At 58.9% G+C, this 51684-nt stretch carries 48 protein-coding genes; 23 read left to right on the top strand and 25 right to left on the bottom strand.

The window, feature by feature from the left end:
• Nucleotides 1–238: 238 nt before the first annotated feature.
• Complete coding sequence (gene tyrS / locus GTU76_RS19490; RefSeq protein ID WP_016983462.1) at nt 239–1438, bottom strand: tyrosine--tRNA ligase; 1200 nt, start codon at nt 1436–1438, stop codon at nt 239–241.
• Between the two features lie 212 nt (nt 1439–1650).
• Here tyrS and GTU76_RS19485 point away from each other — a divergent pair, with 212 nt between their 5' ends.
• Both GTU76_RS19485 and GTU76_RS19480 read left to right on the top strand, forming a co-directional pair.
• The gene (locus GTU76_RS19485; RefSeq protein ID WP_016983463.1) at nt 1651–3075 is read left to right on the top strand and encodes a peptidoglycan DD-metalloendopeptidase family protein; all 1425 of its coding nucleotides are present in this window, start codon (nt 1651–1653) and stop codon (nt 3073–3075) included.
• Between the two features lie 3 nt (nt 3076–3078).
• The gene (locus GTU76_RS19480) at nt 3079–4170 is read left to right on the top strand and encodes an anhydro-N-acetylmuramic acid kinase (RefSeq protein ID WP_180699364.1); all 1092 of its coding nucleotides are present in this window, start codon (nt 3079–3081) and stop codon (nt 4168–4170) included.
• A 71-nt stretch (nt 4171–4241) separates the two neighbouring features.
• Here the strand turns inward: GTU76_RS19480 and erpA are convergent, their stop codons facing one another.
• A complete protein-coding gene (gene erpA, locus GTU76_RS19475) occupies nt 4242–4592 on the bottom strand; it encodes an iron-sulfur cluster insertion protein ErpA (protein ID WP_008077999.1) in 351 nt (116 codons plus the stop codon).
• A gap of 168 nt (nt 4593–4760) precedes the next feature.
• Entirely contained in the window at nt 4761–5795 is a 1035-nt protein-coding gene (argC, locus tag GTU76_RS19470) for an N-acetyl-gamma-glutamyl-phosphate reductase (RefSeq protein ID WP_034155112.1), read from the bottom strand.
• Between the two features lie 133 nt (nt 5796–5928).
• On the opposite strand from argC, the gene hemJ reads away from it, so the two are divergent.
• The 6 genes from hemJ to coq7 all read left to right on the top strand — a co-directional run bounded on the left by hemJ (nt 5929) and on the right by coq7 (nt 10508).
• Nucleotides 5929–6357 (top strand): protoporphyrinogen oxidase HemJ, encoded by a 429-nt coding sequence (hemJ, locus tag GTU76_RS19465; RefSeq protein WP_180699363.1) that lies wholly within the window; start codon nt 5929–5931, stop codon nt 6355–6357.
• A gap of 32 nt (nt 6358–6389) precedes the next feature.
• Nucleotides 6390–7358 carry an NAD(P)H-dependent flavin oxidoreductase gene (locus tag GTU76_RS19460; RefSeq protein WP_180699362.1) on the top strand — a complete coding sequence of 323 codons (969 nt, stop codon included), beginning with the start codon at nt 6390–6392 and terminating at the stop codon, nt 7356–7358.
• A gap of 78 nt (nt 7359–7436) precedes the next feature.
• Nucleotides 7437–8387 (top strand): DUF805 domain-containing protein, encoded by a 951-nt coding sequence (locus GTU76_RS19455; protein WP_016983468.1) that lies wholly within the window; start codon nt 7437–7439, stop codon nt 8385–8387.
• A gap of 61 nt (nt 8388–8448) precedes the next feature.
• Complete coding sequence (locus tag GTU76_RS19450) at nt 8449–9237, top strand: SDR family NAD(P)-dependent oxidoreductase (RefSeq protein WP_016983469.1); 789 nt, start codon at nt 8449–8451, stop codon at nt 9235–9237.
• A gap of 81 nt (nt 9238–9318) precedes the next feature.
• Entirely contained in the window at nt 9319–9657 is a 339-nt protein-coding gene (locus GTU76_RS19445; protein WP_003228789.1) for a histidine triad nucleotide-binding protein, read from the top strand.
• A gap of 203 nt (nt 9658–9860) precedes the next feature.
• A complete protein-coding gene (coq7, locus tag GTU76_RS19440; RefSeq protein ID WP_016983470.1) occupies nt 9861–10508 on the top strand; it encodes a 2-polyprenyl-3-methyl-6-methoxy-1,4-benzoquinone monooxygenase in 648 nt (215 codons plus the stop codon).
• Nucleotides 10509–10618: 110 nt separating this feature from the next.
• On the opposite strand, the gene speD is transcribed toward coq7, so the two are convergent.
• Nucleotides 10619–11413 (bottom strand): adenosylmethionine decarboxylase, encoded by a 795-nt coding sequence (gene speD / locus GTU76_RS19435; protein ID WP_016983471.1) that lies wholly within the window; start codon nt 11411–11413, stop codon nt 10619–10621.
• A gap of 237 nt (nt 11414–11650) precedes the next feature.
• Nucleotides 11651–12073 (bottom strand): OsmC family protein, encoded by a 423-nt coding sequence (locus GTU76_RS19430; protein WP_003228794.1) that lies wholly within the window; start codon nt 12071–12073, stop codon nt 11651–11653.
• Between the two features lie 237 nt (nt 12074–12310).
• Between GTU76_RS19430 and crp the strand changes: the two genes are divergently transcribed.
• Complete coding sequence (gene crp / locus GTU76_RS19425; RefSeq protein WP_008088598.1) at nt 12311–12955, top strand: cAMP-activated global transcriptional regulator CRP; 645 nt, start codon at nt 12311–12313, stop codon at nt 12953–12955.
• Nucleotides 12956–12965: 10 nt separating this feature from the next.
• Here crp and GTU76_RS19420 read toward each other — a convergent pair whose 3' ends face one another.
• From GTU76_RS19420 to GTU76_RS19405, 4 genes are all read right to left on the bottom strand, one after another.
• Nucleotides 12966–13667: a lipoate--protein ligase family protein gene (locus tag GTU76_RS19420; RefSeq protein WP_016983472.1), complete on the bottom strand. Its 702-nt coding sequence runs from the start codon at nt 13665–13667 to the stop codon at nt 12966–12968.
• 135 nt (nt 13668–13802) lie between these two features.
• Nucleotides 13803–14639 carry an indole-3-glycerol phosphate synthase TrpC gene (gene trpC / locus GTU76_RS19415; protein WP_016983473.1) on the bottom strand — a complete coding sequence of 279 codons (837 nt, stop codon included), beginning with the start codon at nt 14637–14639 and terminating at the stop codon, nt 13803–13805.
• Nucleotides 14636–15685, bottom strand: coding sequence for an anthranilate phosphoribosyltransferase (gene trpD, locus GTU76_RS19410; protein ID WP_016983474.1), 1050 nt, complete (start codon nt 15683–15685; stop codon nt 14636–14638). The genes trpC and trpD overlap by 4 nt, the downstream gene beginning before the upstream one ends.
• 9 nt (nt 15686–15694) lie before the next feature.
• The gene (locus tag GTU76_RS19405) at nt 15695–16288 is read right to left on the bottom strand and encodes an aminodeoxychorismate/anthranilate synthase component II (RefSeq protein WP_180699361.1); all 594 of its coding nucleotides are present in this window, start codon (nt 16286–16288) and stop codon (nt 15695–15697) included.
• A 408-nt stretch (nt 16289–16696) separates the two neighbouring features.
• Between GTU76_RS19405 and estP the strand changes: the two genes are divergently transcribed.
• Nucleotides 16697–18604, top strand: a complete 1908-nt coding sequence (estP, locus tag GTU76_RS19400; protein ID WP_016985238.1) for an esterase EstP — start codon at nt 16697–16699, stop codon at nt 18602–18604.
• Between the two features lie 172 nt (nt 18605–18776).
• Here estP and trpE read toward each other — a convergent pair whose 3' ends face one another.
• The 10 genes from trpE to GTU76_RS19350 all read right to left on the bottom strand — a co-directional run bounded on the left by trpE (nt 18777) and on the right by GTU76_RS19350 (nt 31141).
• Nucleotides 18777–20255: an anthranilate synthase component I gene (trpE, locus tag GTU76_RS19395; RefSeq protein WP_180699360.1), complete on the bottom strand. Its 1479-nt coding sequence runs from the start codon at nt 20253–20255 to the stop codon at nt 18777–18779.
• A 71-nt stretch (nt 20256–20326) separates the two neighbouring features.
• On the bottom strand, nt 20327–21145 hold the full coding sequence (locus tag GTU76_RS19390; protein WP_180699359.1) for a phosphoglycolate phosphatase: 819 nt from the start codon (nt 21143–21145) through the stop codon (nt 20327–20329).
• The gene (gene rpe, locus GTU76_RS19385) at nt 21142–21816 is read right to left on the bottom strand and encodes a ribulose-phosphate 3-epimerase (protein WP_007918813.1); all 675 of its coding nucleotides are present in this window, start codon (nt 21814–21816) and stop codon (nt 21142–21144) included. The genes GTU76_RS19390 and rpe overlap by 4 nt, the downstream gene beginning before the upstream one ends.
• A 114-nt stretch (nt 21817–21930) precedes the next feature.
• Nucleotides 21931–23079, bottom strand: a complete 1149-nt coding sequence (locus GTU76_RS19380) for an iron-containing alcohol dehydrogenase (protein ID WP_180699358.1) — start codon at nt 23077–23079, stop codon at nt 21931–21933.
• Nucleotides 23080–23367: 288 nt separating this feature from the next.
• Nucleotides 23368–24192 carry an ABC transporter permease gene (locus GTU76_RS19375; protein WP_016985352.1) on the bottom strand — a complete coding sequence of 275 codons (825 nt, stop codon included), beginning with the start codon at nt 24190–24192 and terminating at the stop codon, nt 23368–23370.
• Nucleotides 24193–24204: 12 nt separating this feature from the next.
• Nucleotides 24205–25452 carry an ABC transporter permease gene (locus GTU76_RS19370; protein ID WP_122604300.1) on the bottom strand — a complete coding sequence of 416 codons (1248 nt, stop codon included), beginning with the start codon at nt 25450–25452 and terminating at the stop codon, nt 24205–24207.
• A 93-nt stretch (nt 25453–25545) separates the two neighbouring features.
• Nucleotides 25546–26589, bottom strand: a complete 1044-nt coding sequence (locus tag GTU76_RS19365) for an ABC transporter substrate-binding protein (RefSeq protein ID WP_016983607.1) — start codon at nt 26587–26589, stop codon at nt 25546–25548.
• A 48-nt stretch (nt 26590–26637) separates the two neighbouring features.
• Nucleotides 26638–27762 carry an ABC transporter ATP-binding protein gene (locus tag GTU76_RS19360; protein ID WP_180699357.1) on the bottom strand — a complete coding sequence of 375 codons (1125 nt, stop codon included), beginning with the start codon at nt 27760–27762 and terminating at the stop codon, nt 26638–26640.
• Nucleotides 27763–28029: 267 nt separating this feature from the next.
• Entirely contained in the window at nt 28030–28659 is a 630-nt protein-coding gene (locus GTU76_RS19355) for a response regulator (protein WP_016983609.1), read from the bottom strand.
• 85 nt (nt 28660–28744) lie between these two features.
• On the bottom strand, nt 28745–31141 hold the full coding sequence (locus tag GTU76_RS19350) for a PAS domain-containing sensor histidine kinase (RefSeq protein ID WP_180699356.1): 2397 nt from the start codon (nt 31139–31141) through the stop codon (nt 28745–28747).
• A gap of 73 nt (nt 31142–31214) precedes the next feature.
• Between GTU76_RS19350 and GTU76_RS19345 the strand changes: the two genes are divergently transcribed.
• Entirely contained in the window at nt 31215–32198 is a 984-nt protein-coding gene (locus tag GTU76_RS19345) for an alpha/beta hydrolase family protein (protein WP_180699355.1), read from the top strand.
• 126 nt (nt 32199–32324) lie between these two features.
• Here GTU76_RS19345 and GTU76_RS19340 read toward each other — a convergent pair whose 3' ends face one another.
• The 3 genes from GTU76_RS19340 to GTU76_RS19330 are packed head-to-tail and all read right to left on the bottom strand — an operon-like array spanning nt 32325 to nt 34781.
• Entirely contained in the window at nt 32325–33092 is a 768-nt protein-coding gene (locus GTU76_RS19340) for a DnaJ domain-containing protein (RefSeq protein ID WP_180699354.1), read from the bottom strand.
• Between the two features lies 1 nt (nt 33093).
• The gene (murU, locus tag GTU76_RS19335; protein WP_175555463.1) at nt 33094–33765 is read right to left on the bottom strand and encodes an N-acetylmuramate alpha-1-phosphate uridylyltransferase MurU; all 672 of its coding nucleotides are present in this window, start codon (nt 33763–33765) and stop codon (nt 33094–33096) included.
• Nucleotides 33762–34781, bottom strand: coding sequence for an aminoglycoside phosphotransferase family protein (locus GTU76_RS19330; RefSeq protein WP_180699353.1), 1020 nt, complete (start codon nt 34779–34781; stop codon nt 33762–33764). Before GTU76_RS19330 ends, murU begins: the two co-directional genes overlap by 4 nt.
• Before the next feature lie 130 nt (nt 34782–34911).
• Between GTU76_RS19330 and GTU76_RS19325 the strand changes: the two genes are divergently transcribed.
• The 11 genes from GTU76_RS19325 to GTU76_RS19275 all read left to right on the top strand — a co-directional run bounded on the left by GTU76_RS19325 (nt 34912) and on the right by GTU76_RS19275 (nt 49013).
• Entirely contained in the window at nt 34912–37713 is a 2802-nt protein-coding gene (locus tag GTU76_RS19325) for an LPS-assembly protein LptD (protein WP_016983615.1), read from the top strand.
• Nucleotides 37688–39010, top strand: a complete 1323-nt coding sequence (gene surA, locus GTU76_RS19320; protein WP_175555466.1) for a peptidylprolyl isomerase SurA — start codon at nt 37688–37690, stop codon at nt 39008–39010. Before GTU76_RS19325 ends, surA begins: the two co-directional genes overlap by 26 nt.
• Entirely contained in the window at nt 39007–39996 is a 990-nt protein-coding gene (gene pdxA, locus GTU76_RS19315; protein WP_180699352.1) for a 4-hydroxythreonine-4-phosphate dehydrogenase PdxA, read from the top strand. Before surA ends, pdxA begins: the two co-directional genes overlap by 4 nt.
• On the top strand, nt 39993–40811 hold the full coding sequence (gene rsmA, locus GTU76_RS19310; RefSeq protein ID WP_016983135.1) for a 16S rRNA (adenine(1518)-N(6)/adenine(1519)-N(6))-dimethyltransferase RsmA: 819 nt from the start codon (nt 39993–39995) through the stop codon (nt 40809–40811). The genes pdxA and rsmA overlap by 4 nt, the downstream gene beginning before the upstream one ends.
• A 113-nt stretch (nt 40812–40924) precedes the next feature.
• The gene (apaG, locus tag GTU76_RS19305) at nt 40925–41305 is read left to right on the top strand and encodes a Co2+/Mg2+ efflux protein ApaG (protein WP_016983136.1); all 381 of its coding nucleotides are present in this window, start codon (nt 40925–40927) and stop codon (nt 41303–41305) included.
• Nucleotides 41305–42186 carry a symmetrical bis(5'-nucleosyl)-tetraphosphatase gene (locus GTU76_RS19300; RefSeq protein WP_175555468.1) on the top strand — a complete coding sequence of 294 codons (882 nt, stop codon included), beginning with the start codon at nt 41305–41307 and terminating at the stop codon, nt 42184–42186. The genes apaG and GTU76_RS19300 overlap by 1 nt, the downstream gene beginning before the upstream one ends.
• A gap of 33 nt (nt 42187–42219) precedes the next feature.
• Nucleotides 42220–42549, top strand: a complete 330-nt coding sequence (glpE, locus tag GTU76_RS19295) for a thiosulfate sulfurtransferase GlpE (protein WP_016983139.1) — start codon at nt 42220–42222, stop codon at nt 42547–42549.
• 297 nt (nt 42550–42846) lie between these two features.
• Nucleotides 42847–44769, top strand: coding sequence for a PrkA family serine protein kinase (locus GTU76_RS19290; RefSeq protein WP_007910115.1), 1923 nt, complete (start codon nt 42847–42849; stop codon nt 44767–44769).
• Nucleotides 44770–44889: 120 nt separating this feature from the next.
• The gene (locus GTU76_RS19285) at nt 44890–46161 is read left to right on the top strand and encodes a YeaH/YhbH family protein (protein ID WP_007910114.1); all 1272 of its coding nucleotides are present in this window, start codon (nt 44890–44892) and stop codon (nt 46159–46161) included.
• Nucleotides 46158–47720, top strand: a complete 1563-nt coding sequence (locus GTU76_RS19280; RefSeq protein WP_175555469.1) for a SpoVR family protein — start codon at nt 46158–46160, stop codon at nt 47718–47720. The genes GTU76_RS19285 and GTU76_RS19280 overlap by 4 nt, the downstream gene beginning before the upstream one ends.
• A 63-nt stretch (nt 47721–47783) precedes the next feature.
• The gene (locus GTU76_RS19275) at nt 47784–49013 is read left to right on the top strand and encodes a multifunctional CCA addition/repair protein (RefSeq protein ID WP_175555470.1); all 1230 of its coding nucleotides are present in this window, start codon (nt 47784–47786) and stop codon (nt 49011–49013) included.
• Nucleotides 49014–49095: 82 nt separating this feature from the next.
• Here the strand turns inward: GTU76_RS19275 and folK are convergent, their stop codons facing one another.
• Entirely contained in the window at nt 49096–49614 is a 519-nt protein-coding gene (gene folK, locus GTU76_RS19270; protein WP_016983143.1) for a 2-amino-4-hydroxy-6-hydroxymethyldihydropteridine diphosphokinase, read from the bottom strand.
• A complete protein-coding gene (folB, locus tag GTU76_RS19265) occupies nt 49605–49961 on the bottom strand; it encodes a dihydroneopterin aldolase (protein WP_158953239.1) in 357 nt (118 codons plus the stop codon). The genes folK and folB overlap by 10 nt, the downstream gene beginning before the upstream one ends.
• Nucleotides 49962–50035: 74 nt before the next feature.
• On the opposite strand from folB, the gene plsY reads away from it, so the two are divergent.
• Complete coding sequence (gene plsY, locus GTU76_RS19260) at nt 50036–50605, top strand: glycerol-3-phosphate 1-O-acyltransferase PlsY (RefSeq protein ID WP_180699351.1); 570 nt, start codon at nt 50036–50038, stop codon at nt 50603–50605.
• A 23-nt stretch (nt 50606–50628) separates the two neighbouring features.
• On the opposite strand, the gene tsaD is transcribed toward plsY, so the two are convergent.
• A complete protein-coding gene (gene tsaD / locus GTU76_RS19255) occupies nt 50629–51654 on the bottom strand; it encodes a tRNA (adenosine(37)-N6)-threonylcarbamoyltransferase complex transferase subunit TsaD (protein WP_034155077.1) in 1026 nt (341 codons plus the stop codon).
• Nucleotides 51655–51684: the final 30 nt, after the last annotated feature.

Below are 51684 nucleotides of genomic sequence, written 5' to 3'. Positions count from 1 at the left end.
CAACAACTTCAACCACTTGCGCTTCCGATCTCTCGTCAGCGGGAGGCGAATTCTACAGCGTTACACGCTGCTGTCAACACCTCTTTTTCAACTTCCTTTCGGCTTCGATGAACTGAAGCTACCTGCCGCCGAAACCTACATAACTCATTGAATCTCAAGGAGTTTTCCGTTTCGACTGCGCCGGAAGTGGGGCGAATTATAGACATCTGAAATTCGCCGTCAAGACCTATTTTCAAATTTACTCAGATTTCAGCGTGATACGTGCAAACGCCTTCTTGCCTGCCTGGCAAACGTGGGTTGCGCCCAGTACATATATAAAGGAGCGATCAACCACCTCACCATCAACGCGCACACCGCCGGACGCCAACAGGTCGCGTGCCGCTGCCGAGTTCTTCACCAGACCTGCCTTATTAAGGACAGCCGCGATCGGCATATCTTCAGCAGAGGCCAGTTCGATCTCCGGCAGATCATCCGGCAGCTCGCCATCCTTCATGCGGTTGCCCGCTGCACGATGAGCATTGGCCGCAGCCTCCTCACCATGGAAACGTGCGACGATCTCTTCGGCCAGCTTGATTTTAACGTCACGCGGATTGGCACCCGCCTCTACCTCTGCACGCAACGCATTGATCTCATCCATCGAACGGAAGCTGAGCAGCTCGAAGTAACGCCACATCAATGCATCCGGAATCGAAACCAGCTTGCTGTACATGACGCCCGGCGCTTCCTGAATACCGACGTAGTTGCCCAAAGACTTGGACATCTTCTTCACGCCATCCAGACCTTCAAGCAGCGGCATTGTCAGAATGCACTGCGCTTCCTGGCCGTAACCACGCTGCAACTCACGCCCCATCAGCAAGTTGAACTTCTGATCAGTGCCGCCCAACTCAACGTCCGCACGCAAAGCCACCGAGTCGTAACCCTGAACCAGCGGATAGAGGAACTCGTGAATAGCGATTGGCTGATTGGTGGTGTAACGCTTGTCGAAGTCATCACGCTCAAGCATGCGCGCGACGGTGTATTGCGAAGTCAGGCGAATGAAGTCCGCAGGTCCCATCTGATCCATCCAGGTGGAGTTGAATGCGACTTCGGTTTTCGCCGGATCGAGAATCTTGAACACCTGAGTCTTGTAGGTCTCAGCGTTTTCCAAAACCTGCTCGCGAGTCAGCGGAGGACGCGTTGCACTCTTGCCACTCGGATCACCGATCATCCCGGTGAAGTCACCTATAAGAAAGATCACCTGATGCCCCAGCTCCTGGAACTGGCGCAGCTTATTAATAAGCACGGTATGACCCAAGTGCAGATCCGGAGCGGTTGGATCAAAACCAGCCTTGATACGCAGCGGCTGGCCGCGCTTGAGCTTCTCGATCAGCTCGGACTCGACCAATAGTTCTTCCGCACCACGTTTAATCAGCGCTAGCTGCTCTTCAACCGACTTCATAACAGACCCGCAAGGCTCAGATTCAAAGGGAACCAACCATACAAGATCGCGCACCAATTACAAGTTTTGCCCGGCGCACGGACACCAATCCACAGACGTGCTGTCTGTAGACTTGCTTCAGAGATGATTTGGTTATATTTTATACAGTTATTTCATCTTCATCATGTCATTCATCTTTTCCAATTCATCATTTTTCAAAGTCAAAATTACCTATGACCACAGAACCGTCTAAAGCGCCGCCGCTTTACCCGAAGACCCACCTGCTCGCCGCAAGTGGAATCGCCGCCCTTCTTAGCCTGGCTCTCCTGGTATTCCCTTCCAGTGATGTTGAAGCCAAAAAGACGACCCTGAGTCTCGAACTGGAAAGTCCTGCTGAACAACTGACACAAGATCAAGACGCTGCTGACGCGGCTCAAGCCACAAATGAGCCAGTAGCTTCGCCATTTGCTCAAATCGAAAACAGCGACGAAAACGCCCCGCAAACCGCAGAAGCAGCACCGGCATCGGCACCAGCCGCTGAAAAGCCAAAAGCGCCTGGTCATCGTGAAGTCATCGTTGCCAAGGGCGATACACTATCGACCTTGTTCGAAAAGGTCGGCCTGCCTGCCGCCTCCGTTCATGAGGTCCTGGCCAGCGACAAACAGGCCAAGCAGTTCAGCCAGCTTAAGCACGGCCAGAAACTCGAGTTCGAATTGAACCCTGAAGGTCAACTGACCAGTTTGCACAGCAAGGTCAGCGACGTCGAAACCATTACCCTGACCAAGAATGAAAAGGGTTATGCCTTCAACCGGGTTACCGCAAAACCCACCGTTCGCACCGCTTACGTACACGGCGTGATCAACAGCTCGCTTTCACAATCCGCGGCCCGTGCCGGCCTTTCCCACAGCCTGACCATGGATATGGCCAGCGTCTTTGGCTACGACGTCGATTTTGCGCAGGACATCCGCCAGGGCGACGAATTCGATGTGATCTATGAGCAGAAAGTGGTCAACGGCAAGTCAGTCGGCAATGGTCCGATCCTGTCAGCACGCTTCACCAACCGCGGCAAAACATACACCGCCGTGCGTTACACCAATAAACAAGGCAACAGCAGCTATTACACCGCTGACGGCAACAGCATGCGCAAGGCGTTCATCCGTACTCCGGTAGACTTCGCCCGCATCAGCTCGAAGTTCTCCATGGGCCGCAAGCACCCGATCCTCAACAAGATCCGCGCCCACAAAGGCGTTGATTACGCTGCGCCGCGCGGTACGCCGATCAAGGCTGCCGGTGACGGTAAAGTGCTGCTCGCCGGACGTCGTGGCGGCTACGGCAACACCGTGATCATCCAGCACGGCAATACCTACCGCACGCTGTACGGCCACATGCAAGGGTTCGCCAAAGGCGTGAAGACTGGCGGCACGGTGAAACAAGGCCAAGTCATCGGTTACATCGGTACCACCGGCCTGTCCACTGGCCCGCACCTGCACTATGAGTTCCAGGTAAACGGCGTTCACGTCGATCCGCTTGGCCAGAAGCTGCCAATGGCTGATCCGATTGCCAAAGCCGAACGTGCTCGCTTCCTTGCACAAAGCCAACCGCTGATGGCGCGTATGGATCAAGAGAAGGCCACCATGCTGGCTTCGAGCAAGCGTTAAGTCATGGCCCTGTATATCGGTGTGATGTCCGGAACCAGCCTCGACGGTCTGGACATTGCCCTGATCGAACAGACCTCGGCGATCAAGCTGATCGCCACCCACTACATTCCCATGCCTGAATCCCTGCGCGCCGAGCTGCTTGGCTTGTGCGCCAGCGGCCCTGACGAAATCGCCCGCTCGGCAATTGCCCAGCAGAACTGGGTGACGCTCGCGGCGCAGGGCATTCATACCCTCCTCGATCAGCAGCGACTCAAGCCGAAAGACATTCGGGCGATCGGAAGCCACGGCCAGACCATCCGCCATGAGCCGGCACGTGGTTTTACCGTGCAGATTGGCAATCCTGCTCTGCTGACTGAGGTGACCGGCATTACTGTAGTCAGCGACTTCCGCAGCCGTGATGTCGCTGCCGGCGGCCAAGGTGCGCCGCTGGTTCCAGCCTTCCATGAAGCTTTGTTCGAAGAGCGTACCGGTAACCAGGCAGTCTTGAATGTCGGCGGTTTCAGCAATCTGAGTCTGATTGAGCCGACCAAGCCTGTAGCCGGTTTCGACTGCGGCCCTGGGAATGTTCTGATGGACGCCTGGATTCAGCAGCAACGGGGTGAAAACTACGATCGCAATGGCGACTGGGCGAGATCAGGCACTGTTGAGCCGACATTGCTGGAAGCACTGCTCAGCGATCCGTTTTTCATTACCAAAGGCCCGAAGAGTACCGGACGCGAAGTGTTCAACCTGCCGTGGCTGGAACAACACCTGTCACGACTACCAGCCTTCGCGGCGGAAAACGTGCAGGCCACACTGCTTGAGCTGACTGCACTGACCATCGTCGAGTCGTTGCAAAGCGCTCAATCCGATACCCAAGAACTGTTGGTCTGCGGTGGTGGCGCGCACAACAGCGCACTGATGAAACGGCTGGCCGACCTGCTTCCCGAGACAACGGTAGCCAGCACCGCGACCCACGGCGTTGACCCGGACTGGGTCGAAGCGATGGCGTTCGCCTGGCTGGCCCATTGCTGCCTCGAAGGCATTGCCGCCAACCGCCCAAGCGTCACCGGCGCCCGCGGACTTCGAGTGCTCGGCGCCATCTACCCCGCTTAAACATCACGCACAGCAAAACGCCGCAGAACCGTAAGGCTCTGCGGCGTTTTGTTATCTGAAGCGCAGTGCGATCAGATCGAGAACGAAGATCCGCAACCACAGGTCGTGGTGGCGTTCGGGTTCTTGATCACGAAACGCGAACCTTCCAGACCTTCCTGGTAGTCCACTTCAGCACCGGCCAGGTACTGGAAGCTCATCGGATCCACCACCAGACTCACGCCTTCGCGCTCGACGATAGTGTCGTCCTCGGCCACATCTTCATCGAAGGTGAAACCGTACTGAAACCCTGAACAACCGCCGCCCGTAACGAATACGCGCAGCTTCAAGCGATCATTCCCCTCTTCATCGACCAGGCTCTTCACCTTGTGCGCGGCACCGTGGGTGAATTGCAAAGCCGTGGGGGTGAAGGATTCGACGCTCATGCTGACTATCTCCCGGCGTTACGCCGCCATAATGCGTGATGACGCGCATTATCCGCTTGTCCGAGAAAATCGGTCAACTATTGTTACGGTATATCAATAAAGTCGACGAGCTGTTCAGAGTGCAAAAAGGCCCGATTAACGGGCCTTTTTGCTGTGCGGCTTAAAGTGTTACGGCAGCATACCGGCATGGGACAGGCCGAAGCGCTCGTCCAGACCGAACAGGATGTTCATGTTCTGCACCGCTTGGCCCGACGCGCCTTTGACCAGATTGTCGATCACCGACAACACCACCACCAGATCGCCATCCTGCGGACGGTGAACAGCGATACGGCAAACGTTGGCACCGCGCACGCTACGGGTTTCCGGATGGCTACCGGCCGGCATCACGTCGACGAACGGTTCGTTGGCATAACGCTTTTCAAACAGCGCCTGCAGATCTACCGAGCGATCGACCACAGTGGCGTAGAGCGTGGAGTGAATGCCACGGATCATCGGGGTCAGATGCGGAACAAAGGTCAGACCGACATCCTTGCCCGCTGCGCGACGCAGACCCTGGCGAATTTCCGGCAGGTGACGGTGACCTTTCACCGCGTAAGCCTTCATGCTTTCCGACGTCTCGGAGTACAAAGAGCCTACAGCCGCACCACGACCGGCACCGCTAACACCGGATTTGCAGTCGGCGATCAAACGCGAAGTATCCGCCAGACCAGCCTCGAGTAACGGCAGGAAGCCCAGCTGCGTAGCGGTTGGGTAGCAACCCGGCACCGCGATCAGGCGGGCCTTCTTGATCTGCTCGCGATTGACTTCCGGCAGACCGTAAACCGCTTCGTCCAGCAACTCCGGTGCGCCGTGCGGCTGACCGTACCACTTGGCCCACTCTTCAGCGTCTTGCAGACGGAAATCGGCCGACAGGTCGATGACCTTGGTACCCGCTGCCAGCAATTCGCCCGCCAGTGCGTGCGCAACACCGTGCGGTGTGGCGAAGAACACTACGTCACAAGCGCCGAGGGTCTTGATGTCCGGCACGCTGAAGGCCAAGCCATCGTAGTGACCGCGCAGGTTCGGGTACATGTCAGCCACGGCCAGACCGGCCTCGGATCGGGAAGTGATGACAACCACTTCTGCCTGCGGATGCTGCGCCAACAGACGCAGCAGTTCGACACCGGTGTAACCCGTGCCGCCGACGATACCGACCTTGACCATAACCTGCCCTCAAAGAACCCACTGGAAAGCCGTCGATAATAGGGGCCGCGCGCGCCTGCGACAACCGTCAAGGTGACGTGCGGACGCTCAAGCCTCTACTATCCGGCTTACCGTGAACCTGGAATAACTAAAAATGCTCTATCTATGGATCAAAGCTTTTCACATTGTCAGCGTCGTTTGCTGGTTTGCCGGGCTGTTCTACTTGCCGCGCCTGTTCGTGTATCACGCGCAAAGCGAAGACACGCTCAGCAAAGAACGCTTCAGCATCATGGAGCGCAAGCTGTATCGCGGCATCATGGGCCCGGCGATGATTGCGACGCTGATCTTCGGCGGCTGGCTGATCTATCTCAACCCGAGCATCTTCAGCATGGATGGCTGGATTCACGCCAAGTTGACACTGGTCGTCTTGCTGATCGGCTACCACCACATGTGCGGCGCGCAGGTAAAACGTTTTGCCCGTGGCGAAAATACCCGCAGCCATGTCTTTTATCGCTGGTTCAATGAAGTGCCGGTTCTGATATTGCTGGCTATCGTAATTCTGGTCGTGGTCAAGCCGTTCTAACTTCAACAAGTACAGATCTTGGGGTGTTCATAATGTCGCTGCCCGCTTTGCTCGAACAATGTCTGCGTCTGCCGGTGGTGGCAGCGCCGATGTTCCTGATTTCCAACCCCGAGTTGGTACTCGCCTGCTGCCGTAACGGAGTGGTCGGTAGTTTTCCGGCATTGAACCAACGCGAAAGCAGCGGTTTCAAAGCATGGCTCGAGCAAATCGAAGCGGGACTGGCGACACTCGACAACCCGGCGCCGTACGCGGTGAACCTGATCGTGCACAACAGCAACCCGCGCTTGCAGGCGGATCTGAATATCTGCGTCGAACATAAAGTGCCCATCGTCATCACCAGCCTCGGCGCGGTGAAGGAACTGGTCGACGCAGTACACAGCTATGGCGGCCTGGTCTTCCACGACGTCACCACTCGCAGACATGCCGAAAAAGCGGCCGAGGCCGGTGTCGACGGATTGATTGCCGTCGCGGCCGGCGCCGGCGGGCATGCCGGAACCTGGAGTCCGTTTGCGCTGATCGCCGAGATCCGAGAGTTTTTCGATAAAACCCTGCTGCTTGCAGGATGTCTTAACCACGGCCATGAGATTCTTGCCGCACAGCTGCTCGGTGCGGATCTGGCCTACTTCGGTACGCGATTTATCGGCACCACAGAAAGTCATGCGCCTGACGCCTATAAGGAGATGCTGCTGACAGCCAAGGCTGCGGACATCATCCATACTCCAGCGGTGTCGGGAGTGCCGGCGAGTTTTATGCGTCAGAGCCTGGAGGCGGCCGGTTTCGATATGGCTGCTCTGCAAGGCAAGGGCGAGGTCAATTTCGGTGACAAGCTCAAGCCGATCAGCGATGAAGCCAAAGCCTGGAAAACCGTGTGGTCGGCCGGTCAAGGCGTAGGGCAGATCGACGACCTGCCGAGCGTTGATCAATTGATCGCCCGACTGGACGCCGAGTATCGCCAGGCTCACGAACGCGCGGCACAACTGCCGAAACGCTGGCCACGTTAAGAAATAGCGGGCGAGCCCCAAAGGACTGGCCTTACACTGCTGACCTTTCAATCCATTCGCGACAAGGATGCCTCGGCCATGAGCGAAACCCGTTACAAGATCGTGTTCGACGGTGCTCTACAGCCCGGTGTCGATATCACCACGGCCAAACTCAATCTGGCGGATCTGTTCAAAAGCGATGTGACCGCCATTGAGCGTCTTTTTAACGGCAATGTCGTCGCACTCAAGCGCGAGCTCTCCCACAGTGATGCTCAAACGTACCTGCAGGCACTGAACAAAACCGGGATCGCAGCGCGAATCGAAACGGAAACAGCCATCGAGCTGAATCTGGCCGATGTTCATGAGCATGCGCCGGTTGTCGCGGAACCTGACTCTCCATACGCGCCCCCTCGTGCCAGTGTCGGCGAGAGTCTGCCGGCGTTCGCCACGCTCAAGCCGTTCAGCGTTGAAGGTCGAATCGGACGCTTGCGTTTTCTGGCGTGGACGATGGTGCTGAGCCTGGTGACCTTGCCCATTGTCGGCGTATTCGCCCTCCTGGCTCTGGGGCTGGTCAGCGGTGATTCCACTACCGGCCTGATCATCGGCGGGATCTTCGCCTTCTTCCTGTTTATCGCTTTCCTGATTGTCAGCATTCTGTTCAGCGTTCAACGCCTGCACGACATAGGTTGGTCGGGTTGGCTCTGGCTGCTAAACCTGGTGCCTTTCGTGGGCAGTTTCTTTCCGCTGGTGATCATGGTCGTACCGGGCAACACCGGCGCCAATCGCTATGGCCCTCCCCCACCGCCCAACAGCACCGCAGTGAAAGTGCTGTGTTCACTATGGATCGTGTTTTTCGCCCTGGTGTTCGCCGGCGGCATGCTTGGCGGGATCTCGGCGATCCAGCAGGAATACGAAAGCAACCTGGAAAGCAGCTACGAAAGTGGCTCGGTGACCACCGATGAAGTCGAAGTAGAAGTCGAATCACCCGTGGATTCCGCCGACGAAGCCGCCGAAGCGGCGCAGGCCCCTGTAGACTCTGCGAAAGAATGAACAGCGCTCCCCGCCGTGACAACCGCGTCGCTGGCGCGGAGCTGTTGCGATGGAGAATTGCATGACCCGTTACGCTCTGATCACTGGCGCCTCCAGCGGCATCGGCCTAGCACTGGCCGAAGCGCTGGCCCGGCGCGGCCGCAGCCTGATTCTGGTGGCACGACAGCGTGATCAGCTGGAAAGTATTGCGATCGAATTGACCCAGCGCTTTGGCGTCGAGGTACTGTTCCGCGCCTGCGATCTGGGCGAGCCATTGCGTCTGTCCGGCTTCCTGCTGGAACTCGAAGAAGGTGACCGGCAGATCGACTTGCTGGTCAATTGCGCCGGTATCGGTACCTGCGGCCCGTTTCTCGCGCAGGACTGGATGACCGAGCAGGATCTGATCGAGGTAAACATCCTCGCCCTCACCCGCCTCTGCCACGCCATCGGTAACAGCATGGCACTGCAGGGTGGTGGGCAGATTCTCAATGTCGCCTCGGTGGCCGCATTCAATCCCGGCCCATGGATGAGCACCTACTACGCCAGCAAGGCGTATGTGCTGCACTTCTCCGAAGCCTTGCGGGTTGAACTCAAACAAAGTGCGGTGAAGGTTTCGGTGCTCTGCCCCGGCCCGACCCGTACGGCATTTTTCCGCACGGCACAGCTCAATAGCGACAAACTCAAAGACAGCAAATTGCTGATGAGCCCCGAGGAGGTTGCGCTGTACACCGTGCGCGCCCTCGACAAGAACCGCGCGATCATCATTCCGGGACGACGCAATCGATGGTTCGCTTTCCTACCGAGACTGGGTTCGCGCTGGCTCAACCGTACCATTGTCGGCATGGTCAACAAGGCTTACTGCCCGCGCTGAAATGCCCTACAGGTAAAACACTGGGCGGGATAAGCCGCCCTGCGTACACTCAGACCAGCCCAAACAACGGAGAAAACAGCAGTGGATACTCTGTTCACCAAGATCATCAACCGGGAAATTCCGGCCAAGATCATTTACGAGGACGACCAGGTTCTGGCGTTCCACGACATCGCCCCTCAGGCACCGGTGCATTTTCTGGTGATCCCGAAAAAACCGGTGCGCACCCTCAATGACCTGACCGAAGACGACAAGGCACTGGCCGGGCATATCCTCTTCACTGCACAGCGCCTGGCGCTGGAGCTGGGTTGCGAAGAAGGTTTCCGTGTCGTAATGAACTGCAATGAGAAGGGTGGGCAGACCGTCTATCACATTCATATGCACGTACTCGGTCAGCGTCAGATGAACTGGCCACCGGGCTGATACCCAGCAAACCTGTGTGTAGGAGCTGCCGAAGGCTACGATCTTTTGATCTTCGAGTACCAAAAACAAGATCAAAAGATCGCAGCCTTCGACAGCTCCTACATAAAGCAAAGAGCACATCCAGTGTTACTGATGACCCAGCGCAAACCTTCCCCCGGCCGATTCGGTTAAACTGGCCGTCGAGATTCTTCCCGGAGGTCAGCATGACTACCCAACGTCACTACTCGCCGATTGACCGTCTTCTGCTGCAAGCCGATGCCGCGATGCGTACCCTGTTGCCTTTCAGCGGCCAGCCGTACCGTCCATCGCCAGCGATTTTGCAACCGGAAACACCAATGAGCGACGAAGACACCCGCCACGTCGCCGGCCTGATGCGCATCAACCATACCGGTGAAGTCTGCGCGCAGGCGCTGTATCAGGGGCAGGCGCTGACCGCCAAGCTACCTCAGGTGCGCGAGGCCATGGAGCACGCCGCCGAAGAAGAGATTGATCATCTGGTGTGGTGCGAACAACGCATTCATCAGTTGGGCAGCCATACCAGTGTGCTCAATCCGCTGTTTTACGGCATGTCTTTCGGGATTGGCGCGGTGGCCGGGTTGATCAGCGACAAAGTCAGCCTCGGTTTTGTTGCGGCGACCGAACATCAGGTGTGCAAACACTTGAATGAACACCTGGAGCAATTGCCGGCCGAGGACGAAAAGTCCCGGGCGATTCTGGAACAGATGCGCATTGATGAAGAACATCATGCGGAAAGTGCCCTGGAGGCTGGCGGTTTCCGTTTTCCGGCGCCGGTGAAGTTCGGAATGAGTATTTTGGCCAAGGTGATGACCAAGAGTACTTATCGGATCTGAGAACGGTATTGCTGCAAAGGGCTCCTTCGCGAGCAGGCTCGCTCCCACAGGGGGTTGTGGCAGAAATGAAAAAGGCGACCGAAAGGTCGCCTTTTTTGTAGCCGGGAATCTTAGGTCGGCATGTTGCGCGCGTAGAAGATTTCGAGCATTTCGTGTTTCACCCGGTCGGTCACCTGAGCACGTTGCTCGGGGGACAGGTTGCTGGTCGCGTCGCCGAACAGGTAGTTATCCAGTTCGAAGTTCTTCAGCAGCATTTTGGTGTGGAACAGGTTTTCCTGGTACACGTTCACGTCGGTCATCTGGTACGCGTCGCGGGTGTCTTCGGAGAGGTAGTTCTGGATCGAGTTGATCTCGTGGTCGATGAAGTGCTTGTTGCCTTCAACGTCACGGGTGAAGCCGCGCACACGATAATCCACAGTCACGATGTCCGAATCGAACTGGTGAATGAGGAAATTGAGCGCTTTCAGCGGTGAGATGACACCACAGGTCGACACGTCGATGTCCACACGGAAGGTTGCAATACCGTCGTCCGGATGGATTTCCGGGTAGGTATGCACCGTGATGTGGCTCTTGTCGAGGTGGGCCAGGATAATTTCGGGCAACGGGCCCGGCGACTCTTCAATCTGGCTTTCAGTCGGGGTTACCGGCTCTTCAGAAATCAGAATCGTGACGCTGGCGCCCTGAGGTTCGTAGTCCTGACTGGCAATGTTCAGGATGTTGGCACCAATGATCTCAACAACTTCGGTGAGAATCTGCGTCAGGCGTTTCGCGTTGTACTCTTGATTGATGTACTCGACGTAAGCCTGCTGGTCTTGCGGGGTTTCCGCGTAGCAGATGTCATAGATGTTGAAGCTCAAGGTCTTTGTCAGGTTATTGAACCCGTGGAGCTTGAGTTTGCTTTTCACCGTTAAAAACTCTCTATGTATGCGGCCCGGCCGCGTGATCAAGCATGCCCGTCAAGTGCGAACAACGCACCTGCGTAGGACGGTTAACACCTCTTCGCGATGGCGATTTTGGTTATCTGTTCAGGCGGCTGGTCTGTCGGCTGACTGATCACTGCCCTGAAAAAAGTGGCGCATTATGCAGACGTCAGCGGGGGATCGCCAGAGTCTGCACTGCTTTTATGATAGTTGAATGTCGGTTCAACCGAGTTCGACGATTTCGTAGTCGTGGGTGATTGCCACGCCGGCCGCGCCGAGCATGATCGAGGCCGAGCAATACTTCTCGGCAGACAACTCGATGGCGCGCTTGACCTGGGCTTCTTTCAAGCCACGGCCCTTGACCACGAAATGCATGTGAATCTTGGTGAATACCTTCGGATCTTCGGTCGCGCGCTCGGCTTCGAGGAAGGCTTCACAGCTTTCAACGGCCTGACGGGACTTCTTCAGAATGCTGACCACGTCGAAATTGCTGCAACCGCCGACACCGAGCAGGAGCATTTCCATCGGGCGAACACCCAGATTACGACCACCGGCGTCCGGCGGACCGTCCATCACCACGACATGACCGCTGCCGGATTCGCCGAGGAACATGGCTTCGCCAGCCCATTGGATGCGTGCCTTCATCGCCAAGACTCCACTGTATAAAAAAGGGTCGCCAGCTTAGCACAGCGTCCCGGCCTGACAGCGAGTGCCGATCCTAGGACGGATGCCTCTGCGACGTAGGTAATTTCTCGAATTTTCGACGAAGTGTCTGTTAAGCTGGCGCCAATTCGCTGGCGCCCATGCCAGCTGTGTAGCGACCGCCTTCAGCGCCTCATAAAAAAATCAAACATCACCGTGCAGTCTTTTCGGGATACAACCATGGTTGCTATTACCCCCACACCCAAAATCAAGAATCTCGACAAGCTGTTGATGCATTGCCAGCGCCGTCGCCATGCGGCCAAGAGCAACATCATCTGTGCGGGCGATCGCTCGGACACGCTGTACTTCATCATCAAGGGTTCGGTAACGATCCTGATCGAGGATGACGACGGCCGCGAGATGATCATCGCTTACCTCAACGCCGGGGATTTCTTCGGTGAGCTGGGTCTGTTCGAACAAGCGGGCCAGGAACAGGAACGCAGCGCCTGGGTGCGGGCCAAGGTCGAATGCGAAACAGCGGAAATCAGTTACGCCAAGTTCCGCGAATTGTCGCAGCAGGACCCGGACATTCTTTACGTGCTCAGTGGACAAATCGCACAACGCCTGCGCAACACCACGCGCAAGGTTGGCGATCTGGCGTTCTTCGACGTCACTGGCCGGGTAGCACGTTGTCTGCTGGAACTGTGCAAGCAGCCAGATGCGATGACCCACCCGGACGGCATGCAGATCAAGGTGACGCGTCAGGAGATCGGGCGGATTGTTGGTTGTTCGCGGGAGATGGTCGGTCGCGTGCTCAAGGACCTTGAAGAACGCAACCTGGTCGATGTGAAAGGCAAGACCATGGTGGTCTTCGGCACTCGGTAAACCGGTGACGTCAGGCGCGGTACATCTGCGCCAGCATTAGACGAAACAACTCATCGAGACGCGCCAAGGCCTGTGGCGCGTTGAATTTTTCATGCAGGGCAATGTGGCTTTGCGCCCGCACCCGCTGTTCCAGGCCACACGCTTCGTTGAAGCGATTGACCGCCGCAACCATCGATTCGCGCTCGTTATCCATCAGCATTGCACCGTGCACCAAACCGACCGGACGCTGTCCGCCCTGACTCTGGCGCCAGCGCTGGGCGGTGCCGACCATTTTGCGGCCATCGAGGTTGACGTTGAAGCGACCGTCGCAGAAGGCGCCGTCGATTTCACCCAACGATGCTGTGCCACCCAACTCGTCGAGCAACTGACAGATCGGATCGCACAGGCGACGGTAGCCGGTTTCGATGCGGTTCAGATCGCCTTCGCTGCGTGGTGGTGCGTAGACCAGGGCGATATTGATTGTCGCGGCAGATTGCGGGACAGGTTCGCCGCCGGTTTCACGTAGCAGGACGGGCCAGCCAGCGGCGGCTGAGACTTCGCAGGCGTGGTCGAATCCGGGGAGGCGATTGAGGCGGCGTGGCATGACCAGCGCACGGTCACTGGGTTGCCAGAACAGCAGGCCGAACTCCGAGTCGCCGGCGCAGACCGAGGCCAGCAAATCCTGTTCGGCTTGCAGACCGGCTTCGATGGTCATGGGGGTTGGCAGCGACATGGAAGGCTCCGGCAGATCTGGAATCTTTGGGGATTTCTAGTACCTCATCGCGAGCAGGCTCACTCCTACAATTGGAACGCGTTCCCCTGTAGGAGTGAGCCTGCTCGCGATGGCGTCGACTCGGTCTGGAGCGAATCAGTCGAGGGTCGAACCGCTGATGGAAGTGCCACGCTCCGGGAAGAACAGGCGCTGCAGTTCAGTGCCCGGATTTTCCGCGCGCATGAACGCTTCACCGACCAGGAACGAGTACACGTCACTGATTTCCATCAACTCGACATCGGCACGGTTGAGGATGCCGCTCTCGGTAATTACCAAGCGATCGCGCGGAATGCGCGGCAGCAGGTCGAGGGTGGTTTCCAGGCTGACTTCGAACGTGTGCAGGTTACGGTTGTTGACCCCGACCAACGGCGTGTCGAGGGTTTTCAATGCGCGCTCCAGCTCATCGCCATCGTGTACCTCGACCAGCACATCGAGACCGACGCCTTTGGCGACGGCGGCCAGCTCGGCCATTTTTACGTCATCCAGTGCGGAGACGATCAGCAGCACGCAGTCGGCGCCCAGCGCACGGGCTTCAACGATCTGGTAAGGATCGATCATGAAGTCCTTGCGGATCACCGGCAGGCTGCACGCGGCGCGGGCCTGTTGCAGATAGGCGTCGGCGCCCTGGAAGTAATCGATATCGGTCAGCACGGACAGACAGGTCGCCCCGCCCTTCTCGTAACTTTTGGCGATCTCGGCCGGAACGAAGTTCTCGCGGATCACGCCTTTGCTCGGCGAAGCCTTTTTGATTTCGGCAATCACCGCTGGCTGCTTCTTCTTTGCCTGCACCAGTAATGCCTGGGCAAAACCACGGGGTGCATCGGCCGCCTTGGCCAGACTTTCCAGCTCGCTCAGGCTGACGCGGGCACTACGCTCGGCGACTTCCTGAACTTTGCGCGCCAGAATGTTTTCCAGAACCGTCGGTACACTCATCCTTCATTCTCCACTCTGAATACCGCGGTAAAGGCACCCAGCTCCTCGAGTTTTTCCCGAGCGAGACCGGTGTGCAGGGCGTCGTGCGCAAGCTCGACGCCCTGTTTCAAACTGCTGGCCAGGTCAGCGGCATACAGCGCTGCACCGGCATTGAGGACAATCATTTCGGCGGCTTTCTGGCCGTTTTCGGTTTTGCGCTTGCCCAATGCATCGCGGATCAGCGCCAGCGAGGCTTCCGGGCCGTCGACCGACAAGCCGTGCAGGCTCTGGCTTTTCATGCCGAGGTCTTCCGGCTCGACCCAATATTCAGTGATTTCGTTGTTCTTCAGCTCGGCGACAAAAGTCGGCGCAGCGAGACTGAACTCGTCCAGACCGTCCTTCGAATGCACCACCAGCACGTGCTTGCTGCCCAGACGCTGCAAGACTTCGGCCAATGGCCGGCACAGCGCCTTGTTGAAGACGCCCACAACCTGATGCTTCACACCGGCCGGATTCGTAAGCGGGCCGAGCATATTGAACAGCGTACGCAGGCCGAGATCGCGGCGCGGGCCGGCGGCGTACTTCATGGCTTTGTGGTGGGTCTGGGCGAACATGAAACCGATGCCAACGTTGTCGATGCAACGCGCAACCTGAACCGGCGTCAGGTTCAGATAAATACCGGCAGCTTCCAGCAAGTCGGCGCTACCGCTCTTGCCCGAGACCGCACGGTTGCCGTGCTTGGCGACGGTGCAACCAGCAGCCGCGACAACAAACGATGAGGCAGTCGATACGTTGAAGATATTCGCGCCGTCACCGCCGGTGCCAACCACATCGACCACGCCGTCGAGAGTCTTCAGTTCGACCTGATCGGCCAGTTCACGCATCACCGAAACGGCGCCAACGATCTCGTCGATGCTCTCGCTCTTCATGCGCATGGCCATCATGAACGCGCCGATCTGCGCGTCGCTGCATTGGCCGGTCATGATTTCGCGCATCACGTCGCGCATTTCATCGGTGCTGAGGTCGAGGTGTTCGACGATACGGCTCAGGGCTGTCTTGATATTCATGGGAAGTCCTTAGCGCGTGCCGCCGGTTTGTTTGAGGAAGTTGGCAAACAGTTCATGGCCCTGCTCGGTCAGAATCGACTCGGGGTGGAACTGTACGCCCTCAATGTTCAGGGTCTTGTGACGCAGGCCCATGATTTCATCGACCGAGCTGTCATCGTGCTGGGTCCACGCGGTCAGTTCCAGACAATCGGGCAAAGTGTCGTGCTTGACGATCAGCGAGTGGTAACGAGTGACGGTCAACGGATGATTGAGGCCGGCGAAAACGCCCTTGTCCTCGTGGAATACCGGACTAGTCTTACCGTGCATTACTTGACGCGCACGCACTACGTCACCGCCAAAGGCCTGACCGATGGACTGGTGGCCGAGGCAGACGCCGAGGATCGGCAGTTTGCCGGCAAAGTGTTTGATGGCTTCGATGGAAATGCCGGCTTCGGTCGGCGTGCACGGACCGGGGGAAACCACGATGCGCTCAGGCTTGAGCGCTTCGATTTCAGCGATGGTCAGTTCGTCGTTGCGCACAACCTTGACCTCGGCACCCAGCTCGCCAAGGTATTGCACAACGTTGTAAGTAAAGGAGTCGTAGTTGTCGATCATCAGCAACATGGCGTGTCGAACCTCTTGAATTCTGATTTGAAAACAGCCTTCAGATCACTTGCCCGCAGGGCGCTGCACGATGTCGGACGCAGGAAGACGCGTCGGCACAGCGGCATTTCAAACAGGCAAGGAAGGCAAAGCGATACAGATCCGGCGGGGCCGGCAGAAAAGATTCAGGCGCGCCAACGCCAGCGGGCGTGTGCCTTGATGACTTGATCCAGAAGTTTGCTGGTGATCAACACGGGGAAGGTCTCGTTCATACGTTCCGGCACAGTAACTTAGCTGGGCGGAGCGTGCAATATGGCCGGGGCCGCGGGAGATAAAACCGGGGGAGGATTCACGACCGATGGCAAAACGCCGGGAGTTTTTGGTACTGTCGTTTCGTTCACCTACAACAATAAATAAACGGACTTGCTCATGATCAAACAGACGTTGTTTGTACCGCTGGCCGGATGCCTGCTCGCACTGGCTTGTGCTCAGGCCAATGCTGCACCCAATCCTTATTCGAATTTCGTGGTGTTTGGCGATAGCCTCAATGATGCCGGCACGTTTGCCGATACCGGCGGCCCTGCTGGCGCCACTCAGCGCTATACAAACCGCACCGGCCCGATTTATCAGGATGGCAGCGGCGAAGTGCGCTCCCTCAACTCTACACAACTGCTTGGTGGTCGCCTCGGATTCACCCCGGATCAGACAGCGTCCTCCAGCTCGGCAGTACGCGCCGACAACGGCCAGCCCGACGGCAACAACTGGGCAGTTGGCGGTTATCGCACCGACCAGATCCTCGATTCGATCACCACGCAATCCGCTACCGGTGAACGCACCCGCGCCGGTTACCTGCCATCGAACGGCTTCCGCGCCGACCCGAGGGCGCTGTATTACATCTCTGGCGGCGGCAACGATTTCCTCCAGGGGCGCATTCTCAGCCTGCCCCAAGCCAGCGCTGCTGCGGATCGACTGGCCGACAGCGTGCAAACCCTGCAAACCGCCGGCGCCAAATATGTGATGGTCTGGCTATTGCCTGACGTCGGCCTGACTCCGGCCATCAACGGTACGCCGCTGCAAGCGTTCAGCAGTCAGCTCGCGGGCCAGTTCAACAATCAGTTGGTCACACGCCTGCAAGGCATCAACGCCGAGATCATTCCGTTGAACATTCCGGTGCTGCTTTCGGAAGTATTTGCCGATCCGGGGCGTTTCGGTCTGGCCACCGATCAGAACCTGACCGCGACGTGCTTCAGTGGCAGTGGCTGCCCGGAAAACGCCCGTTATGGCATCAACAGTGCCACGCCGGATCCGACCAAGCTGATCTACAACGACGGCGTGCACCCGACCGAAGCCGGGCAAAAACTGATCTCCGACTACGCCTATTCCCTGCTCGCCGCGCCGTGGGAACTGACGCTGTTGCCGGAAATGGCTCACGCCACCGTACGCGCGCATCAGGATGAACTGCGCAACCAATGGCAGGCGGATTGGGAGAACTGGCAAGCGGTGGGCCAATGGCGCGCGATTGTTTCCGCAGGTGGCCAGCATCTGGATGTCGACAGCCAAAGCAGCGGCGCCAGTGCCGATGGCAGTGGTTACAACCTCAACGTCGGTGGCAGCTATCGCTTGAATGAAGCATGGCGCGTCGGTGTGGCGGGCGGTTTCTATCGGCAGAATCTGGAGGCCGGTCACAACGATTCGGACTACAAACTCAACAGCTATATGGCCACGGCATTTGCCCAGTACCAGCAAAACCGCTGGTGGGCTGACGCCGCGTTGACCGGCGGCAAACTCGACTACGACAACCTCAAGCGCAAATTTGATCTGGGCGCCAGCGAAGGTGCTGAAAAAGGCGACACCGACGGCAGCCTCTGGGCGTTCAGCGCTCGTGTCGGTTATGACATTGCCCAGCCGGGCAGCGAGTGGCACCTGTCGCCGTTCGTCAGCGCCGATTACGCCAGCGTCGATGTCGATGGCTACTCAGAGAAGAGCAACCGCGCTACTGCGCTGACCTTCGATGATCAGACCCGCGACTCGAAACGCCTGGGACTGGGCTTGCAGGGCAAATACAACATCACGCCGCAAACTCAGGTGTTCGGCGAGTACGCTCATGAGCGTGAGTACGAAGACGACGTGCAAAAGGTCAACATCGCGCTCAATACCTTGCCGGCGAATGACTTCAAACTTGAGGGCTATACGCCGCAGAGTCACCTGAACCGCTTGAGCCTGGGCGTCAGCCACAAGCTCACGGCGGATCTGGCGCTGCGTGGCGGTTACTCATTGCGCAAGGATGATGACTTTACCCAGCAGGGTGTGAATGTCGGGGTTGTGCTGGATTTCTAAAACCGCAGGCACAAAAAAAGCGGCGCCCTCACAGGCGCCGCTTTTTTAATGGCTACACACAAATCGAATGTGGGAGCGAGCTTGCTCGCGAAAGCGGTGGGTCAGCCAGCATAAATATTGACTGACGGGGCCTCTTCGCGAGCAAGCTCGCTCCCACAGGGAAGATCAGTGATCAGTCCGGGGTTTGCTCGGCCAGGGCCACGGCGCGGAACATCGCGCGGCGTTTGTTCAGGGTTTCTTCCCATTCCAGTGCCGGCACCGAGTCAGCAACGATGCCGCCACCGGCCTGCACGTGCAGTTCGCCGTTCTTGATCACCGCGGTGCGGATGGCAATCGCGGTGTCCATGTTGCCGTTCCAGGCGAAGTAACCGACCGCACCGCCATACACACCACGCTTGACCGGCTCCAGTTCGTCGATGATTTCCATCGCACGAATCTTCGGTGCGCCGGACAAGGTGCCCGCCGGCAGAATCGCCCGCAGCGCATCCATCGCCGTCAGCCCTTGTTTCAACTGGCCGGTGACGTTGGAGACGATGTGCATCACGTTGGAATAACGCTCGATGACCATCTTCTCGGTGAGTTTCACCGAACCAATCTCCGAGACGCGACCGGTATCGTTACGTCCGAGATCGATCAACATCAAGTGCTCGGCGATCTCCTTGTCGTCCGACAGCAGATCTTCTTCCAGCGCCACGTCCGCTTCTTCGGTCGCGCCACGAGGGCGAGTCCCGGCAATCGGACGCACGGTGATCAGGTTGTCTTCAACACGCACCAGCACTTCCGGCGAACTGCCAACAACATGGAAGTCGCCGAAGTTGAAGAAGTACATGTACGGCGTCGGGTTGAAGCAACGCAGCGCGCGATACAGATCGATCGGTGCAGCCTTGAAATCGATCGACATGCGCTGCGAAGGCACGACCTGCATGCAGTCACCGGCCAGGATGTATTCCTTGATGGTGTCGACGGCTTTTTCGTAATCGTTCTGGGTGAAACTGGAACGGAACACCGGATCAGCCGATTGCTGCTTGCTGAAATCCAGGCCACGGCGCGGGGTGATCGGCTGACGGAGCTTTTCCAGCAATGCCTGCAGTTGCGCCTGACCTTGTTCGAAGGCATCCGCCTGCGCTGGGTCGGCCAATACGATCGCGTGCATCTTGCCGGCCAGGTTATCGAACACCACAACAGCGTCGGAGACCATCAGCAGAATATCCGGCACGCCCAGCGGATCCGGGTTCGGGCACTTGCCCAAACGCTTCTCGACATAACGCACGCAGTCGTAACCGAAGTATCCGACCAGGCCGCCGTTGAAACGCGGCAGACCGGCGATGGTCGGCACGTTGTAACGCGCCTTGAAGGTTTCGACGAAGGCCAGCGGATCTTCAACGTCGTGGCTTTCGGTCTCGACGCCATCAACGGTGATGCTGACGTGATGGTCGTGAACCCGCAGCACGGTACGGCACGGCAGGCCGATAATCGAATAACGGCCCCACTTCTCACCGCCCTGCACCGATTCGAGCAGGTAGGAGTTGGGCTGGTCGGCCAGTTTCAGGTAGATCGACAGCGGCGTGTCGAAGTCGGCCAGGGTTTCGCAGGCCAACGGAATGCGGTTGTAGCCGTCAGCGGCCAAGCGCAGGAATTCTTCGCGGATCATAAGGTGCCTCGTGGTGTGAGGGGCAAATCAGTCAGGTATGCAAACGCGCCGGCAGGCCGGCCAGGAACAAGTCAGGCGCGCCAACGCCAGCGGGCCAGGGCCTTGATGACTTTCATCCAGAGTTTGCGAGTGACCACCACGATGGCGTTTCCAGAATGGGAGTGAGAAGCGTCGGGCAACGTTATCTCAGCGGCCGTACCGAGGCAACCGGGAATTAGCTTGCGCAGATCGTCGATCACCAAGGCCGGCGATTCTTCGGCAATCGGTCGGCCATGGTTGTAGCCGTAACTCAGTGCCACGCATTTGACCCCCGCCGCTTTCGCCGCCAGTACGTCGCTGCGCGAGTCGCCGACGAACAGCGATTGCGAGGCCGGGATGTTGGCCATTTTCATCACGAAGAACAGCGCGGCCGGGTCAGGCTTCTTCTGCGGCAAGGTATCGCCGCCGATGATCCACTTGAAGTAGCGGCCGATCTTCATCTGATCCAGCAACGGCGCGACGAAACGCTCCGGCTTGTTGGTGATCAGCGCCATGGCCACGCCTTGCTTGTGCAGCCACTTGAGGGTGTCGCGCACGCCAGGGTAGACCACGGTCAGCTCATGGCTGGCGCCGTAAGCCTCCATGAACACTTCCAGCGCATGCTCGGCCTCGACGTCATCCACCGCCGAATGATCGATGCCAGCGGCCAAAGCGCGGCGCACCAGCACTAGCGCGCCGTTGCCAACCCACTCGCGTACCGATTCGATGCCGGCAGGTCGGCGGCCGAGGGAGAGCAGCATGGTGTCCACCGCCGCTGCCAAGTCTGGAACCGAGTCGATCAGCGTGCCATCCAGATCGAACATCACCAGCCGAGGCAGTTTTCCCGGGAACAGCTGCTCAAATCCGCTCATGGGCGCGCCAGTGCCAGTTCGGAACGCATCTTGTCGATGACTTCCTGATAGTTCGGCGCGTTGAAGATTGCCGAGCCGGCGACAAAGGTATCAGCGCCAGCGGCGGCGATTTCGCGGATATTGTTGACGTTGACGCCGCCATCGATTTCCAGACGGATGTCACGGCCCGAAGCATCGATGATCGCCCGCGCTTCGCGCAGTTTGTCGAGGGTGCCAGGGATGAACTTCTGCCCGCCGAAGCCCGGGTTGACGCTCATCAGCAAGACCATATCGACCTTGTCGATCACGTACTTGAGTACGTCCAGCGGAGTTGCCGGGTTGAACACCAGACCGGATTTGCAGCCGCCTTCACGGATCAGCTGCAGCGAGCGATCAACGTGCAGCGTGGCTTCCGGGTGGAAGGTGATGTAGGTGGCGCCGGCCTCGATGAAGTCGCCAACGATGCGGTCCACCGGACTGACCATCAAGTGCGCGTCGATCGGCGCGGTAACGCCGTACTTGCGCAATGCCGCGCAAACCATCGGGCCGATGGTCAGGTTCGGCACATAGTGGTTGTCCATGACGTCGAAGTGGACGAAGTCGGCGCCAGCGGCCAGAACGTTGTCGACTTCCTCGCCGAGGCGGGCGAAGTCGGCGGAGAGAATCGACGGAGCAATTACGAAGGGCTGCATGACGCACCTTTTCTGAGCTAAATCACGATGGCGCGCATTGTATACCTCAAGTTTCCAAGCGCGCACCGTGACCGCGATGATTGGGTTGTGCCATGACGGATGACTGGCGCTGACTCAATACGCCGCGCGGTAGATCTTCTCGATGTCGACAGCGCTGAGTTTGCGCGGGTTGTTGCGCATCAGGCGCTCGATGCCCGCCGCTTCCACAGCCATCGCCGGGATCGCCTCTTCCGGGACACCGAAACTGCGCAGGCCGGTAGGAATTTCCACCGCTGCGCACAGATCGGTCATGGCCTGCACGGCTTTGTCTGCGGCCTCGGCGGCACTCAGATGAGCGGTCTTCACCCCCATGGCTTCGGCAATATCCTGCATGCGTTCAACGCAAGCCATCTTGTTCCAGGTCATGACATACGGCAGCAGCAACGCATTGCTCACGCCATGAGCGATGTTGAAGCGCCCGCCCAGCGGATACGCCAGCGCATGCACCGCGCCGACCCCGGCATTACCGAACGCCATACCGGCCATCAGGCTCGCGGTGGCCATGTCTTCGCGCGCTTGCAGGTTGGCGCCGTTGGCGTAGGCCTTTGGCAGGGCTTTGGCGATCAATTTGATGGCACCGATGGCCAGCGAGTCGGTGATCGGCGAGGCGTTGACCGACAGGTAGGATTCGATGGCGTGCACCAGCGCGTCGACACCACTGGCGGCGGTGACGCTGCGTGGACAGGTCAAGGTCATTTGCGGGCTGACTAGCGCCACGTCCGGTAATAGAAAGTCGCTGACGATGCCTTTCTTCAGTTGCGCGACTTTGTCCGAAAGGATTGCGACGTTAGTGACTTCTGAACCGGTGCCAGCGGTGGTCGGGATGGCGATCAGTGGCGGGCCTTTGCGTGGCACCTGCTCGACACCGAACAGATCCTCCAGTGCGCCGTGGTAACCGGCGTATGCAGCGACACTCTTGGCGATGTCGATGGCGCTGCCGCCACCGAGGCCGATCAAACCGTCATGCCCGCCTTCGCGGTAAACACGCATGCAGTCTTCGACGATGGCGATTTCCGGGTCGGGCAGCACGCGGTCGAAAATCTCGTAGTCACGCCCGCCGAGTTGTACCAGCGCCAGCTCCACCGTGCCGGATTTGACCAGCGCGGCGTCGGTAACGATCAGGGGGTTGTCGATATCCAGGCGCGTGAGTTCGGCGGCCAGTTGCTCGATGGCTCCGGCGCCGGTGATCAGTTTGTGAGCGATTTTGAACTGGGACAGACTCATCGTGCGCAGCCTCTTATAGATGTGGGAGCTGGGCACAAGATTAGCTGGGGATTTGGGGTTGTCTGCTATTCAGGTGGTGAATGGTTGATCGGCCAGAAGATCCAGAGCCCCTCACCCTAGCCCTCTCCCGGAGGGAGAGGGGACTGACCGCGCTGTACTTTCGAAGTACACCGACCTGAAATACCGAGTCGAACTCAGGTTTTGAAAAGCACAACGATCTGCTCCCTTTCCCCTCGCCCCCATGGGGGAGAGGGTTGGGGTGAGGGGGAAAGGATCTTCAGTTCGCCGCTAGACTTGAGCAGTACGCAGTTTTTCGCTGCGGCCACGTAACCATTCCAGCGTCAGCAGCAGGATCACGGAGAAGGCGATCAGCAAGGTCGCGGCAGCCGCAATCGTCGGGCTCAGGTTCTCACGAATCCCGCTAAACATTTGCCGAGGCAACGTCGCCTGCTCAGGCCCGGCGAGAAACAACGTCACCACCACCTCATCAAACGAAGTCGCAAAGGCAAACAGCGCACCCGAAATCACTCCCGGCGCAATCAGCGGCAAGGTCACCCGACGAAACGCAGTCAACGGCGATGCACCCAGACTCGCCGCTGCACGCACCAGATTGTGGTTAAAGCCCTGCAACGTCGCCGACACCGTGATGATAACAAACGGCACACCCAGCACCGCATGCACGACGATCAGCGAGAAGAAACTGTTGCCCAACCCCAGCGGCGCGAAGAACAGATAACTCGCCACACCAATGATCACCACCGGCACCACCATCGGCGAAATCACCAGCGCCATAACCAGCGATTTCCCGGGGAAGTCACCGCGAGTCAGGCCAATCGCCGCCAGCGTACCGAAGACCATTGCCAACACCGTCGCCGCCGGGGCAACAATGATGCTGTTCTTCAACGCACGCATCCATTCCGCCGAAGCGAAGAAGTCGTGGTACCACTGCAGCGAAAAGCCCTGCAGCGGATACACCAGAAAACTCCCCGAGTTGAACGACAGCGGAATGATCACCAGCACCGGCAGAATCAGGAACAACAGAATCAGGCCGCAGAGGATCCGCAGGCTGTAGAACCACACCCGTTCGATGGGCGACATGTAAGGACTCAGCATCTCGAATTCCCCTTAGCTCAGGCGCAGGCGACTGGCGCCGACCAGCCAGCTGTAAATCAGATAAAGCACCACCGTCGCCAGCAGCAACAGCCCGCCGAGTGCGGTGGCCATGCCCCAGTTGATGCTGGTGTTGGTGTAGAAGGCGACGAAGTAGCTGACCATTTGATCGTTCGGGCTGCCGAGCAGCGCCGGGGTGATGTAGTAGCCGATGGCAAGGATGAACACCAACAGGCAGCCAGCGCCGACACCGGCGTAGGTCTGCGGGAAGTACACCCGCCAGAAACTGGCGAACGGGTGGCAGCCGAGGGAGATCGCTGCACGCATGTAAGTCGGCGAGATGCCTTTCATCACGCTGTAGATCGGCAGAATCATGAACGGCAGCAGGATGTGCACCATCGAGATGTACACACCGGTGCGGTTGAACACCAGTTCCAGCGGTTTATCGATGATGCCCATCGCCATCAGACCGCTATTGATCAGGCCGCCCGATTGCAGGAGCACGATCCACGCGGCGACGCGCACCAGAATCGAGGTCCAGAACGGCAGCAGCACCAAAATCATCAGCAGGTTGCTTTGTCGCGATGGCAGGTTCGCCAGCAAATAAGCCAGTGGATAAGCCAGCAGCAGGCAGATCACGGTGATGACCAGGCCCATCCAGAAGGTGCGGGCGAAGATGTCCAGGTAGATCGCCTGATCCGGTGTAGCTGGGGCGATTTCGCCGAGGTCGTCGATACGGTGATCGACTGCCGCCAGCAGGTAATACGGGGTGATGCTGCTGGTATTGCGTTTGACCGCTTGCCAGTAGGCCGGGTCGCCCCAACGTTCGTCGAGCGCTTCCAGCGCTTCTTTATAAGAGGCCGGTTCACTGGCGAATGGCAGCGCCCGGGCGGTTTTGGTCAGCAGGCTGCGGTAGCCGGCTAACTCCATGTTCAAGCGCTTGGACAGATCGCCCAGCGTCTGGTTTTTGCGCGCTTCGGCGAGGTCTTCGCCGGCAGCTTTGTAGACCGGTTCAGCGGGCAGGCCACGACCGTCCCAACTGGCGATGGCCGCCACGGTGCGCGGCATGCCGCCGACCACTTCGGGGTTGCCGACGCTTTTGTAGAGCAGCGCCACGATCGGCACCAGAAACACCAGCAACAGAAACAGCACCAGCGGAGCTATCAGCGCTTGAGCCTTCCAGCGGTTGACCCGCTCAGCGCGCTTGAGCTTCTGCTTCAAGGTGGGGCTGTTGCCCTCGTTCAGGGGAACGGCGATGGCCATGACGTACTCCGCAAATCTTTGATCGTTACAGAGGTGGTGAACCACCTCGATCGATTGATGCACACAGATCCAAATGTGGGAGCGAGCCCTCGGTTATTTCGCAGCCCAGGAGTTGAAGCGCTGCTCCAGTTGCTCGCCGTTGTCAGCCCAGAAGCTGACGTCGATCTGCACCTGGTTGGCGATGTTTTCCGGGGTGGTCGGCATGTCTTTCAGGACGTCCTTGGCCAGCAGCGGCACAGCCTGGGTATTGGCCGGGCCGTAGGCGATGTTTTCCGAGTAGGTCTTCTGCTGCTGCGGCTGTACCGAGTAAGCGATGAACTTCTTCGCCGCTTCGGCACGCTTGGCGTCCAGACCTTTCGGGATGGCCCAGGCGTCGAAGTCGTAGATACCGCCGTTCCACACCACTTTCAGGTTGGATTCTTTCTGCACGGCAGCGATGCGACCGTTGTAGGCCGAGCTCATCACCACGTCACCGGAGGCCAGGTATTGCGGCGGTTGTGCGCCGGCTTCCCACCACTGGATGTTCGGTTTCAGCTCATCGAGCTTCTTGAACGCACGGTCCTGACCGCCCTTGCTCGCCAGTTCCTTGTAGACGTCTTTCGGCGCCACACCGTCGGCCATCAGCGCGAATTCGAGGGTGTACTTGGCGCCCTTACGCAGACCACGCTTGCCCGGGAATTTCTTGGTGTCCCAGAAATCCGCCCAACTGGTCGGTGCGGTTTTCAGCTTGTCGGCGTTGTAAGCGAGTACGGTCGACCAAACGAAGAAGCCCACGCCGCAAGGCTGAATCGCGCCTTTGACGTAGTCTTCAGTCTTGCCGAACAGCGCCGGGTCGAGTTGTTCGAACATGTCTTCGTCGCAGCCACGGGACAGCTCTGGCGATTCAACTTCCACCAGGTCCCACGACACGCTCTTGGTGTCGACCATGGCTTTGACCTTGGCCATTTCGCCGTTGTATTCGCCGGCGACGATCTTGCCGTTGCCCGCCGCTTCCCACGGTGCATAAAAGGCTTTGACTTGCGCCGCCTTGTTCGCCCCGCCAAACGACACCACGGTCAAATCCGGGCCAGCGGCCATTGCGCTGGCCGCACCCATCAGGCCCAGGGTCAGGGCGGTGAACTTCAGGGATCTCAACATTTATTGTTCTCTCCACGTGCAGGGTTGGTGTTGGTATTGCCGGGGCGATCAGTTCGCCTCTAAAAGCGGATCAAGCGCGCGAACGTGCTCGACCTGCCAGCCAAGCGGAACCACGTCACCGACGGCGAGCGCGGGATCGAGCTCGGCAATCGGCTGTTTCACGAAGAAGTCGGTCTTGCCACAGACTTCCAGGCGCACCCGGACGTGGTCGCCCAGATAGATGAATTCCTCCACCCTCCCTGAGAAGCGGTTAACGCATTGATCGCTCGAACCGTTGAGGCTGACGCGCTCCGGACGGATCGACAGGGTTACCGGTTCGCCGGTCTGGCCGACATTGACCGCCAACGCCTCGACCTTTTCGCCACGGCCCAACTCGACCACGCAACGTTCGCCGGTCTGACTGAGCAGACGGCCGTTGAGGCGGTTGTTTTCGCCGATGAAATTGGCGACGAAGGTATTTTTTGGTTCTTCGTAAAGGGTGCGCGGTGGGGCGATCTGCTGGATTTCGCCTTGATGGAATACCGCGACACGGTCGGACATGGTCAGCGCTTCACCCTGATCGTGGGTCACGTAGACCACGGTCACGCCGAGACGCTGGTGCAGGTGTTTGATTTCCATCTGCATGTGTTCACGCAGTTGTTTGTCGAGGGCGCCAAGGGGTTCATCCATCAGCACCAGTTGTGGCTCGAACACCAGCGCGCGGGCCAGCGCCACACGTTGCTGCTGACCACCGGACAATTGCGCCGGATAGCGCGAGGCGAACGCGTCGAGCTGAACCATGCTGAGGACTTTCTTCACGCGGTCGCTGACATCACTTTTGTTCAGGCCACGCACGGTCAGCGGGAACGCGAGGTTTTCCGCCACGGTCATGTGCGGGAACAGCGCGTAGTTCTGGAACACCATGCCGATGTCACGTTTGTGCGGCGGCACGTTATTGATCGAACGCCCGGCCAGCAGAATCTCGCCAGCGGTTGGTGTTTCGAATCCGGCGAGCATCATCAGGCTGGTGGTCTTGCCGGAGCCGGACGGCCCGAGCAGGGTGAGGAATTCGCCTTTGCGAATGTCCAGGTTGAGGTCTTTGACGATCAGGTTCTCGCCGTCGTAGCTCTTCTGCACTCCACGAAAGCTGACCAGCACATCACTGGCCCCTGCGTTTGTATCGACCTGGCTCATACCCACACCTTTGTTGTTGATGACTGCTTGTGGGTTAAGCCTAGTGGCTGCTGACAGGCGCGCAAATCGGGGCGCAGGAGAGAATCGCCTCAGCCGGATGGAAGGTTGGGGGTAGGGATTGCCCTACAAGGATGGCGCTGATGGATAAGGCAGTGGCGAGGGTTGAGCTGCAAGCTGCAAGAACAAGCAAAAGCGCGTGTCGCTAACAGATATGCCCAAAATTTCTGGCGCTAAGGAGATCCCCTACAGTTTTGATCGCGGTGATCTTTAGAGGAGTTTGTGTTCCATCGCGTATTTGACCAGTTCGGCCAGTGAGGTGATGTTGAGCTTCTGCATCAGCCGCGCCTTGTGAGTGCTGATGGTTTTGCTGCTCAAGGCCAGTTGCTGGGCAATGTCGTTGACATTGGCGCCTTGGGCCAGGCGTTCGAACACCGAGAATTCGCGTTCGGACAGTAATGAGTGCAGCGGCCGTGTATCGGTCAGGCCGACTTCAAACACCATGCGATCCGCCAGATCCGGATCAATATAACGTCCACCCGCCGCGACCTTGCGAATGGCGGTGAGCAACAGCGCCGGATCACTGTCTTTGGTCGCATAGCCGGCCGCGCCGACCTTCAGCGCCCGCGCTGCCATCTGCGCCTCGTCGTGCATCGACAACACCAGAATCGCCGGCGGATTGTTCAGTGCCCGGATGCGCGGAATTGCTTCGAGGCCATTGACCCCGGGCATGGAAATGTCGAGCAGCACCACTTCGCACGGAATATGGCGCAGGGTTTCGAGCAGTTGTTCACCGTTGCTCGCCTCGCCCACCACTTGCAGGTCCTTGGCCAGGCCGATCAATTGCTTGATGCCTTCGCGGACGATGGTGTGGTCTTCGGCTACCAGTACACGAATCAAATCTTTTCTCCAGATTTCAGGTACACACCAATCCCTGTGGGAGCGAGCCTGCTCGCGATAGCGTCAGCCCAAACACCACAAGTCTTCAAACCTCACTCACCGGCACCCGCACCACCAGACTGGTGCCCTCCCCCGGTTCACTCTCCAGCACCAGCCGCCCACCCATGATCAGCACCCGCTCACGCATGCCCACCAGACCAAACGAAGTCGGCCGACCGGCAGTGGCGACGAATCCTACGCCATCATCACTGACCGTCAGACACACTTCGTCGCCTTCCAGCGCCAGCGTCAGTTCCACAGTATGCGCCTGGGCATGCCGCATCACATTGGTCAGCGCCTCCTGCAAAATCCGAAACAACCCAATCGCCTTGGCATCACTGAGCGCAGGCAGATTGTCCGGCACCTGCACCAGACACGGAATCTGTGTACGCGCTTCAAATCGCCGCGCCTGCCATTCGATCGCCGAAGCGATCCCGGCATCGAGAATCGGTGGGCGCAGCGCCGTCGCCACATCGCGCACCAATTGAAACAACTGCGCGATCAGGCGTTTCATGCTGTTTAGCCGTTCATTCAGACCGGGATCGAGTTGCGCGTAGGCCAGTTCGCACATCGATGTTTCCAGCTTCAGCACCGTCAACATTTGCCCCAATTCATCGTGAACCTCGCGAGCAATGCGCGCCTTCTCTTCTTCACGCACGCTCTCAAGGTGCGCCGACAGTTCGCGCAGTTGCTCACGCGATGCCGCCAGCTCCAACTCGATACGCTTGCTCTCGGTGATGTCCCAGACGATGCCATCCCAGACGTAAGCGCCATCCTCCAGTTGCCGGGTGATCGCCTTGATCTCGGCCCAGCGCTGTTCGCCCTGACGCGTGAGGATTCGGCCCTGCCATGACCAGTCGCTGTCGGTGTCCAGCGCCTGATCCTGAGTGCGGTGATAACTGGCCTTGTCGTCGGGATGCACCAGACTGCGCAGGCCCATGTCGCGATGAGCGATAGCGGCCGGTGCGTAGCCGACCAGACTTTCACTGCCCTCACTGATATAGGCAAAGTCGATCTGCCCAGTCACTGGCGCCCGCTCCAGACGGAACACCAGCCCCGGCACGTTGGCGGCGATACCTTGCAGACGCGCCTCGCTTTCCTGCAAAGCCGCCAAAGCGCGACGGCGGTCGGTGACGTCGGTGAGGTACACCACCAGATATTCACTGTCGCGGAAACGCAGAAAACTCAGCGACACGTCCGCAGGTAAAACACTGCCATCGGCGCGCACGCAACTGGTCTCGAAACTCAGCGGCCCTTCTTCGCTGGCACGCGCGCGCTTCCACAGGTTGAGCCAGCGATCCATGTGCAGGCCCGGTTCGAAGTCGATCAGCGGTCGCTCGATCAATCCGCCTGAGGGATAACCGAGCATGACTTCCGCCGCGCGATTGGCGTAGCGCACATGGCTGTCCCAGTTGACCCAGAGGATGCCGACAGTGCTTTGATCGATGGAGAACTGCGTCAACCGCAGCGCTTCTTCACTGGCCGCGCGCAAGGCGATGTCTTCCCGCGCGGCCAGCAGCCGCTGTTCGAGGCTGTGCTGTTGGCGGCGCTGCCAGAATACGATCGCGACACAACTGAGCAGCATTACCGCGAACAACAGACTGAGGTTCTGCCAGAACCCCCGTGACTCCGACAGCCGCGGATATTTCGGTTGCAGCCATTGGCTGTGCAATTGCTCCAGATCCTTGGCGGGGACTGCACGCAAGGCGCTTTGGACGATGCCGGCCAACTCTGGCCAATCGCGGCGTGAGCCGACTCGCAGCAGTTGCGGCAGGCCGATGTCGCCGACCACCACCAACTCGGCGAACTCCGGTTCCGCCGACAACCGTCCGAGTTGCGCCTCATCGACCACAGCGTAAGTAGCCTGCTGACTCAACAGCAACTGCAACGCCTGACGCTCCAGCGGCACACCTTGCAGATTCAGATGGGGGTAGTTGCCGCGCAGATAGTCGGCGGTGCTGCTGGGCATGCGCACGGCGACGCGGGTCTGGCTGTCGAGTTTCTCCAGATCGACCACACCACTGGCTTTCTGGTCGCTGACCACCAGTTGTGGCACGCGCATGTACGGATCGGAAAATTGCCACAGGCGCAGCGCACTCGGGGTTTGACTGAGGCCCGGAGCGATATCGACCTCGCCCTCGCGCACGGCGGTTTCCAGTTGTGCGAGATCCTGAAAATTGCGCCAGCTCAATTCGACGTCGAGCGCCTTGGCCAACAACTTCATCAGCTCGACGTTGGCCCCGGACAGCCGTTGCAGGCGCCGGTCGTATTGCGCATACGGCGCTTGCAACACCAGGCCGACGCGCAATTCACTGTGCTGCGCCAGCCATTGCTGCTGGCTTGCCGACAACTGTGCGAGATGAGACGGCGGCGCAGGCGCCGCCCAGCCCATCAAGGGAAACCATAAACAGCCGATAACCCACAGGCAGCAAAATCGCTTCATTGAAGTCTCATACACTGACAAATTCTGACCAACCCATTAGGCTGCCGGGATACTTTCTGGCCTGGAATAACCGATGCCCTCTGTTTACCGCCTGGCACTGCCAGCATTGTGCCTGTCGCTGATCCTGCCTTGTGCGTTTTCCGTCAACGCCGCCGACCCCGCCCCTGCGGCGGAAAAACCGGCAGAAGAAAAACCGGCCGAACGCCAGCCATTGCTAGAGCGTAGTCAGGAAGAGGCCGCCGCACTGGAACGTCAAGTTCCGGCGCAAGAACAGCAACAGTTGCAGGCCGGCAGCGACACCTTCCTCGCCCTGTGGAAACCGGCCAACACCGCCGACCCCAAAGGTGCGGTGATCATCATTCCTGGCGCTGGCGAAACCGCTGACTGGCCACAGGCAATCGGCCCGCTGCGGCGTAAATTGCCCGATGCGCAGTGGAGCAGCCTGAGTATTACGCTGCCCGACCTGCAAAGCGATGCCATCGCGGCGCGTGTCGTCGAAGCGCCCGCTGTGCCGAAAGCGCCGGAGTCCGGCAGCAAAGACGCCACCACCGCGCAGCCGATCGAGCAGGCCGCTGGCGGTGAAACCGAAGTGGCGGATCAAGTAGTCGCCGAAACCACTGAAGAGCAATCCAAGGCTGACGCCGAACGCATCTTCGCGCGCATCGACGCCGCGCTTGCCTACGCCGAGCAGCAGAGCGCACGCAGTATTGTTGTGCTTGGACACGGCACGGGCGCCTATTGGGCCGCGCGATACCTGAGCGAAAAACAAACGGCGCAGGTGGAGAAATTTGTCATGGTCGATGCGCAGATGCCGGCCAAGGCAAAACCGGCGTTGGCCGAGTTGACGCCAACGCTGAAATTGCCGACGGCCGATATTTTCTACATGGACAAGCCGCTGGATCGCAACGCGGCGCTGGAGCGCATGCAGGCGAGCAAGCGCTTGAAGACCTCGGCGTTCAGCCAGGTCGCGCTCAGAGCCTTGCCAGACAACAAGGCTGAGCAGGAACAGTTGTTCCGCCGGGTGCGTGGCTGGTTGAACCCGCAGAACACGGACTGACCGAATAAGACCGAGGCGCCTTCATTCGCGAGCAAGCTCGCTCCCACAATGGATTGTGTACGCAGATCCAATGTGGGAGCGAGCTTGCTCGCGAAGGGGCCATCACTGGCAACACAGCTCTAACGGTTAGCGAAAATCCCGCCGCTCACGAATCAACGTGTAGGCATTGTGCAGCTCACGGGTTTTATCGGTTGCTTCACGCACCTGCACTGGCGTCGCCCCTGACCCGGCAATCTTGTCCGGATGATGACGACTGAGCAGGCGCCGATAAGCGCGCTTGATCTGCGCCGGTTCACTGGACGCCGACACGCCCAATAAACGCATCGCCTCCTGATAACTCACTGCAGCACTGACGATCGGTCGTTTGCCCGGCTCGTAATCACTGGCCAATGCCTGCACCTGATGCGTCGTCCAGCCGAGCCACTTGCCCCACTGCGCCAGCAATTCACGCTCACTGACACCCGCGCGGCCATCGGCCCAGACCATCCGCCAACAGGCGCGCAACACACCTTCGCTGGCGTGCGGCTGGACACTGAGGCGGCGCAGATAACCGCGCAGATTGTCGCTGCCGGACTTGCCACGGTTGAACGCGGCAATCGCCCGACGTGTCGCCGGTTCGCTCATCTCCAGCGCACGCATCTCGTTTCGCGCCTGCTGGATATGCCCATCGGTGACGCGACCGTCGCTCTTGGCCAGACGACCGAGCAACACGAACAACAATTCATCATTGCGCAGCATCGGCTTACCGCCGAGCTTTTCCCGCAGATGCCCCCAGCTCTGCAAGTGCAGACGCCGATCCAGCGCCTGCCCCAACAATGCCCCAAGCATGGCCCCCGGAATGCTGGCAACTGCAAAACCCGCTCCGGCTCCAATCAGAGTCCCTGGCCACAACATGTCAGCGACTCGCTTCTATCAAGGTTTCAGCTTCGGCCAGACGCTCGTGCGTACCGACATCAACCCAGTGACCTTTCAGACGCTCGCCCGTGACTTCACTAGCCGCCATGGCCTTGCGCAGCAGCGGTGCCAGTTTGAAAGCACCGTCGCTGCAGCCATCGAACAGTTGCGGATGAAGTACGGCGATGCCGCTGTAGGTCAGGGTTTGCGCGTCAGGTTGGCCGTCGTGCACCTTACCGTCGATCAGTGTGAAATCGCCGTTCGGGTGGTGCGCCGGATTGTCAGCCAGCACCAGATGCGCGAGCCCGTTGATCGGCTGATGCAGCACGCTGAAATCGTAATCGGTCCAGATATCACCGTTGACCACCAGAAAGGCATCATCGCCGAGCAGCGGCAGCGCGCGGAAAATCCCGCCGCCGGTTTCCAGTGGTTCACCTTCCGGCGAGTACTGAATGCTCACGCCAAACTGCGAACCGTCCCCCAGGTAATCTTCGATCTGCTGACCGAGCCAGGCGTGGTTGATGACGATCTCGTTGAATCCTGCGGCCGCCAAAGCGCGCAGGTGATACTCGATCAGTGGCACGCCACCCGCACGTACCAGCGGTTTCGGCGTGGTCAGGGTCAGCGGGCGCATGCGCTCGCCTTTGCCTGCCGCCAGAATCATTGCCTTCATGCTGGCGCTCCGCCCCGCAGGCTGGTGAACAGCGCTTGCAGCTCCGCCAGTTCAGGGCGACGCGCAATCACCGCTTCTATATAGGAGAAGAAACGCGGTACGTCGGCCAGATAACGCGGCTTGCCGTCGCGGTGACAGATACGCGCAAAGATGCCGATGACTTTCAGGTGACGCTGCACGCCCATCAGATCACTGGCGCGCAGGAAATCTTCGAAGTCAGGCTGCACCGGGATGTTCAGCGCCGAGGCTTGTTGCCAATAACTTTCCAGCCAGCCGCGTACACGTTCTTCAGGCCAGCTGAGGAAGGCATCCTTGAACAGGCAGGTCACGTCGTAGGTCACCGGACCATAAACCGCATCCTGGAAATCCAGCACACCGGGATTCGGCTCGCTGAGCATCAGGTTGCGCGGCATGTAGTCACGGTGCACCAGCACTTTGGGCTGCGCGAGGGCGCTGTCGATCAACAGGTCGCTGATATGTTGCCATTGTTGCTGCTGGACCGCGTCGAACTCGATGCCGAGCTCACGCTTCACATACCACTCGGGGAACAGTTCCAGTTCACGGCGCAGCAACGCCACGTCGTAACTCGGCAACGGCGCAACCATCGGCAACTGCTGAAAAGCCAGCAGCGCTTGCAGGGCATCGTCGAACAAAGCATCGGCATTTTCGCCATCGATCACGTCGAGATAGGTCTTGTTGCCCAGGTCATTGAGCAAAAGAAAACCGCGCTCGAGGTCTTCGGCATAAATTTTCGGCACATTTATTCCGGATTTCGCCAGCAAAAAGGCGATATCCACGAACGGTTTGCAGTTTTCCTGGGGTGGCGGCGCGTCCATCACGACAAAGCTGCGACCCTCTCCTTCCCAACGGAAGTAACGGCGGAAACTCGCGTCGCTGCTGGCCGCAGTCAACGTGGCCGGGGGCACGGCGCCCCAGCCCTGATCTGCAAACAGGGTTGCCAACTGCTCATCGAGCCAAACTTTCAGGTGTTGCAAGCGTACATCTTGGTCAGGCATTGCAAGGGTCTCCGACGGCGCTAGCCGTCAAGCGGGTCATGCTTTATTATCCAGCATCTTTTTCAGACCATCGAGAGGCGTGCGGCCCACACCGCGGGCAGATGGCACGCAGGAAGCCCGGACTAATAAGATGGCATTGAAATCCCCCGCGTTTCGTAAAAAATTTCCGTTGTTGGTAACCGGCAGTCTGCTGGCTATGCAACCTCTGGCCAGTCAATTCGTTGTTGCCGCCGAGCAGTATGACTGCTCCGTCTCGGCTTCGGGTGGTTGGGCCTGTGCGCCCAAATCAACCGCTGCTGCGTTGCCGCCGCGCCCAGTGCATGACGGCAGTGCCGTCAGTGCCACCGGCGAAGCGGCGAGCGAGAACGGTTCGACTGCCGACACAGCCCCTAAAACGGCATTGGTCACCGAAGCCAAGGGCCGCGGCCTGAAGTCCCGTAGCGAAGACTTCAGTCACCTCGACTGGGTTCCGCGCGAGAAGCTCACCGCCGCTCAATTGGCCGAGACCGGACCTTACTGCTCTGGTGCCTATATCGAACCGATTCGTCCTGGCATGAATGACAAGACGAATAAAAGTGACGCCCCGACCTTTATCGGCGCGAAAGCCTCGCGCTATAACACCGATGATCAAGTCGGTACGCTGGCCGGTGATGTCGTCCTGCGTCAGGGCAGCATGCAGGTCGAATCCGACGAGGCCAGCCTGTATCAGGCCGAGAGCCGCGCCGAACTCAATGGCGATGTGCGTATCCGTGACAACGGCGCGCTGATCGTCGGCGATCACGCCGATGTGCAACTCGACACCGGTGAAGCCAAGGTCGACAACGCTGAATACGTGATGCACAAATCGCGCATCCGCGGTAACGCGCTGTACGCCAAGCGTGCAGAAAACGCGATCATCCGCCTGAAAGACGGCACGTACACCACGTGCGAACCGAACAGCAACGCCTGGCAGCTCAAGGGCAACAACATTACCTTGAACCCAGCCACCGGCTTCGGTACCGCGACCAACGTGACGCTGCGCGTAAAAGACATTCCGATTCTGTACACGCCGTACATCTATTTCCCGATCGACGACCGTCGCCAGTCGGGCTTCCTGCCGCCGACCATCGGCAGCGGCAGCGATACCGGCTTCATGCTGGTTACACCGTACTACTTCAACCTGGCGCCGAACTATGACGCCACGTTGTACCCGCGTTACATGAGCAAGCGCGGCATGTTGGTGGAAGGTGAGTTCCGTTACCTGACCAAGTCGAGTGAAGGTCAGTTTGGTGCGGCGTATCTGAATGACGAAGACGATGATCGCAAGCGTCAGTCCGACTACAACGAGACTCGCTACATGTACAACTGGCAACACAAGGGCGGTCTCGACTCCCGCGTGTTCACCCAGGTTGACTACACCAAGATCAGCGATCCGTATTATTTCCAGGACTTGCAAACCGACCAGATCGGCGTCAAGAGCGAAGACTTCGTCAACCAGCAGGGTTCGATCACCTATCGTGGTGACAGCTACACTGCGCGTCTGAACGCCCAGGCGTATCAACTGGCCACCGTTTCGAACATCACGCCTTACGACCGTCTGCCGCAGATCACCTTCAACGGTCAACTGCCGTATCATCCGGAAGGCTTGAACTTCGATTACGAGACTGAGCTCGTCCGTTTCGACCGTGATCTGAGAAGCGGCACGTTTGTACAGGAAGATGGCGTCACAACCGAGTCGCGTCTGGACAACAACATCACAGGTCTGGCACGTGCCAATGGCGACCGCTTGAATCTCAAGCCGGGTGTCAGCCTGCCAATGAACTGGACTTATGGCTTCCTGAAGCCATCGCTGAAATATCAGTACACCCAGTATCAGCTTGACCTGGACAACACCGGCAAATCGCAGATCGATGCGATGACTGCAGAGCAAAAGAAACTCAACGGTGAATTCGACAGTAACCAGAACCGTGGCGTACCGATCGCCAGCATCGACGGTGGCCTTTACTTCGACCGCAATACCCAGTATTTCGGCAAAAACTACCGTCAGACTCTGGAACCACGCCTGTTCTATCTCTATGTACCTGAGGTCGACCAGGAAGATATTCCAGTGTTCGATACCAGCGAATACACCTTTAACTATGCATCGCTGTTCCGTGACAACCGCTTCTCCGGCTCCGACCGTGTCGGTGACGAGAACAAACTGTCGCTGGGCGTGACCAGCCGCTGGATCGAAGATGACGGTTTTGAACGTCAACGCATCAGCGTAGGCCAGGCGTTGTATTTCAAGGATCGCAAGGTTCAACTGCCAGGCATCGCATTCAACGATCGTGACGACGCCAAGTCCAACGTCTCGCCATATGCTCTGGAATACGAATACCGCTGGAACCGCGATTGGCGGACCACTGCCGACTACAACTGGGATCCGGACAGCCGCAGCCCGCGTTCCGGCAGCGCGATGTTCCACTACCAGCCGGAAGACAACCCGAACAAGGTTATCAACGTCGGCTATCGCTATCGCAACGACCAGGTTCGCTACGACCAGAACACCGGTAAGTGGACTGTGGGCGGTGGCGACTACGGTACCCCTGGCACGCCTGGCTACGTGAAGGATTACTACAAGATCCAGCAGCATGACTTCTCGGTCATCTGGCCGATCGTTCCACAGTGGAACGCGATCAGCCGCTGGCAGTATGACTACAACCGCAACCGTACCCTGGAAGCCTTCGGTGGTTTCGAGTACGACAACTGCTGCTGGAAACTACGCCTGATCAACCGTTACTGGGTTTCCTATGACGAGTTCAGCCAGGAAGCTCCGCAAAACGAGAAAGGCGACCATGGCATCTTCCTCCAAATTGTTCTGAAGGGACTCGGCGGCCTCACCGGCGCCAAGGTAGAGAGCTTCCTCGACAAAGGCATTCAAGGTTATCGTGAACGTGAAGACCAAGCTTTCTGATTGTCTGCGCCCGCTGGTGTTGGGCGCGCTGTTCCTGGGTACTGCGGCCAACGCCGCAGTACAGTCCATCGATAAAGTGGTAGCGATCGTCGACAACGATGTGGTCATGCAGAGCCAACTGGATCAACGCGTCCACGAAGTTCAGCAGACCATCGCCAAGCGTGGTGGCGGTCTGCCGCCTGCGGGTGTGCTGGATCAGCAGGTGCTCGAACGCCTGATCGTTGAAAACCTGCAATTGCAGATCGGCGAACGTTCCGGCATCCGCATCACCGATGAAGAGCTGAACCAGGCGGTCGGCACCATTGCCCAGCGTAACAACATGACCGTGGATCAGTTCCGCGCCGCACTGGCTCACGACGGCCTGTCCTACGACGACGCACGTGACCAGATCCGCCGGGAAATGATCATCAGCCGTGTCCGTCAGCGTCGCGTGGCAGAGCGCATTCAGGTCTCCGAACAGGAAGTGAAGAACTTCCTCGCCTCCGACCTGGGCAAGATGCAACTGTCCGAAGAACTGCACTTGGCCAACATCCTGATCCCGACCCCGGAAAGTGCCAACTCTGAAGCGATTCAGAACGCCGCACGTCAGGCGATGGAGGTTTACCAGCAGCTCAAGCAAGGCGCCGACTTCGGCCAGATGGCCGTTGCCAAGTCCGCCAGCGACAACGCACTGGAAGGCGGCGACATGGGCTGGCGTAAAGCCGCGCAACTGCCACCACCGTTTGATCGTGAACTGAGCAGCATGGCCATCGGCGATATCACTCAGCCTGCGCGCACTCCAGGTGGTTTCATCATCCTGAAGTTGCTGGCCAAGCGTGGCGGCGAAGCCCAGATGCGTGATGAAGTGCATGTGCGCCACATCCTCGTCAAGCCGAGCCCGATCCGCGACGAAGCCAAGACCAAAGCGCTGGTTCAATCGCTGTATGACCGCATCGTCGCCGGCGAAGACTTCGCCGAACTGGCGAAGAACTATTCGGAAGACCCCGGTTCTGCCCTCAACGGCGGCGACCTGAACTGGATCGACCCGAACGCACTGGTACCGGAATTCCGCGAAGTGATGGCCAAGACCCCACAAGGTCAGCTGTCCAAGCCATTCCAGACCCAATACGGCTGGCACGTTCTGGAAGTCCTTGGCCGTCGCGCCACCGACAGCACCGAACAGGCCCGCGAGCAGCAAGCCATGACCGTACTGCGTAACCGCAAATACGATGAAGAGCTGCAAACCTGGCTGCGTCAGATTCGTGACGAAGCGTACGTAGAGATCAAACTCCCTGGTGCAGACCAGGCAGCGCAGTGAAACCCCAGCGTTTCGCGCTGACACCCGGCGAACCAGCCGGCATCGGTCCCGACCTGTGCCTGCTGCTCGCCTCGCAAGCCCAGCCACATCCCCTGATTGCCATCACCAGCCGCGACCTGCTCCTTGAGCGGGCCGCGCAGCTGGGGCTGGTCGTCAATCTGCTGGATGTTGCGCCCGATCACTGGCCGGACGCCCCGGCGCCCGCAAACAGCCTGTATGTCTGGGATACGCCACTGAGCGCCCCCGTGGTTGCCGGGCAACTGGACAAGGCTAATGCCGCTTTCGTCCTCGAAACCCTGACCCGCGCCGGCAACGGCTGCCTGAACGGCGATTTTGCCGGGATGATCACCGCGCCCGTTCACAAAGGCGTGATCAACGAATCGGGCATCGCGTTCTCCGGGCACACGGAGTTTCTGGCTGACCTGACCCATACCGAACAAGTAGTGATGATGCTGGCAACGCGCGGTTTGCGTGTGGCACTGGTCACCACTCACCTGCCCCTGCGCGACATCGCCGATGCGATCACGCCGGAACGGCTGGAACGGGTCACACGGATTCTGCACAGCGACCTGCAAAACAAGTTCGGCATCGCCCAGCCACGCATCCTGGTCTGCGGACTTAACCCGCACGCCGGTGAAGGCGGCCACCTGGGCCATGAAGAAATCGACATCATTGAACCTACCTTAGAGCGCCTGCGCGGCGAGGGCATGGACCTTCGTGGCCCGCTGCCTGCCGACACTCTGTTTACCCCCAAATATCTGGAGCACTGCGACGCAGTGCTGGCGATGTACCACGACCAGGGTTTGCCTGTGCTCAAGTACAAAGGCTTCGGCGCTGCCGTCAACGTGACCCTTGGCTTGCCGATCATCCGCACGTCGGTTGACCATGGCACCGCCCTGGATCTGGCCGGCAGCGGCAAGATCGATACCGGCAGCCTGCAAGTCGCCCTGGAAACCGCCTACCAGATGGCCGAGACCCGTTTATGACCGAGCAATACCAACACAAGGCGCGCAAACGCTTTGGCCAGAACTTCCTGCACGATGCCGGCGTTATCGACCGCATACTGCGCTCCATCAGCGCCAAGTCTGAAGACCGCCTGCTGGAAATCGGCCCGGGCCAGGGCGCATTGACCGCCGGCCTGCTCAACTCCGGCGCGCAACTCGATGTGGTGGAACTGGACAAGGATCTGATCCCGATCCTCAACCAGCAGTTTGCCGGCAAGAACAACTTCAACCTGCACCAGGGCGATGCACTGAAGTTCGACTTCAACACGCTCAACGCCGCACCGAACAGCCTGCGTGTGGTCGGCAACCTGCCGTACAACATCTCGACACCGCTGATTTTTCACCTGCTGAACAACGCCGGCATCATTCGCGACATGCACTTCATGCTGCAGAAAGAAGTCGTCGAGCGCCTGGCCGCAGGCCCGGGCGGCGGTGACTGGGGTCGTCTGTCGATCATGGTTCAGTACCACTGCCGCGTAGAGCACCTGTTCAACGTCGGCCCGGGCGCGTTCAACCCGCCGCCGAAAGTCGACTCGGCCATCGTTCGCCTGGTACCGCACGCCGTGCTGCCGCACCCGGCCAAGGATCACAAGTTGCTCGAGCGTGTTGTGCGCGAAGCGTTCAACCAACGCCGCAAGACCCTGCGCAACACCCTCAAGCAATTGCTCAGCAATGCCGAGATCGAAGCCGCCGGCGTCGATGGCAGCCTGCGTCCGGAGCAACTGGATCTGGCCGCGTTCGTACGCTTGGCCGACCAGCTCGCCATTCAGGTCCCGGCCTCCCCCGCCGCCGACTGACAAGCGATGAACGCTATCGGGCAGGACGCCACTCTGGTTTACTGCCCGATACTTGCCTAGACTGATTCCCCATCAGCTACGCCCCGCGTTCCGCTTCGTTTAAGGCCCCTTGCATGTCCGATTCCCGTTACCAGGTCGATGTCAGCGTCGTTACCCGCTATCTGGCAGACCAATCGCAACCCGAGCACGACCGCTTCGCCTTCGCCTACACCATCACCGTGCAGAACAATGGCGCGATTCCGGCCAAGCTGCTGTCACGGCACTGGGTGATCACCGATGGTGATGGCCATGTCGAGGAAGTACGCGGCGCCGGCGTCGTGGGTCAGCAACCGTTGATCAATGCCGGGCAAAGCCACACCTACAGTAGCGGCACGGTGATGACCACCAAGGTCGGCACCATGCAGGGCACCTACGAAATGGTTGCCGACGATGGCAAACATTTCGACGCCATCATCAAACCTTTCCGCCTGGCAGTGCCCGGAGCCCTGCACTGATGGCGACGTATGCCGTCGGCGACCTGCAAGGCTGCCTCGAACCGCTCAAGTGCCTGCTCAAGCAAGTGGCATTCGATCCGACGCTTGATCGGCTGTGGCTGGTGGGCGATCTGGTCAACCGTGGCCCGCAATCACTGGAAACCCTGCGCTTTCTCTTTGGCATGCGCCAATCGCTGGTCTGCGTACTTGGCAACCATGACCTGCATCTGCTGGCAGCGGCGAAAAACATCGAGCGCCTGAAGAAGTCCGACACCTTGCGCGAGATTCTCGATGCACCGGACAGCGCTGAATTACTCGAGTGGGTACGCCAGCAAAAGCTCATGCATTACGACGAGACACGTGATGTCGCCATGGTGCATGCCGGCATTCCGCCGCAGTGGTCCCTGAGCCGCGCGTTGAAGTGCGCCGCTGAAGTCGAAAGCGCCCTGCGTGACGACAATCTGTTCCCCGCCTACCTCGACGGCATGTACGGCAACGACCCGGCGAAATGGGACAACGACCTTAAAGGCGTGACCCGCCTGCGCGTCATCACCAACTATTTCACGCGCATGCGCTTCTGCACCGCCGAGGGCAAGCTCGACCTCAAGAGCAAAGAAGGCCTCGACACCGCGCCCGCCGGTTACAAACCGTGGTTCCAGCATAAAGAGCGCAAAACGAAAGGCTTGCGAATCATCTTCGGCCACTGGGCAGCACTCGAAGGCAATATCCATGAGCCAGGTATCTCGGCGCTGGACACCGGTTGTGTCTGGGGCGGCAGCCTGACCCTGATGAATGTCGACAGCGGTGAACGCTTGTCATGCAAATGCGATGAACACGGCGGCCTCGCCCCGACTGTCGCACCACTTATCCCCCAAACTTCGCCAGTCAGCGTCCCGCGTTAGACTGCGCTTTCAGCCGAGCAACAGGAACCCGCCATGAGCGAATTCAAACGAATCCCCCCGGAACAGGCCCAGGCCCTGCGTGAACAAGGTGCTGTCGTGGTCGACGTGCGCGACCCGGCGACTTTTGCCGCTCTGCATATCAGCGGTTCGAAGCATCTGGACAACCATTCTCTGCACGCCTTCATTCAAGGCGCCGACCTTGATGCCCCGACCGTCGTCGTCTGCTACCACGGCAACTCCAGCCAGGGTGCTGCGGCCTATCTGATCAGCCAAGGCTTCTCCGACGTCTACAGCATGGACGGCGGCTTTGAGTTATGGCGTACGACTTATCCTGCAGAAACCGCGCAAGGCACCGCCGAATAATTTTTTTGTCACGCGCAGGCCCCGGCTGCCTTGGGCCTGCGCGCGGCAGACGAACGGTCAGAGACAACTAATTACGTATCTGCCCTTTACCTCCCGAATTCCCAACTATCCTTAAGCCCAGGCCATCCAAAACAGGGGAGAGCCGGTACACCGGCGCACGGGTCATCGGGAGTGACTTTCGCGATTGTCGATCGCGGAAGTGTTCTGGGGGGTAAACAAACAGCCGCCAAAACGGTTGTTTGCCAGCATCGACTGAGTGATCCGGCGTCGGCTCCACGTATCGAGCGAGGTGACGTCATGAGTATCTTTAGCCACTTCCAACAACGCTTCGAGTCCACACGCCAGGAAGAACTCTCGCTGCAAGAGTACCTGGAGCTGTGCAAGAAAGACCGTAGCGCCTACGTTTCCGCCGCCGAGCGTCTATTACTGGCCATCGGTGAGCCGGAACTGCTCGACACCTCGACTAACTCGAGGCTGTCACGCATCTTCTCCAACAAGGTGATTCGTCGCTATCCGGCCTTTGAAGACTTCCACGGGATGGAAGAATGCATCGACCAGATCGTCTCGTATTTCCGCCATGCCGCCCAAGGCCTGGAAGAGAAGAAGCAAATCCTTTATCTGCTCGGCCCCGTCGGCGGCGGTAAATCATCCCTGGCCGAGAAGCTGAAACAGCTGATCGAGAAAGTGCCCTTCTACGCGATCAAGGGCTCGCCCGTGTTCGAATCGCCACTGGGTCTGTTCAACGCCACCGAAGATGGCGCGATCCTCGAAGAAGACTTCGGCATCCCACGGCGCTACCTGAACACCATCATGTCGCCATGGGCAACCAAACGCCTGGCCGAATTCGGCGGCGACATCAGCCAGTTCCGCGTGGTCAAACTGTACCCGTCGATCCTCAACCAGATCGCCGTGGCCAAGACCGAACCGGGTGACGAGAACAACCAGGACATCTCGGCGCTGGTCGGTAAGGTCGACATCCGCAAACTCGAGGAATACCCACAGAACGACGCCGACGCCTACAGCTACTCCGGTGCGCTGTGCCGGGCCAACCAGGGCCTGATGGAATTCGTCGAAATGTTCAAGGCACCGATCAAGGTGCTGCACCCGTTGCTGACCGCCACACAGGAAGGTAACTACAACAGTACCGAAGGTCTTGGCGCGATTCCGTTTACCGGGATCCTGCTCGCCCACTCCAACGAATCGGAATGGCACACCTTCCGTAACAACAAGAACAACGAAGCGTTCATCGACCGGATCTACATCGTCAAAGTGCCGTATTGCCTGCGCGTCAGCGACGAAGTGAAGATCTACGACAAACTGCTGTTCAACAGTTCTCTGGCCAAAGCCCATTGCGCACCTGACACCCTGAAGATGCTCGCGCAGTTCACCGTGCTGTCGCGCCTCAAGGAGCCGGAAAACTCCAACATTTATTCGAAGATGCGCGTCTACGACGGCGAAAACCTCAAGGACACCGATCCGAAAGCCAAGTCGATCCAGGAATATCGCGACTCGGCAGGCGTCGACGAGGGCATGAACGGTCTGTCGACCCGCTTCGCGTTCAAGATCCTGTCCAAGGTCTTCAACTTCGATCCGCATGAAATCGCCGCCAACCCGGTGCACCTGCTCTATGTGCTGGAACAGCAGATCGAACAGGAGCAATTCCAGGCCGAAACCCGCGAGCGCTACCTGCGCTACCTGAAGGAATACCTGGCGCCGCGTTATATCGAATTCATCGGCAAGGAGATCCAGACCGCTTACCTCGAGTCTTACAGCGAGTACGGCCAGAACATCTTCGACCGCTACGTGCTGTACGCGGATTTCTGGATTCAGGATCAGGAGTACCGCGATCCGGAAACCGGCGAGATTCTCAACCGCGTGGCGCTGAACGAAGAACTGGAGAAAATCGAGAAACCGGCCGGCATCAGCAATCCGAAGGATTTCCGCAACGAGATCGTCAACTTCGTATTGCGCGCCCGCGCCAACAACAACGGCAAGAACCCGACCTGGCTCAGCTACGAAAAACTGCGCGTGGTCATCGAGAAGAAAATGTTCTCGAACACCGAGGATCTGCTGCCAGTCATCAGCTTCAACGCCAAGGCCAGCAAGGAGGATCAGCAAAAGCACAACGACTTCGTCACTCGAATGGTCGAACGCGGCTACACCGACAAACAGGTACGTCTGCTGTCCGAATGGTACCTACGGGTCCGGAAATCGCAGTAAAACAGCTACAAGCTTCAAGCTACGGGCTGCAAGAAAAAAGCAGATGAACCCTGACCCATGGGCAACCGCTTCTTCTTGCAGCTCGCAGCTCACAACTTGAAGCTGCCCGGAGGGCCACGTATGAGCTATGTGATCGACCGACGTCTGAATGGCAAGAACAAGAGCACGGTGAACCGCCAGCGTTTCCTGCGGCGTTACCGTGACCACATCAAAAAGGCTGTCGAAGAGGCGGTCAGCCGGCGTTCCATTACCGATATGGAACACGGCGAACAGATCAGCATTCCCGGTCGCGACATCGACGAACCGGTGCTTCACCACGGCCGTGGCGGCAAGCAGACCGTGGTTCATCCCGGCAACAAGGAATTCACCGCCGGCGAGCATATTGCCCGCCCACCGGGAGGTGGCGGCGGACGTGGTCCCGGCAAGGCTGGCAATTCCGGCGAGGGCATGGACGAGTTCGTCTTCCAGATCACCCAGGAAGAATTCCTCGAATTCATGTTCGAAGACCTCGAACTGCCGAACCTGGTCAAACGTAACCTCAGCGGCACCGACACCTTCAAGACCGTTCGTGCCGGGATCAGTAACGAAGGTAACCCGTCACGCATCAACATCATCCGCACGCTGCGCTCGGCTCATGCGCGACGCATTGCCCTGTCTGGCAGCAGTCGGGCAAAACTGCGCGAAGTCAAAGAAGAACTTGAGCGCCTGAGACGCGAAGAGCCGGACAACTTCGGCGATATTCAGGAACTCGAAGCGGAAATCGAAAAGCTCAGCGCGCGCATCCATCGCGTGCCGTTCCTCGATACCTTCGACTTGAAGTACAACTTGCTGATCAAACAGCCCAACCCCAGTTCGAAAGCGGTGATGTTCTGTCTGATGGACGTCTCCGGCTCCATGACCCAGGCGACCAAGGACATCGCCAAACGCTTTTTCATCCTGTTGTACCTGTTCCTGAAACGGAATTACGACAAGATCGACGTGGTATTCATCCGCCATCACACCAGCGCTCGGGAAGTCGACGAAGAAGAGTTTTTCTATTCCCGGGAAACCGGCGGCACCATCGTGTCCAGCGCCTTGAAACTGATGCAGGAGATCATGGCCGAGCGTTACCCGAGCAACGAGTGGAACATCTACGCAGCCCAGGCTTCCGACGGTGACAACTGGAACGACGACTCGCCAATCTGCCGCGACATCCTGATCAACCAGATCATGCCGTTTGTGCAGTACTACACTTACGTGGAGATCACCCCGCGCGAACATCAGGCATTGTGGTACGAGTACGAACGCATCGCCGAAGCCTTTTCTGACACTTTTGCCCAGCAGCAACTGGTCTCGGCCGGGGATATCTATCCGGTCTTCCGTGAACTCTTCCAGCGCAGGTTAGTGACATGACCGCCAAAGAGCAGAAGCGCCAACCCATTTCCACCGGCTCCGAATGGACATTCGAGCTGATCCAGACCTACGACCGCGAAATCGCCCGGATCGCGGCCCGCTATGCCCTGGATACCTATCCCAACCAGATCGAAGTGATCACCGCCGAGCAAATGATGGATGCGTACGCCTCGGTGGGCATGCCACTGGGTTATCACCACTGGTCCTACGGCAAACACTTCCTCAGCACCGAAAAATCCTACAGCCGTGGGCAGATGGGCCTGGCCTACGAAATCGTGATCAACTCCGATCCGTGCATTGCTTACCTGATGGAAGAGAACACCATCTGCATGCAGGCGCTGGTGGTGGCGCACGCGTGCTACGGCCACAACAGCTTCTTCAAGGGCAATTACCTGTTTCGTACCTGGACCGATGCCAGCTCAATCATCGATTATCTGGTGTTCGCCAAGCAGTACATCATGCAGTGCGAAGAACGCCACGGCATCGATGCGGTGGAAGACCTGCTCGACTCCTGCCATGCCCTGATGAACTACGGCGTCGATCGCTACAAGCGTCCTTATCCGATTTCCGCCGAAGAGGAGCGCCGGCGGCAGAAAGATCGCGAAGAGCACATGCAAAAGCAGATCAACGATCTGTGGCGCACCATTCCCAAAGGCGCGGACAAATACAGCGACAGGGACAACGCGCGCTTCCCGGCCGAGCCGCAGGAAAACATCCTCTACTTCATCGAGAAACATGCGCCGCTGCTGGAGCCGTGGCAGCGCGAAATCGTGCGTATCGTGCGCAAGATCGCCCAGTATTTTTATCCACAACGCCAGACCCAGGTCATGAACGAAGGCTGGGCAACGTTCTGGCACTACACGCTGATGAACGACCTGTACGACGAAGGCCTGGTCACCGACGGTTTCATGATGGAATTTCTCACTTCGCACACCAGCGTGGTGTTCCAGCCGGGTTTCGACAGCCCCTATTACAACGGGATCAACCCTTATGCACTGGGCTTCGCCATGTACCGTGACATTCGGCGCATGTGTGAAGAACCAACCGAGGAAGATCGTCACTGGTTCCCGGAAATTGCCGGTACGGACTGGCTATCGACCATCAAGTTCGCCATGAGCAGCTTCAAGGATGAGAGTTTCATCCTGCAATACCTGTCACCGAAAGTGATCCGTGATCTGAAGTTATTCAGCATCATGGATGACGATCAGAAGGACGACTTGTTGGTGCCTGCAATTCATGATGAACCCGGCTACCGGATCATTCGCGAAACCCTGGCCGCGCAATACAACCTCGGCAATCGTGAACCGAACGTGCAGATTTACAGCATTGATCGGCGCGGCGACCGCTCACTGACCCTGCGTCACCAACAGCATGATCGTAAACCGCTGGGAGACTCCACCGAAGAAGTACTTAAACACCTGCATCGCCTGTGGGGCTTTGATATCCATCTGGAAACCCTGCAAGGCGACCAGATCATGAAAACTCATCACGTTCCACCACGCAGTGACCACAGCGAAGGGGATTACGGTCGACTTGACCTCGCCGTCATTCATCTTTGATCCGGTTCCGACCTCCGAAAGTCTGACGCAAGGGTTATCCTGTCGGGCTAACGGAGGTTTTTTATGCAGATTTTCAAGGTTGGCGGCGCCGTACGTGATCGCTTGCTGGGCAAACCGGTTACTGACATCGATTGGGTGGTGGTCGGCGCTACCACGGAAGAAATGCTCGCCAAGGGCTATCGCCCGGTGGGCGCGGATTTCCCGGTGTTTCTTCATCCCAAAAGCGGCGAGGAATACGCCCTCGCCCGCACCGAGCGCAAGAGCGGGCGCGGTTATGGCGGCTTCACCTTTCACGCCAGCCCCGAAGTAACGCTTGAAGAAGACCTGATTCGTCGCGACCTGACGATCAATGCCATGGCCGAGGACGACCAGCAGAATCTGACCGATCCGTACCATGGCCAGCGCGATCTTGATGCGAGAATCCTGCGCCACGTTTCCCCGGCGTTCGCCGAAGATCCTCTGCGGGTATTGCGCGTTGCCCGCTTCGCCGCGCGCTATGCCGAGCTCGGTTTCACGGTCGCGCCAGAGACGCGGGAATTAATGCGTCAACTCAGCGACTCCGGCGAACTGGAGGCGCTGACCGCCGAACGCAGCTGGAAGGAAATCTCCCGCGCCTTGATGGAAGATCAGCCGCAGGTGTTCATTCAGGTGCTGCGCGACTGCGGCGCGCTTAAAGTACTGATGCCAGAGGTCGACGCGCTGTTTGGCGTGCCACAACCGGAAGCCCATCATCCGGAAATCGACACCGGCCTGCACACGCTCAGCGTTCTGGAGCAATCGGCGCTGTACAAACAACCGCTGACAGTACGCTGGGCTTGCCTGCTGCACGATCTCGGTAAAGGTCTGACCCCGGAAGAACAGTGGCCGCGACACATCGCCCATGAGCACACGGGGTTGAAGCTGATCAAAGCGGTCAACGAACGCTTTAAGGCACCAAAGGATTGTCAGGAATTGGCGCTACTGGTCGGCAAGTACCATACCCATGGCCATCGGGCGCTGGAACTGAAGGCTTCGACATTGCTGGAGTTGCTGCAGAGTTTTGACGTGTATCGTCGGCCACAGCGGTTTGAAGAGTTCATCGTCGCATGCGAAATGGACGCCCGAGGCCGCAAAGGGCTGGAGCAGAGAAATTATCCACAGGCGGATTATTTGCGGGGTGCGGCGAAGGCCGCGCGGGAAGTCGCAGTGCAGCCGTTGCTGGAGAAGGGATTCAAGGGACCGGAACTGGGCGAAGCGCTGAAGCGTGAACGACTGAGGGCGTTGAAGGCTTACAAAGAGGCGGCGTCAGTCTGAAAACCTTCGCAAACAACCTCGCTCCCAAATTGGAATAGGGCCCACTGTGGGAGCGAGCTTGCTCGCGAAGACGCCAGTCAAGTCAACTCAGATCTGAAGAGGTTAACTGCTGACCACGCCACTCGAACGCTACTGGCGCCAGCACCTGATCAATCTGCGCCTCTGCCCACAACGTCGCGAAGCTTTTTCCCACACTCGGATGTACGCGATCCGGCGCAATCAGTGACAGCGGCCACAACACAAAAGCATTTTTCAGAATCTCGGCACGTGGCAAAACCAGCCCGTCGAAACTCCCCGCCAGCTCGCCATACAGCAGCACGTCGATATCCAGCGGCAAACCCTTGCGATCAGGCGCGTAACGACCGTTATCCGCCTCGATGAATTTCAAGCGTCGATCCAGCTCCATCAACGGCAGGTCGGTATACGCCGACACTACAAAATTGAAGAACGGCCCACTCTTGATCCCCACAGGCGCGCTCTCGAACACCGCCGAACAGCGGATATCCACCAGAAACGTCGCCAATGCGTCGAGTCCGGCACGCAAATGGATTTCGCGCTCGATATTACTGCCGAGCCCTAAGTAGACCTGAGTCAGCGACATCCGCGCTCGATCTCCACGCCCACACCGCCCTTCGCGGCCGGTACAGCGCCAGGCTTGGTCAACTTCAGCCGCACCCACGTGATGTTGAATTCGCTCATCAGCACTTCGACCAGACGCTCGGCAAAGGTCTCGACCAACTGAAACTGCGCTTGCTCGGCAAAAGCCTGAATCCGCGTGGAAACGCTGGCGTAGTCGAGCGCCAGGGTCAGGTCGTCACCGGCAGCGGCCGGGCGATTGTCCCAGGCGAAGCTCAGATCAAGTCGCAGGCACTGTCGGATGCCGCGCTCCCAGTCGTAGGCACCAATGACGGTGTCGACTTCCAGGCCCTCGATAAACACTCTGTCCAAGCACTTTTCTCCGCTGCACGACAAGGGCGCAATGCGCCGTTAGAATCAGGGCGTCCTCGCCCGGAATAGTTAGCATGTTTTGGTTACTGGCGACTATCGCCTACCTGCTCGGCTCGCTGTCCTTCGCCATTTTGCTCAGCCGCCTGACCGGAAATCCGGACCCGCGAATGAGTGGCTCGGGCAATGCCGGCGCCACCAACATGCTGCGCCTGGCCGGTCGCAAACTGGCGATCCTGACCCTGCTCGGTGATCTGTGCAAAGGCCTGGTGCCGGTGCTGATCGCCTCGGCAGCAGGTCTTTCGCTACAGGATCAGGCGTGGATTGGCGTATGCGCCGTGATCGGTCACCTGTTCCCGCTGTACTTTCGCTTCCGTGGCGGCAAAGGTGTCGCCACCGCTGCCGGCATGCTCCTGGGCCTGTATCCGCCTGCAGCACTGCTGGCAGTATGCGCCTGGTTGCTGACGTTTTACCTGACCCGCACCAGCTCGCTGGCGGCACTGATCGCCACGCCGCTGACCCTGCCGTTGCTGGCCTGGCAGGAACCGGAAGCGCTGTTGCCGATGAGCGCACTGACCTTGCTGATCGTCTGGCGCCACCGCGGCAATCTACGCGACCTGTTTGCCGGGCGCGAACGGCATTTTTAAATTCCGGCCATGAACGCCGCTCATCACAACGCCGATAACTGCTCCATCGGCCAGCGCGCCTGCACGCTGATCGCCAGACTTTCCTGCTGACCCGCCTGCAAACGCTGGCAACCGGCAAACGCGATCATCGCGCCATTGTCGGTGCAGAACTCGGGGCGGGCGTAAAACACATCGCCCTTCATGTCGCCGAGCATCTTTTCCAACGAAACCCGCAAGGCCTTGTTGGCACTGACGCCACCAGCGATCACCAGACGCTTCATGCCGGCCTGTTTCAGGGCACGCTTGCACTTGATGGTCAAAGTCTCCACCACGGCCTGCTGGAACGCCAGCGCGATGTCGCAACGGGCTTGCTCGTTGTCGTCCCCGGCGCTGACGCACTGCTGCCAGGCGTTGAGCGCAGAGGTTTTCAGACCACTGAAGCTGAATTGCAGACCCGGGCGATCACACATCGGACGTGGAAAGGTGAAACGTCCTGCAACGCCCTTCTCCGCCAACTTGGCGATTTCCGGCCCGCCCGGATAATTCAGGCCCATCATCTTCGCGGTTTTGTCGAACGCTTCGCCGGCGGCATCGTCGAGCGTCTCGCCAAGCAAGCTGTATTGGCCAATGCCATCGACCTGAACCAGCTGCGTATGACCACCGGAAACCAACAAAGCGACGAACGGGAATTCCGGCGGTTTTGGCTCGAGCATCGGCGCCAGCAAGTGGCCTTCCATGTGATGCACGCCCAGCGCCGGAATGCCCCAGGCAAACGCCAGTGCCTGGGCGCAGGAAGCCCCCACGAGCAATGCGCCAACCAGCCCAGGACCCGCGGTATAGGCGATCGCATCGATCTCGGTCGGCACGCAGTCCGCCTCGGCCAAGACCTGACGGATCAAGGGCAGCATGCGTTTGACGTGGTCACGCGAGGCCAGCTCCGGCACCACACCGCCATAAGCGCGGTGCAGGTCGATCTGGCTGAACAGTGCGTCAGCCAAGAGGCCGCGTTCACTGTCATATAATGCGACGCCGGTTTCGTCGCAGGAGGTTTCTAATCCCAGTACTAGCATGGGTTTGCGCCTTGTTTAGGCTGACTTCGA

The sequence above is a fragment of the Pseudomonas crudilactis genome (assembly GCF_013433315.1).
Taxonomy (GTDB): domain Bacteria; phylum Pseudomonadota; class Gammaproteobacteria; order Pseudomonadales; family Pseudomonadaceae; genus Aquipseudomonas; species Aquipseudomonas crudilactis.
The sequence above is the reverse complement of the archived record's forward strand: the minus strand, read 5'-3'. Positions and strand labels throughout refer to the sequence as shown.

Coding starts and splice junctions, on each gene's coding strand:
- hemJ (WP_180699363.1), top strand. CDS start 5,929: ATGCTCTATCTATGGATCAAAGCTTTTCACATTGTCAGCGTCGTTTGC.
- trpC (WP_016983473.1), bottom strand. CDS start 14,639: ATGAGTGTACCGACGGTTCTGGAAAACATTCTGGCGCGCAAAGTTCAG.
- GTU76_RS19350 (WP_180699356.1), bottom strand. CDS start 31,141: ATGAAGCGATTTTGCTGCCTGTGGGTTATCGGCTGTTTATGGTTTCCC.
- GTU76_RS19290 (WP_007910115.1), top strand. CDS start 42,847: ATGAGTATCTTTAGCCACTTCCAACAACGCTTCGAGTCCACACGCCAG.
- glpE (WP_016983139.1), top strand. CDS start 42,220: ATGAGCGAATTCAAACGAATCCCCCCGGAACAGGCCCAGGCCCTGCGT.
- folK (WP_016983143.1), bottom strand. CDS start 49,614: ATGTCGCTGACTCAGGTCTACTTAGGGCTCGGCAGTAATATCGAGCGC.
- GTU76_RS19280 (WP_175555469.1), top strand. CDS start 46,158: ATGACCGCCAAAGAGCAGAAGCGCCAACCCATTTCCACCGGCTCCGAA.
- apaG (WP_016983136.1), top strand. CDS start 40,925: ATGTCCGATTCCCGTTACCAGGTCGATGTCAGCGTCGTTACCCGCTAT.
- tyrS (WP_016983462.1), bottom strand. CDS start 1,438: ATGAAGTCGGTTGAAGAGCAGCTAGCGCTGATTAAACGTGGTGCGGAA.
- rsmA (WP_016983135.1), top strand. CDS start 39,993: ATGACCGAGCAATACCAACACAAGGCGCGCAAACGCTTTGGCCAGAAC.
- tsaD (WP_034155077.1), bottom strand. CDS start 51,654: ATGCTAGTACTGGGATTAGAAACCTCCTGCGACGAAACCGGCGTCGCA.
- GTU76_RS19360 (WP_180699357.1), bottom strand. CDS start 27,762: ATGAGCCAGGTCGATACAAACGCAGGGGCCAGTGATGTGCTGGTCAGC.
- GTU76_RS19325 (WP_016983615.1), top strand. CDS start 34,912: ATGGCATTGAAATCCCCCGCGTTTCGTAAAAAATTTCCGTTGTTGGTA.
- plsY (WP_180699351.1), top strand. CDS start 50,036: ATGTTTTGGTTACTGGCGACTATCGCCTACCTGCTCGGCTCGCTGTCC.
- GTU76_RS19420 (WP_016983472.1), bottom strand. CDS start 13,667: ATGTCGCTGCCAACCCCCATGACCATCGAAGCCGGTCTGCAAGCCGAA.
- argC (WP_034155112.1), bottom strand. CDS start 5,795: ATGGTCAAGGTCGGTATCGTCGGCGGCACGGGTTACACCGGTGTCGAA.
- GTU76_RS19365 (WP_016983607.1), bottom strand. CDS start 26,589: ATGTTGAGATCCCTGAAGTTCACCGCCCTGACCCTGGGCCTGATGGGT.
- GTU76_RS19455 (WP_016983468.1), top strand. CDS start 7,437: ATGAGCGAAACCCGTTACAAGATCGTGTTCGACGGTGCTCTACAGCCC.
- GTU76_RS19285 (WP_007910114.1), top strand. CDS start 44,890: ATGAGCTATGTGATCGACCGACGTCTGAATGGCAAGAACAAGAGCACG.
- GTU76_RS19390 (WP_180699359.1), bottom strand. CDS start 21,145: ATGAGCGGATTTGAGCAGCTGTTCCCGGGAAAACTGCCTCGGCTGGTG.
- GTU76_RS19370 (WP_122604300.1), bottom strand. CDS start 25,452: ATGGCCATCGCCGTTCCCCTGAACGAGGGCAACAGCCCCACCTTGAAG.
- GTU76_RS19405 (WP_180699361.1), bottom strand. CDS start 16,288: ATGTTGCTGATGATCGACAACTACGACTCCTTTACTTACAACGTTGTG.
- GTU76_RS19485 (WP_016983463.1), top strand. CDS start 1,651: ATGACCACAGAACCGTCTAAAGCGCCGCCGCTTTACCCGAAGACCCAC.
- GTU76_RS19345 (WP_180699355.1), top strand. CDS start 31,215: ATGCCCTCTGTTTACCGCCTGGCACTGCCAGCATTGTGCCTGTCGCTG.
- GTU76_RS19375 (WP_016985352.1), bottom strand. CDS start 24,192: ATGCTGAGTCCTTACATGTCGCCCATCGAACGGGTGTGGTTCTACAGC.
- murU (WP_175555463.1), bottom strand. CDS start 33,765: ATGAAGGCAATGATTCTGGCGGCAGGCAAAGGCGAGCGCATGCGCCCG.
- crp (WP_008088598.1), top strand. CDS start 12,311: ATGGTTGCTATTACCCCCACACCCAAAATCAAGAATCTCGACAAGCTG.
- erpA (WP_008077999.1), bottom strand. CDS start 4,592: ATGAGCGTCGAATCCTTCACCCCCACGGCTTTGCAATTCACCCACGGT.
- GTU76_RS19450 (WP_016983469.1), top strand. CDS start 8,449: ATGACCCGTTACGCTCTGATCACTGGCGCCTCCAGCGGCATCGGCCTA.
- GTU76_RS19380 (WP_180699358.1), bottom strand. CDS start 23,079: ATGAGTCTGTCCCAGTTCAAAATCGCTCACAAACTGATCACCGGCGCC.
- GTU76_RS19330 (WP_180699353.1), bottom strand. CDS start 34,781: ATGCCTGACCAAGATGTACGCTTGCAACACCTGAAAGTTTGGCTCGAT.
- GTU76_RS19300 (WP_175555468.1), top strand. CDS start 41,305: ATGGCGACGTATGCCGTCGGCGACCTGCAAGGCTGCCTCGAACCGCTC.
- coq7 (WP_016983470.1), top strand. CDS start 9,861: ATGACTACCCAACGTCACTACTCGCCGATTGACCGTCTTCTGCTGCAA.
- GTU76_RS19460 (WP_180699362.1), top strand. CDS start 6,390: ATGTCGCTGCCCGCTTTGCTCGAACAATGTCTGCGTCTGCCGGTGGTG.
- GTU76_RS19430 (WP_003228794.1), bottom strand. CDS start 12,073: ATGAAGGCACGCATCCAATGGGCTGGCGAAGCCATGTTCCTCGGCGAA.
- GTU76_RS19480 (WP_180699364.1), top strand. CDS start 3,079: ATGGCCCTGTATATCGGTGTGATGTCCGGAACCAGCCTCGACGGTCTG.
- trpE (WP_180699360.1), bottom strand. CDS start 20,255: ATGATCCGCGAAGAATTCCTGCGCTTGGCCGCTGACGGCTACAACCGC.
- estP (WP_016985238.1), top strand. CDS start 16,697: ATGATCAAACAGACGTTGTTTGTACCGCTGGCCGGATGCCTGCTCGCA.
- GTU76_RS19275 (WP_175555470.1), top strand. CDS start 47,784: ATGCAGATTTTCAAGGTTGGCGGCGCCGTACGTGATCGCTTGCTGGGC.
- GTU76_RS19340 (WP_180699354.1), bottom strand. CDS start 33,092: ATGTTGTGGCCAGGGACTCTGATTGGAGCCGGAGCGGGTTTTGCAGTT.
- rpe (WP_007918813.1), bottom strand. CDS start 21,816: ATGCAGCCCTTCGTAATTGCTCCGTCGATTCTCTCCGCCGACTTCGCC.
- trpD (WP_016983474.1), bottom strand. CDS start 15,685: ATGAATATCAAGACAGCCCTGAGCCGTATCGTCGAACACCTCGACCTC.